This window comes from Neolewinella aurantiaca, assembly GCF_008014675.1.
GTDB lineage: Bacteria > Bacteroidota > Bacteroidia > Chitinophagales > Saprospiraceae > Neolewinella > Neolewinella aurantiaca.
Window position 1 is genome coordinate 1 of the sequence record NZ_VOXD01000017.1, and the last position, 57,671, is coordinate 57,671.

The 57,671-nt window shown below is 52.3% G+C and carries 36 protein-coding genes (1 of these 36 running past the window's edge); 17 read left to right on the forward strand and 19 right to left on the reverse strand.

Annotated elements, in window-relative coordinates:
- Together FUA23_RS11955 and FUA23_RS11960 are read right to left on the reverse strand one after the other, a co-directional pair.
- Positions 1-10,758 (reverse strand): SdrD B-like domain-containing protein (locus FUA23_RS11955; protein ID WP_262713708.1); only part of this gene is annotated, 10,758 nt, incomplete at its 3' end.
- Between the two features lie 654 nt (positions 10,759-11,412).
- Complete coding sequence (locus tag FUA23_RS11960) at positions 11,413-13,254, reverse strand: ABC transporter ATP-binding protein (RefSeq protein WP_147930982.1); 1,842 nt, start codon at positions 13,252-13,254, stop codon at positions 11,413-11,415.
- A gap of 284 nt (positions 13,255-13,538) precedes the next feature.
- Here FUA23_RS11960 and FUA23_RS11965 point away from each other — a divergent pair, with 284 nt between their 5' ends.
- On the forward strand, positions 13,539-16,694 hold the full coding sequence (locus tag FUA23_RS11965) for a zinc-dependent metalloprotease family protein (RefSeq protein ID WP_147930983.1): 3,156 nt from the start codon (positions 13,539-13,541) through the stop codon (positions 16,692-16,694).
- A 304-nt stretch (positions 16,695-16,998) separates the two neighbouring features.
- On the opposite strand, the gene FUA23_RS11970 is transcribed toward FUA23_RS11965, so the two are convergent.
- From FUA23_RS11970 to FUA23_RS11980, 3 genes are all read right to left on the reverse strand, one after another.
- Positions 16,999-17,493 (reverse strand): RNA polymerase sigma factor, encoded by a 495-nt coding sequence (locus FUA23_RS11970; RefSeq protein WP_187270995.1) that lies wholly within the window; start codon positions 17,491-17,493, stop codon positions 16,999-17,001.
- A 362-nt stretch (positions 17,494-17,855) separates the two neighbouring features.
- A complete protein-coding gene (locus tag FUA23_RS11975; RefSeq protein WP_147930985.1) occupies positions 17,856-18,791 on the reverse strand; it encodes a tetratricopeptide repeat protein in 936 nt (311 codons plus the stop codon).
- 52 nt (positions 18,792-18,843) lie between these two features.
- Positions 18,844-20,139, reverse strand: a complete 1,296-nt coding sequence (locus tag FUA23_RS11980; RefSeq protein WP_147930986.1) for an NAD(P)/FAD-dependent oxidoreductase — start codon at positions 20,137-20,139, stop codon at positions 18,844-18,846.
- 76 nt (positions 20,140-20,215) lie between these two features.
- On the opposite strand from FUA23_RS11980, the gene FUA23_RS11985 reads away from it, so the two are divergent.
- Together FUA23_RS11985 and FUA23_RS11990 are read left to right on the forward strand one after the other, a co-directional pair.
- A complete protein-coding gene (locus FUA23_RS11985; protein WP_147930987.1) occupies positions 20,216-21,295 on the forward strand; it encodes a DUF3667 domain-containing protein in 1,080 nt (359 codons plus the stop codon).
- Between the two features lie 197 nt (positions 21,296-21,492).
- A complete protein-coding gene (locus FUA23_RS11990; RefSeq protein ID WP_147930988.1) occupies positions 21,493-22,908 on the forward strand; it encodes a Gfo/Idh/MocA family protein in 1,416 nt (471 codons plus the stop codon).
- Positions 22,909-22,926: 18 nt separating this feature from the next.
- Here the strand turns inward: FUA23_RS11990 and FUA23_RS11995 are convergent, their stop codons facing one another.
- Positions 22,927-24,186 (reverse strand): arginine deiminase family protein, encoded by a 1,260-nt coding sequence (locus tag FUA23_RS11995; protein ID WP_147930989.1) that lies wholly within the window; start codon positions 24,184-24,186, stop codon positions 22,927-22,929.
- Positions 24,187-24,502: 316 nt separating this feature from the next.
- Positions 24,503-24,745: a hypothetical protein gene (locus FUA23_RS12000; protein ID WP_147930990.1), complete on the reverse strand. Its 243-nt coding sequence runs from the start codon at positions 24,743-24,745 to the stop codon at positions 24,503-24,505.
- 557 nt (positions 24,746-25,302) lie between these two features.
- On the opposite strand from FUA23_RS12000, the gene FUA23_RS12005 reads away from it, so the two are divergent.
- Together FUA23_RS12005 and FUA23_RS12010 are read left to right on the forward strand one after the other, a co-directional pair.
- Positions 25,303-27,291: a S8 family peptidase gene (locus FUA23_RS12005; RefSeq protein WP_147930991.1), complete on the forward strand. Its 1,989-nt coding sequence runs from the start codon at positions 25,303-25,305 to the stop codon at positions 27,289-27,291.
- Positions 27,292-27,474: 183 nt separating this feature from the next.
- A complete protein-coding gene (locus FUA23_RS12010; RefSeq protein ID WP_147930992.1) occupies positions 27,475-27,804 on the forward strand; it encodes a hypothetical protein in 330 nt (109 codons plus the stop codon).
- Positions 27,805-27,953: 149 nt separating this feature from the next.
- On the opposite strand, the gene FUA23_RS12015 is transcribed toward FUA23_RS12010, so the two are convergent.
- On the reverse strand, positions 27,954-28,343 hold the full coding sequence (locus tag FUA23_RS12015; RefSeq protein WP_147930993.1) for a hypothetical protein: 390 nt from the start codon (positions 28,341-28,343) through the stop codon (positions 27,954-27,956).
- 168 nt (positions 28,344-28,511) lie between these two features.
- On the opposite strand from FUA23_RS12015, the gene FUA23_RS12020 reads away from it, so the two are divergent.
- Together FUA23_RS12020 and FUA23_RS12025 are read left to right on the forward strand one after the other, a co-directional pair.
- A complete protein-coding gene (locus FUA23_RS12020) occupies positions 28,512-29,537 on the forward strand; it encodes a hypothetical protein (protein ID WP_147930994.1) in 1,026 nt (341 codons plus the stop codon).
- Between the two features lie 60 nt (positions 29,538-29,597).
- A complete protein-coding gene (locus FUA23_RS12025; RefSeq protein WP_147930995.1) occupies positions 29,598-31,973 on the forward strand; it encodes a hypothetical protein in 2,376 nt (791 codons plus the stop codon).
- A gap of 86 nt (positions 31,974-32,059) precedes the next feature.
- Here the strand turns inward: FUA23_RS12025 and FUA23_RS12030 are convergent, their stop codons facing one another.
- Entirely contained in the window at positions 32,060-33,610 is a 1,551-nt protein-coding gene (locus tag FUA23_RS12030; protein ID WP_147930996.1) for a hypothetical protein, read from the reverse strand.
- Between the two features lie 211 nt (positions 33,611-33,821).
- Here FUA23_RS12030 and FUA23_RS12035 point away from each other — a divergent pair, with 211 nt between their 5' ends.
- Complete coding sequence (locus FUA23_RS12035) at positions 33,822-34,976, forward strand: 2-isopropylmalate synthase (protein WP_147930997.1); 1,155 nt, start codon at positions 33,822-33,824, stop codon at positions 34,974-34,976.
- Positions 34,977-35,012: 36 nt separating this feature from the next.
- On the opposite strand, the gene FUA23_RS12040 is transcribed toward FUA23_RS12035, so the two are convergent.
- The 3 genes from FUA23_RS12040 to FUA23_RS12050 form a co-directional block, all read right to left on the reverse strand.
- Complete coding sequence (locus FUA23_RS12040) at positions 35,013-35,885, reverse strand: MORN repeat-containing protein (RefSeq protein WP_147930998.1); 873 nt, start codon at positions 35,883-35,885, stop codon at positions 35,013-35,015.
- Between the two features lie 23 nt (positions 35,886-35,908).
- Positions 35,909-36,799 (reverse strand): DUF2490 domain-containing protein, encoded by an 891-nt coding sequence (locus tag FUA23_RS12045; RefSeq protein ID WP_147930999.1) that lies wholly within the window; start codon positions 36,797-36,799, stop codon positions 35,909-35,911.
- Between the two features lie 133 nt (positions 36,800-36,932).
- Positions 36,933-37,787 (reverse strand): S1/P1 nuclease, encoded by an 855-nt coding sequence (locus FUA23_RS12050; protein ID WP_147931000.1) that lies wholly within the window; start codon positions 37,785-37,787, stop codon positions 36,933-36,935.
- Positions 37,788-38,100: 313 nt separating this feature from the next.
- Here FUA23_RS12050 and leuC point away from each other — a divergent pair, with 313 nt between their 5' ends.
- The 3 genes from leuC (at position 38,101) to leuB (ending at position 41,403) form a co-directional block, all read left to right on the forward strand.
- Positions 38,101-39,492 (forward strand): 3-isopropylmalate dehydratase large subunit, encoded by a 1,392-nt coding sequence (leuC, locus tag FUA23_RS12055; RefSeq protein WP_147931001.1) that lies wholly within the window; start codon positions 38,101-38,103, stop codon positions 39,490-39,492.
- A 123-nt stretch (positions 39,493-39,615) separates the two neighbouring features.
- Positions 39,616-40,218, forward strand: coding sequence for a 3-isopropylmalate dehydratase small subunit (gene leuD / locus FUA23_RS12060; protein ID WP_147931002.1), 603 nt, complete (start codon positions 39,616-39,618; stop codon positions 40,216-40,218).
- Positions 40,219-40,347: 129 nt separating this feature from the next.
- Positions 40,348-41,403 carry a 3-isopropylmalate dehydrogenase gene (leuB, locus tag FUA23_RS12065; RefSeq protein ID WP_147931003.1) on the forward strand — a complete coding sequence of 352 codons (1,056 nt, stop codon included), beginning with the start codon at positions 40,348-40,350 and terminating at the stop codon, positions 41,401-41,403.
- A 103-nt stretch (positions 41,404-41,506) separates the two neighbouring features.
- Here the strand turns inward: leuB and FUA23_RS12070 are convergent, their stop codons facing one another.
- The 5 genes from FUA23_RS12070 to FUA23_RS12090 form a co-directional block, all read right to left on the reverse strand.
- The gene (locus FUA23_RS12070) at positions 41,507-42,340 is read right to left on the reverse strand and encodes an alpha/beta hydrolase (protein WP_147931004.1); all 834 of its coding nucleotides are present in this window, start codon (positions 42,338-42,340) and stop codon (positions 41,507-41,509) included.
- A 206-nt stretch (positions 42,341-42,546) separates the two neighbouring features.
- Complete coding sequence (locus FUA23_RS12075) at positions 42,547-43,098, reverse strand: GNAT family N-acetyltransferase (RefSeq protein ID WP_147931005.1); 552 nt, start codon at positions 43,096-43,098, stop codon at positions 42,547-42,549.
- A gap of 53 nt (positions 43,099-43,151) precedes the next feature.
- Positions 43,152-43,712 (reverse strand): hypoxanthine phosphoribosyltransferase, encoded by a 561-nt coding sequence (hpt, locus tag FUA23_RS12080; RefSeq protein ID WP_147931006.1) that lies wholly within the window; start codon positions 43,710-43,712, stop codon positions 43,152-43,154.
- Positions 43,699-45,147 (reverse strand): M28 family peptidase, encoded by a 1,449-nt coding sequence (locus tag FUA23_RS12085; protein ID WP_246144179.1) that lies wholly within the window; start codon positions 45,145-45,147, stop codon positions 43,699-43,701. The genes hpt and FUA23_RS12085 overlap by 14 nt, the downstream gene beginning before the upstream one ends.
- Before the next feature lie 376 nt (positions 45,148-45,523).
- The gene (locus FUA23_RS12090; RefSeq protein ID WP_147931007.1) at positions 45,524-46,066 is read right to left on the reverse strand and encodes a hypothetical protein; all 543 of its coding nucleotides are present in this window, start codon (positions 46,064-46,066) and stop codon (positions 45,524-45,526) included.
- 546 nt (positions 46,067-46,612) lie between these two features.
- Here FUA23_RS12090 and FUA23_RS23250 point away from each other — a divergent pair.
- The gene (locus FUA23_RS23250; protein WP_319923264.1) at positions 46,613-47,722 is read left to right on the forward strand and encodes an OmpA family protein; all 1,110 of its coding nucleotides are present in this window, start codon (positions 46,613-46,615) and stop codon (positions 47,720-47,722) included.
- A 191-nt stretch (positions 47,723-47,913) separates the two neighbouring features.
- On the opposite strand, the gene FUA23_RS12100 is transcribed toward FUA23_RS23250, so the two are convergent.
- Positions 47,914-48,627, reverse strand: a complete 714-nt coding sequence (locus tag FUA23_RS12100) for a polyprenol monophosphomannose synthase (protein WP_147931008.1) — start codon at positions 48,625-48,627, stop codon at positions 47,914-47,916.
- A 185-nt stretch (positions 48,628-48,812) separates the two neighbouring features.
- Between FUA23_RS12100 and FUA23_RS12105 the strand changes: the two genes are divergently transcribed.
- Together FUA23_RS12105 and FUA23_RS12110 are read left to right on the forward strand one after the other, a co-directional pair.
- A complete protein-coding gene (locus tag FUA23_RS12105; protein ID WP_147931009.1) occupies positions 48,813-49,703 on the forward strand; it encodes a hypothetical protein in 891 nt (296 codons plus the stop codon).
- 365 nt (positions 49,704-50,068) lie between these two features.
- Positions 50,069-51,997, forward strand: a complete 1,929-nt coding sequence (locus tag FUA23_RS12110) for a DNA topoisomerase IV subunit B (protein WP_147931010.1) — start codon at positions 50,069-50,071, stop codon at positions 51,995-51,997.
- Positions 51,998-52,285: 288 nt separating this feature from the next.
- Here the strand turns inward: FUA23_RS12110 and FUA23_RS12115 are convergent, their stop codons facing one another.
- Positions 52,286-53,476, reverse strand: coding sequence for an NAD(P)-dependent malic enzyme (locus tag FUA23_RS12115; protein WP_147931011.1), 1,191 nt, complete (start codon positions 53,474-53,476; stop codon positions 52,286-52,288).
- Between the two features lie 159 nt (positions 53,477-53,635).
- Between FUA23_RS12115 and recO the strand changes: the two genes are divergently transcribed.
- The 3 genes from recO to FUA23_RS12130 all read left to right on the forward strand — a co-directional run.
- Positions 53,636-54,361 carry a DNA repair protein RecO gene (recO, locus tag FUA23_RS12120; protein ID WP_147931012.1) on the forward strand — a complete coding sequence of 242 codons (726 nt, stop codon included), beginning with the start codon at positions 53,636-53,638 and terminating at the stop codon, positions 54,359-54,361.
- A gap of 115 nt (positions 54,362-54,476) precedes the next feature.
- Positions 54,477-56,255, forward strand: a complete 1,779-nt coding sequence (lnt, locus tag FUA23_RS12125; protein WP_147931013.1) for an apolipoprotein N-acyltransferase — start codon at positions 54,477-54,479, stop codon at positions 56,253-56,255.
- A gap of 102 nt (positions 56,256-56,357) precedes the next feature.
- Positions 56,358-57,671 carry the 5' portion of a ShlB/FhaC/HecB family hemolysin secretion/activation protein gene (locus FUA23_RS12130; RefSeq protein WP_147931014.1) on the forward strand. 429 nt of this gene lie beyond the right edge of the window, so the window shows 1,314 of its 1,743 coding nt (coding positions 1-1,314); its start codon is at positions 56,358-56,360; the stop codon falls past the right edge of the window.

Consider the following 57,671-nt stretch of genomic DNA (forward strand, 5'->3'; position numbering starts at 1 on the left):
CGCAACCACGTCACCGTTCTCGTCGAGAAGGTTAACCACAACGTCCTCGATGCCTTCTTCGCCAGCGTCCTGCTGACCGTCAGCGTCCTCGTCAGTGAAGACGAAGTCACCAATAGAAGCAGTTTCGTAGAAACCGGCGTCGATGGTCGGGTTGTTTTCTCCGGACTCAAGAACAACTGGATCGCTCTGGCCGGTGGTTTCATCAGCGTCGCTGTCGGTAGCGTCATCACCCTGATTGGATGGTGTCGGCTCGTAACCGGCAGGCGTCTCAAACTCTACTACGTACTCTTCACCCGGGGTGAGGTCGACGAACTCGTAGAAACCATTTTCGTCAGTGGTCGTAGTCGCAACTACATCACCGTTCTCGTCGAGAAGGTTAACCACTACATCTTCGATGCCTTCTTCGCCAGCGTCCTGCTGACCGTCGGCATTCTCGTCAAGGAATACGAAGTCACCAAGTGATGCGGTTTCGTAGAAACCGGCGTCGATGGTTGGGTTGTTCTCTCCGGACTCAAGGACAACAATCTGGCTGAGACCAGTGGTCTCGTCGGCGTCGCTATCGCTGGCGTCATCGCCAACGTTTGCAGGGCTGGCCTGAAGGCCGGCAGGAGATACAAATTCTACCTGGTAGTCGTCACCAGGAGTAAGGTCGGTGAACTCGTAGAAACCGTTTTCGTCGGTGGTGGTAGTCGCAACTACGTCACCGTTCTCATCGAGAAGGTTAACTACAACGTCTTCGATGCCTTCTTCGCCAGCGTCCTGCTGACCGTCGGCGTCCTCATCAAGGAAGACAAAATCACCAAGTGATGCAGTTTCGTAGAGGCCAGCATCAAGGTCTATGTAATCGTCGCCTTCTTCGAGTACGACAGTTTCAGTCATTCCCTGCATTGGTCCGGTAGGAGTAGCGTCACTATCAACATTCTCTGCACCTGCGTTCGCGCCTGTGAACAGGAATCCGGTTGGAAGTTCAAACTGAACGCTGTAAGTGCCAGGTACCAGACCTGTGAACCCATAGACGCCGTTTTCGTCAGTAGTAGTTGTTGCAATTACGTCACCGTTTTCATCTTTCAGGTTTACAGTTACTCCGTCTACGCCGGCAGAAACTGGTTCGTCGTTGATGCCGTTACCATTGGTATCGACCCAAACGAAATTACCCAAGCTAGCACAAGCTGTCGGATCAACAGTGATGGTCACTTCGTCGGTATCAGTACAACCGTTTTCGTCAGTTACTTTAACGGTGTAGGTACTTGTTTCAGTAGGGTTAACTACGTAATCGAGGTCTGTAGAAACAACAGTTGCGTTATTATTTACAGTCCACTCAACCGTTGGGGAGATACCGGAGCCTGCAACCACGTTAGCAGTCAGCGTTACCTCCTGGTTTTCACAGACAACGTTGTTGTCGTCAGAGTTGCTAATCGCAACGGTAGGATTTTCATTTACAGTGACAGTAGCTGTTGCCTCAGCAGTACAGTCAGCTTCGCTGTCAGAATCCATGTAGCTGCTGGTAACGGTTACAGAGTAATCAGTAGTTGCTGTTGGGCTGACGGAGATCGTAGGAGTAGTTTCTCCTGTGCTCCACTCGTAAACGAAAGAACCATTACCGGCGCCGGCAACTGCAGTAAGCGTAGTGCTTTCTCCATTACAGATTGCTTTGTCTTCAACAGTAACAGTCGGTTCGGGTACTACTGTAATTTCTACGATGTCGCTTTCTCCACAGCCGTTGGCGTCGGTTACCATAACGACATAGTTATGAGAGCCAAGACCTGGAGTTACCTCCAGTTCATCGGTTGTGGAAAGGGTTACACCCGGATCTTCGAGATCGTACCAACGGTAAACGTACGGTGCGTTCTGGCTACCGAGGATGCGTTCAACGTGGAGCGTCTTAGACTCGCCGAGACAGATGATGTCGTCGTCGCTAGCGTCAGGAAGTGGAAGAGGGTTGACAAAGATCATACCCGTAGCAACAGTTGAACAACCGTTCGCGTCAGTGATCGTAACCGATGCGGTTTGCTCGGTTTGAACACTAAGGAAGATAGCTGCCTGGCTGGCATTGCCATTGCTCCATGCGTAAGTGAAAGGTGCTTCACCACCGGTTACGATTGCCTCGAGGGTAGCGTTGGAGCTACGGCAGATTGTAACATCATCGACAGTTACAACAGGAGCATCATTTACTTCAAGAGTGAATTGATCTTCAGCGGTACAGCCATTACGTACAACAGTAAGGATGATCGTTTTGAGGCCATCAGTTGCGTAAGACACGGCAGCAGGAGTACGGCCGGTCGCAGTAGCAGGAGTAGCGCCTGCACCGAAGTTCCAGGTGTAAATAGCACCAGCTCCGGCATCCGTTGCGGAGAAGACAGCGGTAGTATTTACATCACTTACATCTTCGCAGATCTCGGAAGGTCCGCTTATTTCAGCAAGGGGAGCATCAGGGTCTTCAAGGATTACTGTTCCGATTTCAATCGCACAGTCAGGAGCATTGCAGAAACGGGCGAAGAGGCTGTAAGTGCCAGCAGTGAGGCCGGCGAACGTGGTCTGATCACATGATTCGTAAGTAACTCCACCATCGAGGCTGATTTCAACTCCGATTCCGGATGGCTTTGTGACATTAACAGAAATGGAACCTTCAGTTCCTTCACATGAAGTTGGATCAACTTCTGCAGTGATCGAAACTTCCGGCTGAGGACGAACAGTGATGTTGACTTCAGTCTCGTCATTACATCCGTCGCGGCTGACAGTGAGGGTAGCAGTATTGGTTACTACCGAAGTCGCATCATTGTTGCTATAAGTAACTTCGTGAGGACCAGCGCCCGTTGCCGTAGCAGGAGTTGCGTTAGCTCCGAAGTTCCAGCTGTAGTTAGTTCCAGCTACTGTGTTGTCTGCGGTAAAGGTTACAGACTCATCGTCGCAAATTTCAGTTGCAGACGGAGTAATACCGGCAACAGGCTGAGGGCGTACCGTTACGGTACTTGTAGCTTCTGCTGTACAGTCAGCTTCGCTGTCGCTGTCAGAGTAGCTACTGGTAACTGTTACAGAGTAATCTGTAGTAGAAGAAGGGCTAACTTCAATTGATGGGGTTGTAGCACCGGTATTCCACAGGTAAGCGAAAGTACCGTTTCCGCCACCGGCAACGGCGGTCAGAGTAGTATTCTCTCCATCACAGATAGAAGCGTCTTCTACGGTAACAGTGGGCTTAGGAACAACCGTAATCTCTACGATGTCACTTTCTTCACAGCCGTTGGCGTCAGATACCATAACAACGAAATTATGAGTACCAAGGCCTGGAGTAACTTCCAGTTCGTCGGTGGTAGAAAGAGTCACACCCGGGCTGTCGAGATTATACCAACGGTAAACGTATGGTGTATTCTGGCTTCCTAGAACGCGTTCTACCTGAAGGGTTTTGGTTTCGCCGAGACAGATGATATCATCGTCGCTGACGTCTGGCAGAGGGAGTGGGTTAACGAAGATCGTTCCAGAAGCAACCGTTGAACAGCCATTCGCGTCGGTAATGGTTACCGTAGCAGTCTGTTCAACCTGAACGCTCAGGTAAGTTGCTGTTTCATTAGTGTTACCATTGCTCCATGCGTAAGTGTATGGTGCTTCACCACCGGTAATAGTAGCTTCGAGCGTTGCGTTGGAGTTACGGCAGACCGTAACATCCTCAATGACAACGGTGGGAGCTTCGTAAACTGTGACAGTAAAATCATCAGAAGAAGTACATCCCAGACGGGTAACAGTCAGGGTTACTGTGCGCGTACCGGAACCTGAGAAAGTAACAGCACCGGGAGTGCGCCCGGTAGCAGTTTGCGGAGTTGCGGTTGGGCCGAAGTCCCATTCATAAGTTGAGAGCAAACCAGCATTTACAGCGGAGAATACAGCTTCTGTATTGTTTCCACTGGCATCAGTACAGATCTCATCGGGGCCATTGATGCCAGCAACAGGGGAAAGAGGATCGTCCAGAGTAACGTTTCCTACTTCGATAGCACAATCAGGAGCGTCACAGAAGCGCGCAAAAACGTTGTAAGAACCTGCCGGTAATCCTGTGAAACTGGTTTGTCCACAGTCTTCGTAAGAAACTCCGCCATCGATACTGATCTCTACGTTCAGTCCAGCAGGCTTGACAACAGATACTTCGAAGGATCCGTTAGAAGCACTACAGAATGATGGACCAGATTCGGAAGTAATCGTTACTTCGGGCTGAGGACGGACGGTGATAATTGTTTCAGCGTCGTCGGTACAGCCATTCCGGCTCACGTCCAGAGTTACAGTACTCGTTGTTACACTGGTTGAGTTGTTGTTGTAAGTAACGGAGTGCGGTCCTGCACCGGTAGCAGTTGCGGGTGACGCATTGGCGCCGAAGTTCCAAGTGTAGGTGGTTCCAGCAACCGTGTTGCCTGCGGTAAAGGTTACAGACTCGTCATCACAAACTGAAGATGGGGCAGCAGTAATGTCAGCAACTGGTTGAGGCTTGACATTAATCGTTCCCATAACCGGAGTACTACAACCATTAGCATCTGTGATAGTCACAGTGTAAGTAGTTGTAGTTGATGGAGAGAACGTCGCGGAGGCGCCTGAACCGCCACCGTCAGACCATGCGTAAGTGAAGGGTACGTCGCCTACAGTAGTGTTTACAGTAAGAGTTGCAGAACCTCCGTCGCAGATTTCCTGATCAGCGATTGATCCCGCAGGAGCAGGCTTAACAGTAATGGTGACATTGTTAGAGTTGTCAGCATCACAATCAGTACCACTACAGATGAGGCGTGCATTGTACTGGTAAGTACCAGCTGCGAGATCGGTAGGTACCTCGTAAGAGTTACCTGTCGCAACGTTAGTCCATGAACCAGTAGTTCCTTCGCGGAAACGGATGATTACGTCGCTACAATCAAGGCCACCGGAAGGAGTAGCCGTGAGGGTAGCAGTTTCACCTAGACAAAGCGTATTGTCGGTAACAGCGAGAGTAACAACAGGATCTTCTACGACCGTGATGTTGATTGTGTTAGAGTTGTCGTTGTTACACCCTTCGCCGTCACAGATGTACTGAGCGCGGATTTGGTAATCGCCAGGAGCGAGGTCTGCTGCGGAGGTGTAAGTATCAGCGTCAGCAACAGTTACGTAAGAACCACCAACCGGGCGAATTTGCCAGCGAACGTCGCGACAATCGAGGCCACCAGACACTTCGCTTTCGAAAGTGATGGTCCCACCTTCGCAGATATCGGTACCGTTAGAAGTGATGGTTACTTCAGCGTCAGGAACAACAGTTACGGTAACCTGATCGGCAGAGCTACAGCCGTTAGCGTCGGTAGCCGTTACTGTGTAGGTTGTAGTAGATGTTGGTGTGACCGTCACCATTGCACCTGCGCCCGCGCCCTGATTCCATGAGTACGTGATGTTTCCGTTTCCGCCGGTAACAGAGGCAGAGAGGTCAACAGAGCCTCCGATACAGATAGAAGCATTAGAGCTGGCGGTAACTGATGGTCCGTTTTCGTCAACAAGGGTAGCGTCTTCAGCATCTACCGGGCAATCATCAGCGCCCCAGATCACGAATACATCGTAAGTGCCGTCGGAAAGGTTAGAGATAGTGTAAGAACCCTGGTTGTCGCTAGTGCTGTACGGGTACGATACTCCACCGTCGATACTGAACTTAATGCCGGTGCGGTTGGGGTTATCAACGTAAGAGATGGTAATGGTACCATTGTCTTCTCCACAAGTTGGGTTGGTAGATGTAACGTCGATGACTTCTGGATTGTCTTTGATAGTAACCGACTGGGTGTCGCTATCTTCACAACCATCCCGGCTAACAGTTAATGAAGCCGTTGCTGTTCCATTTCCGTTTTGCGAAGCAGGAAGCGTATAAGTTACCACGTGAGGCCCTGCTCCGGTTGCAGTTGCGGGGGAAGCATACTGGCCGAAGTTCCAGCTGTAAGCCGATCCACTAACAGTAGTAGTTGCCGTAAACGTTACTGCCTCTTCGGTACAGATAGAAGTAGGTGTGGCTGTGATGTTTGCTTCTGGCTGAGGCTTAACGGTGATCGTACCTTCAACAGATGCACTACATCCGTTAGCATCGGTGATGGTTACAGTATAATCCTTAGTTGCCGATGGAGAGAATGAAGCAGAAGCACTGGTTCCGCCACCGTCAGACCAAGCGTAAGTAAACGGTGCATCGCCAACCGTTGGAACAACGGTAAGTGTCGCAGACTCATCAGCACAAATTTCTTTGTCAGCAATTGTCCCGGTGGGGTCAGGCTTGACGGTAATCGTTACTGTATTAGAATTATCGTTTACACAGCTGGTTCCGTTACAGACAAGGCGGGCGTTGTACTGGTAGGTACCGACAGCCAGGTTAGCAGGGATTGTATATGTATTTCCGGTTGTGACCGTTGTCCATGCGCCGGAAGTTCCTTCACGGAACCGAATAATCACATCGTCACAATCAAGACCTCCGGAAGGGGTCGCGGTCAGGCTTGCCGTCTCACCGAGACAAAGTGTGTTGTCGGTTACAGCCAAGGTGACTTCAGGGTTTGCGACAACATTGATAGTAACAACATTGGAGTAGGCATTATCACAATCAGTACCGTTACAATTGTAACGAGCACGGAACTGGTAAGTGCCTGGAACCAGGTCAGTCTCACTTGTGTAAGTGGCGCCCAAAGCAATGTTGTTAGTATATGCTCCTGAAGTTCCACTGCGGAAATCCCAGCGAACGTCGGTACAGTCGAGCCCGCCAGAAGTTTCACTAGTGAAACTGACTGATCCACCCTCACAGATATCGGTACCATCAGGGGTAATGGTAATTTCGGGATCAGGAACAACAGTTACCGTTACCTGGTCGGTAGAACGACAGCCGTTAGCATCTGTAGCGGTTACAGTATAGGTTGTAGTAGATGTTGGTGAAACGCTTACCGTTGCACCTGCGCCCGCGCCCTGATTCCATGAGTACGTGATGTTTCCGTTTCCGCCAGTAACAGAGGCAGAAAGGTCAACAGAGCCTCCGGTACAGATAGAAGCATTAGAGCTGGCAGTAACTGATGGTCCGTTCTCATCAACTAATGTTACTGACGGTAAGGTAACCGGACAGTCCGTATCACCCCAGCGAACAGAAAGGCTGTAGCTTCCGGCATCCAGGTCATTAACCATATAGGTACCGGTTGCAACTGCAACCGACTGGTAAGTACCACCGTTGATACTGAATGCAATATTTGAACGACCGTCCTGAGGACCAAAAGTGAAAGTGATACTACCGTTATCTTCTCCACATGTTGGGTTGCCGGAGGTAACCGATACATTGGGTTCTTCGCGGATCCTGAGTGTGCCACTGGCAGTTGCAGTACATCCGGAGGCGTTGTTTGTTACAGTAACAGTGTAAGAGCCACCGTCGGACAACTGAGCATTGTTGAAGTTCAGGGTTTGAGTAGTAGCACCATTGCTCCAGAGGTAGCTGAAGTCGCTGTCAGCACCTGGTGCAGGATTAGCAGTAAGGCTTGCGCTTTCACCCTCACAGACAGTCGCGTTGTTTACAGTCACTGAGACTGATTCTTCAACGGTTATGGTAACTACATTGGATTCTCCGAGGTACAACTCACAACCGGGAATACGTGCACAACGAATGAAACAGGTTGTCTCAGTCAATACTCCGGGATCGTAAGATTGTCCGTTTGCTCCGGGGATAGCGACCCAATCACCGTAATTGTCTATAGTAGGAGGTGTACAGTTACCAGTAGACATCAACCAAACGTATTCGGCTGCGGAACCAGGCTCGTCTCCTCCGGAAGGAAGGCCTTGGTTGGTAATTACCTGAGGGTCGTAAGGAGAACAACCGGTTTGATTTGTTCCGATCACACCTCCATTGTCGTAATTCTGACGAACATTAACCGTGGTTTGGTCGGTATCAGAACAACCTTGTCCGTCGGTAATAGTAACGGTATAAGTAGTAGTAGAAAGTGGGGTAACGTTGATTGAGGATCCTGAACCACCGTTGCTCCACGCATAGGTATAATTACCATTGCCACCAAAGCCTCTGGCTGTGATGGTTACTGATTCATGCTCACAAATATCGTAGCAGTCTTCGGCATTCTTATCGATTGTGGATCCGCCAAGGTTGATATTAACGTCTCCGGTGGTGGCCGTCTGAAGGCTTGGTCCGCTGGTGGGCTGACTTATAACGTTGAAGAACGTCCAGCCAGAAGCGCCGAAGTTACTGGCCTGGTTAAGGTTTGCTCCGGTACCAACCTGGAAAGCACCTCCTCGCCGTTCTACGGCTACGGTTGCTCCCGCCAGACTGTTTTTACCTGTCAGGGTTCCTTCAAGTTCGGTGTAGTAGTACCAATCGCTGTTATTGACGTTACCAATACAGTTAGAATTTTCTACCGGGCTGCCGCTGGGAGGTGTAAAGGTCCGGCCACGGAAGAAGTAAGAGAAGTCAAACTTGAGGCTTGAATTGCTTGCATCGGTTGCAGTACCAGTAAAGATTGCGGTACCATTGGTATTTTCTACAAAGCTGGCGTTGCTCAATAGCCAAAAAGAACCAGCTGAATGGTTTTGCAGCAGTCCGTTTGGCTGGAAGTAAAGGCCGTAAGAGTTGCCAGAAGTACAAACGAGGGTGCTACTGGATGCAGATCGTGACTTCAGTGGATCTTCGCTACACTCTATCGCAGCCAGAACCGGATCGATTTCACAAGGATCTGTAATACAATCGATTTTTCCAAAATCAAATCCGCCGTTACAGTACAGGCCTTCATTAGAAGTGCTGTTACAGGAAGTATTGGTATTCGTTGCGGAAGAAGAAGTCTGGTAAGTATCATCACCGACTTTTACGTAGTCCAGGTTTGCATTGTAATCACAAACGCTGTTCTGATCATTGACGAAGTAGATCGCTACGTTTGAACCAGTTGTAAAATTGTTGTATGTATAGGTCTGGTAAGCATTGCTCAGGATGTATGTTGCCACGGTAGAACCATCAAGGCGCAACTGAAGTTGCTCTCCCCCACAATTACCCTTCGCGCGGAATTCAAGAACACAGTCTCCGTCGTTCTTGGGGCAATCGACATCTGCGTATGCGAGACCAGCTACAGTGTAAGACTGGCCATTGACTCCACCAGGTCCTTGTCCGTTACGGGTGTCGACCTGGACAGTGATGACACTAGCTCCACCGGGAACGTTTGGCACGTTGAACTCGAGCAGATCGATACAGCAATCGCTGCCAGCTGGGCCGAAGGTCCAGGTTTGGCTTCCGAGCACTACGCCGTCAACAACTGCGTTGAGGGTAACGTAACGACCATCCAGCGTGATTTCGGAGAAGGGAACCTTCATAGTGATGTCACGCGTCAGATCAGAAGTTGGGATAGGCAGGTCGAATTCAGCGATGCTGTTATATCCCGTCAAAGCGGTGAATACACCTGAACCTGCTTTTTCCACCGTGATATTGCGGAAGACAAAAGAAGCGAGCGACTGAAGCCCGGAGTTGTTCTGGGTGTTGTTTGTACATTGTCCGGCAGTTGCAGTGTGACTCACCCAGCTAACACTATTAGGGATAAGGCCGCGGTAAATATGAAAGCTGCTGTTCCCCTGGTTGGGCACGTTAGCCTTAGAGACAAGGTACTGGTTTCCGTCGCTGCCCATAACGGTAGTCGTCTGGCCGGGATTCGCACCTTTATATACTACCTCGACAACAACCTGGTAAACCTGGCTGCTGGAAGGGATATTCGTAATTGCGTGGGGACTGCCGCTACAGTCGACATCGCTGACGTAAGCGTCGACGGTCTGACCGTCTCCACAGTCTGCGTTGAAGCTGGCGGGAGGAGTTCCTCCATCGATAATATTTCCTTTATCCTGGAAACAGACTGCATCGACCCATCCGTTGTTGTTGGTACTTCCGTCGCGGTAGAACAGAACCTGAACTGAACTCGTTCCGGGTGGGGTTACATCGTCAAAGCTGTAAAGATTGTAACCACTGCTGCGGGCAACCGCTACGAAGTGGTTTCCGATTTCGCTTCCACCTGCACTAAAGTACTTCACACCAACAGAGAAAGTACCCGCCGAAGCGTGGTTCTTTGCGTAGACCGAAAAGCAAAAATTGCGGTTAGCTCCCATAGAGAACGTTTGGTAAGCCCACGCTCCGGGGTTGTCTAACTTCATCGCACGGTGGCCAGCGTAAATATATTCGTTCTGCTGGGTTTGATCAACGATGACAACGGAAGAAGAAGAGCTTCTTGTCCAGGAAGACAAGCTTGATTCAAAGCCCTCGTTCTGAAGCTTATTATTTTGGCAACCTGTGAACTTATCAGGGCCAACATCTTCCAACGGCTTGCCGGTGTACTCAACATCGGTATCATCCAGAGCAGCGGGTTGGTAGCTATCCGAGATACCGATGGAGCGGGACATCACCAACAACTCACCCGGAGTTGTCAGAGTCCGGCCATTATGCGAGATCTGCACGTTCTCATAGAGACCAGTTGTAGATATCGGCAGGCGAGCATACCCAACGGCGTCAACGTTCAGTTGTTTTTCAACACGTTGCCCGTTGAGATCTGCACTAAACAATATAGAGGCCCCACTCAGGCCACTGGTCTCAATCTTTATATAATCGTCTTTCAACCCCGGACTACTCTCAGGAACAACAAAATACTCCAGCACTGCAGGTACAGCTACCGAACCGAAAGTGGTAGGAGCTTCCTGAGCGAAAGAAGAAGAAACGGCGCCAAGCAGTACAAATAAAGTAACTAAGAGGCGGTTGGTATAAAGTGTAAATGTGTTGTTCATATCAAATGTCAATGTGTTGTTAGTAGTCGTATCCTTACCGGTTACAGAAGAGGTAGGTACAAACACGGAAAGCAGGCCATTGGCCTGCGGGGAAGTTTCCGTGGGTTCCACGGATGCGAATAACTGACGTGCAGCTTTGTGTAAAAGACCAGTGTTGTTGTTCATGTGTTGCGTATAGAGAGCTCCCGGAAAGCCGGTAGCTTAAAAAAGATTGCTGACCGGGCAGAGAGTACTCAGGCAGCAATAAAAGTTGTTCAAGTGTTAAGCGCCACCGTTGCGACGCCAGAAAGTGTTCAAAAAACTAAAAAACATCTAGGACAGAGATCTTAGATAGAACAAAGGTAAGACTTCCTCCCGGAAGTACCAACCAAGTTTTATCCGACAGGCCTCTACCTTGATGCCCGGTCTGGTCAGTTAGCTTTTCTGGAGTTCTGACGAACCTTTGTTTCCTTAGTCACTGAAAACTTACCCAGACTTCCTTGAGAACGGCACAATTGTGATGTAGCCTAACAATTTGGGTACGCAAAAGAAATTCTCACTGGTCGAAGAAACCGCATAACCGGTTGATTTTCTAAAGAAACGGCACGTCTTAAAAATTTTACGGTTACGTCTTATTTTTTTTGTGCGTGCAACTAAATTTCACCTCAGGCCTCATTATTCATAGCCTCTGGCCTGCAACCGGAACAGTTCTGCGTAGCGCCCGCCGAGAGCCATCAATTCCTCATGAGACCCCATTTCAAGGCGCTTTCCGAACTCCAGAAAAAGGATCACATCGGCCATTCGGACGGTAGAGAACCGGTGGCTGATCAGCACCGCTGATTTACCAGAAATCAGTTCGGTAAACCGCTGGAAAACTTCGTACTCGGCCCGAGCGTCCAGAGCGCTGGTTGGTTCGTCGAGGATCAGCAACTGAGCATCTCTGATGTAGGCCCGGGCAAGGGCGATCTTCTGCCATTGCCCTCCGCTAAGGTCCTGGCCGCCGGCAAATCGTTTGCCCAGTAGTTGGTTGTATCCTCCCGGTAAACCGGCGATCACCTCGGCGGCCAGCGATTTGTCAGCACTCTCCTCTATTTGGGTTTCGTTGTCCAGGTAACCGATTCGCCCTACTGCGATATTCTCGCGCACGGTGAGTTGATAGCGGAAGAAGTCCTGAAAAATGACGCCTACGTTATCGCGTAACTCTTCCAGGCGGTACTCCCGCAGATCACGGCCATCGAGAAGGATGCGGCCCGAGGTCGGCTCATAAAGGCGGGCGAGTAGCTTGACGAGTGTAGTCTTGCCCGCTCCGTTTTCGCCCACGAGGGCGAGCTTTGTTCCCACCGGCAGGGTGAACGAAAGATTTTCGATAGCGTACTTCTCTGCTCCGGGATACCTGAAACTGACGTTTTCAAACACCCAGCCTTCTTGTATGGTGCCGGGGAAGGGCAGCGCTGCGGCCCGGTCAGCGATATTCGGCTTGATCTCGAAGAAGTCAAAAAGGTCCTGCAGGTACAAAGCATTTTCTCCGATACTCGCAAAACGGGAGAGGATACTTCGCAGTCCTTGCTGCATTCTCCGGAAAGCACCCGCCAGGAACGTGAGGGTACCAATCGTAATAACGCCCTCTACCGTTTGGAGAATAATGAGCACGTAGGCACCGTAATAAGTTACGGACCCGATGATACTGAAGAAAGCCCCCCACCCTGCCCTGCGGATGCTCAGGTCGCGGTTCTTGAAGTAATACTTCATCGAAAGCTCGTCGAAGCGATCCGTGATGAAATCGGCGAGACCGAAGATCTTAACTTCTTTGGCGGTTACATCACTTGCTCCGATGTAACGCAGGTAGTCCAGTTCGCGTCGTTCGGGCGTCCAGCTACGGGTGAGGCTGTATTTCTGCTGGTTGAAGTAGTTCTCCTGTATGAAGCTGGGAATGACTGCGACGACGAGCAGTAAAATAAGCCAGGGGTTGAACGCGACCACGCTTACACCAAGCACCACCAGTGTGATGGTGCTCTGAAACTGAGCGAGCAATTGCGCCATGAGCACCCCACGCCCCGAAGTTTGCCTGCGGGCGCGTTCCATCTTATCGTAAAATTCAGCGTCTTCGAACTGGTAGAGATCGAGGGTGGCGGCGTGCCGCATGATGTCGACGCTTGTCCGGTTACTGATCAGATCCGTCAGCAGGCCATCGATCAGGGTGGTAGCCCGGCTGAGCAAGTCTGAGGCCAACGCCAGAAGCAGTTCGAGCGCGACAACCTTCCAGAGATACGACGTGTCGCCATCGCCCGATTCGATCAGACGAAGGACTTCATCGATGATGAGCTTCCCGACGTAGAGGATCGCCGTTGGCAGAGCGGCCTGCAGCAAACGCAACACGATGCTTGCCCCGGCCATACCCGGGCTGGTATCCCAGATCAGTTTAAGGTAGGGAGGTATGCTTCTGAGTGCGACAAGTTGTTCGCGCCACCCCTTCTTCTCTTCCGTGTTTCCGGGCCGCGGCCCTCTCCGTTTTGCCATACGTAGTGGTAAAGGATTTGAACTGGTGTATGGTTCTATAACCGATGGTGGTTAAACGGGTTATACAACGGGCTCGGCAGCGGGTGCAGGGAACGGTAGGAGGATGAATCCGTGCCGGAAACCTCCCCTTGCACCTGCGGCCCCGCCCAAAAAATGCTTTACTCTTTCTTTTACCCTTCGTAATTCAAACACCGTGCGGCCGTCTTCGGTTAATGATGTTTTAACGGGGATACATTAACTTGCAGACCTATTCTTACAAAGGCGACTTAAATTATCAGTCTCACATGAAAAACCTGTTTCTACTTCTCTTTTTACTCTTTTACGGAGTAGGGGTAAACGCTCAAATCGACCTCTTCTCCACCAGCTCTCTCAAAAACGATGATTTTTCCGAAAACGAACGGCGGGCAGCACCCACCCAGGCTGCGTTTTTCGAACTCAGCGACCCGGCAGAACTGGCCACAGTGCTGCAAAAAGCTCCCGCAGATGAGACCTTTTCCGCCGGCGAAGAACTGCTTCTCACGCTGCCTAATCCGGACGGTGTAAAATCCACCTTCCGTATCACCAGATACCAGTTGATTACGGACGAACTTCAGGCCGTGTTCCCTTCCTTTGTCACAGCCTACGGTTGGGACGTTGAAGCACCGCACCGTAAAGTCTTTCTCGAGTGGACCGACCTTGGTTTTGGAGCCAGCGTAACCGGCGGCCGGGAAGGACGTTGGTACATAGCACCAACCTTCTGGAAAAGAACCGACCACTACCAAAGCTACTACACCCGCAACTACCCCGCTCCTGAAGAATTACACTCCTGCGGTTTCACCCCCAACGAGGAGCTCCGTGCTGAAATCGAGGCCTTTGTGCCGTCCGGCAAAATGGTCGGAGACTGCCAGTTGCGTGAATACGATCTCGCATTGGCTTGTACCGGCGAATACTTCGCCGCGGTGGGAGGAACTCGGGCATCTGTTGTGTCCGAAATGATGACCGCCATCAACCGTGTAAATGAAGTGTTCCGTGCCGATTTGGCCATCACTCTGAAAATCATCAACCTGCCGGTAGCCGGCGGTGGCATTCAACTCATCTACAACGACCCGGCAACAGATCCTTACACCAACAACAATGGCGTAACGATGCTGGGCGAAAACCAAACAAACGTAGACAACGTAATCGGTAGTGCGAACTACGATATTGGCCACGTATTCAGCACCGGTGGTGGTGGTGTAGCCAGCCTCGGCAGCCCCTGTAACAGCTTTGTTAAAGCACGGGGAGTGACCGGACTTACCAACCCTACCGGTGATCCGTTTTACATCGATTTTGTCGCCCACGAAATCGGCCACCAGTTTGGTGGTAACCACACCTTTAACTCTACGGAATCCAACTGTGCCACCCGCTATGAAGACACAGCCTACGAGCCCGGCGGCGGAACCACCATCCAGGCCTACGCAGGAATATGTGGATCTATGGCCAACATACAGCTGAACAGTGATCCGTACTACCACGCAATCAGTATTCAGGAGATTTCGGCCTATATGGAACTAGCCGGTGGCGCTAGTTGCGCTTCTGTTCTTTCCACCACCAATACAGCTCCTTCGGTGGCTGCGGGCGCTGATTACACCATCCCGACCAACACTCCATTTGTGCTCACTGCTGTCAACGGAGCAGACGGCGACGGCGATGCCCTGACCTACTGCTGGGAGCAGTTTGACCTCGGCCCCGTAGTGGCCGGAGAGCCAACCGGCAACGAAGTTACCGGTCCGCTTTTCAGGTCTTTACCCCCGGATCCGGCACCCGAGCGGTACTTTCCCCGGCTTGCTTCTGTAGTTAGCGGAACATCGGATTGGGAGTCACTTCCTCTGGCAGCACGATCCATGAAATTCGTCGTAACCATCCGTGATTTCGGCGGAGCCGGCTACGGCTGTACAGTACAGGACGAAACCGACATTACGGTGGTAAACACCGGTAGTCAGTACGCTGTAACTACCCCTGACGGAGGTGAAATCTGGAGTCCTGGCGCGACGGAAACCGTCACCTGGAACGTAGCAGGAACTGACGACAACGGAATCAACTGTGCCAACGTAGACCTCGTGTTGTCTACCGACGGTGGTACCAGCTTTACGCAGGTACTCGCTACTGTCCCCAATAACGGTTCTGCAGCCATCACCGTACCCGCAATGCTGACGGAATCTGCCCGGATTATGATCCGGTGCAGCGACAATATTTTCTACGATATCAGCGACAGCGACTTCTCGATTCGAAGTACAGAATTCCTCCTCAGCGGAGCCTCCGATCAGGCATCGGTTTGCAGCGGTGTAAACGAAGTTGTATTTACCGTAGATGTAACGAGTTCTCAGGCATATACAGGCTCTGTTGACTTAAGCATTGCAACGGGTCTTCCTGCCGGAGCTACTGTCGCTTTTTCTACAGATCCGGTCGTTTTCAATGCGGGAAATATCAATACAACTGAGACCGTAACCGTCACCATCGGCAACCTCTCCGGAGCAGCAGCCGGAGACTATACCATCGCGGTTCAGGGAGACGACGGCAGCGATACGAAGAGCACCCCACTATCGCTCAACATAGGTGACGGCCCACTGACACTGCAGTCGCCAAATGATAATTCTATGCAAGTCGAAGGTGAAAGCGTTGACTTTGTTTTCTTAACCATTGACGGCCTGAATCGCTACATTATCAGCTATGAAATTTACCGTGGCAATGTCCTCCAGAGTGGCGGTGGAACCGGAACTGTTTATTCCGCAAACCCCGGAGACGGGGCGGTTGTAACGCTTTCTGAAATGCTTGGAAATATGGTTGGAGACGAAGTCCGCTGGTTCGTTACGGCCAGCGACGATAACAACGTAAACCCGGACGTGGTCTCCTGCACCAGAACCTATACCCTGGTGGATGTTCTCCCCGTAAACTGGCTCGATTTCACAGCACGCGCAGCGGGCAAGACGGCGATGTTGAACTGGTCCGTTGAGCAGGATGCTTTGAATACCGGTTTCGCGATTGAGCGCAACCTCCCCGGCACAAGTAACTGGGAGCAGAAAGGTTATGTTCACCGCAGTGGTCCCGACGGTATTGCGGCGTACTTATATACCGATGAAACTGTAATTTCTGGCAATACGTATCACTACCGCCTCCGGCAGGAAGATGCCGACGGAGCGATTAGTTACTCGGGCATTAGAACGGTAACTTTTGAAGGTACTGAGGAAATCATCCTGGTCCCCAATCCCGCCAGTAATTTCGTACTGCTGAATGCCGGCATTGAAGCCAATGCCGACCTGCGCTATACAATTTACAGTCCCGCAGGACGCAAGGTTTCTGAAGGAACTGTAAACAGCGGCCAGGCCCGTCTGGATATCAGTCAATTACCTTCCGCCGTTTACCAGGTCGTGGTTACCGGCGAAGCGGGATACTTGAAAGTAGCCCGATTGATCAAGAGGTAATATTATTCGCAAATAATATTTAATCTATTGAAAGCGAGAATCGCACAACGAGGTTTCGTTGTGCGATTCTTTTTTTTCGTTAGTAAAATTAAACGAGAGACGTTAACAATACGAAGGGACTTTGCGTAGCCGCAGCCTCGTTTCAGTCCTTCGCGCTGCGAAATATTAATTAAATCAGATGTCACGCTAAACACGTGACGGGCGCAAACCAGATTGTTGCTCACCCCCTTCCCAGCCTCCCCACATCGCTACGCTGGGGAGGAGCAATCGCGACAATCTGGTTTGCGCCCCACGTGACCTTCTGTTATCTTTTAATTCGGTCGCGCAGCATATTCCGGGCCGTCCAGACACGGCTTTTAGCCGTGCCGACCGGGACATTGGTGAGGGTAGCTATATCTTTATATTTCATTCCGTTGTAATGAAGTAAAAATGCACGCCTGAAGTTTTCGGGCAGCTCTTCAATCCTGCTCATAATTTCTTCGGCACCGAGGTCGCTCTCCGCAGGATTTTCGTCGGTGGTTTTATTCATCCACGCTTCCTGGTGAAGGTGCTCTTCGGTTATTTCCTGGCGGCGCTTTTGCTTCCGGTAACCGGAGATAAAAGTATTGCGAATAATAGTTTTTATCCAGGCCTGCAAATTGGTACCATTGGTAAATCGATCGTGATTTTTGAGCACCAGGTAAATAGCTTCCTGGAGCAAATCTGCGGCAGATTCCTCATCCCGGGTAAGATTAAGAGCGAATGAGCGGTATTCCGGATAGAAACGACGGCTCAGACGACTGATTTCGTGGGGGGTCATAATTCTCAAACTTCTTGTGCACCACAAAATTAGTGGCGCAAACGCAGGTGCAAAGCCAGTTTTGGATGAAGCATCGTTTTTTAAGGATGAACGGGGTGGAACATGTACCCGCCAACCCCAATAAACCGATTCAGACACCATTACCCTGTGCCAACATTCCTCTCAACTATACCGGAAACGAAGTGGCTTGGGACAGTTAGCGCGCCGTTAGCGTGGTGGCTGGTTAGGCGCTGAAAGCCGCGCCTAGCCTGAGCTAGGTAAGGTTTTCAGCAACGCCGCCAGACGCCGCGATAACAAGCGATAAAGTTCCAAACCACTTTGGTTCCGGTATATAGCACTGCACCGACCTTAACCGATCAAAATCAATCACTTAGCGCTGCAATAGCAGCATCAACTTTTGTTTGCAGGCGGGACGCGTCGAGGTTTCGGGAATCAAGCTGCACTGCCCGGTCAACGTGTTGTTTTGCGAGTTCCAACTCCCCTCTCTGGAAGTAAACATCGGCCAGGACAGCCCAGGGCTTCGGTTCTGACTTATCGTTCGTCAGAGCCTCCAATCTTTCAGCACGATTCAAGGCCTCTTCCAACTCTCCTGTCTCGGCCTTCAACGAGGCGCCAAAACCGAGTAAAAAAGGATTCTCGGCGTGACGTTCGCGGGTTAGGGCGGCTAGTGAATCCAGGGCGACTTCAGCACCATGGTTACTATTAATAAACTCTACGTACTCACTCTTCAGCCAGGGTTCCCCGGAGTACTTATGCACCAATCCTCTGAATACTTTTTCGCCATTAAGCAAGGCCTTCCGAATGAACGGCAAAGCCGTTGTATCTCCGCGCTCCCGGAGATTAGTGTAATGCACGAAATCATGATACACGCTAAGTAATTTTTCCTCGTCGGCGGGTAAAGTTCCTCGCTTCAACTCCACACTTTCGTATATGGCCGCACGCTCTTCGTCGTCAAGGGTTAGACGGCCAAGTACTGCCTGACAAATCAAGAAATCAGGATCGAACTTTAATGATTTCCGGTAAGACAATTCAGCCTCGGCGTAGCGCCCCTCGTCCATTATCTGATGCCAACCCAGGTTGTAATAAAACAAAGCAGAATCCGAACGCGAGGTGTACCGCATTCTACCATTTTCAACATCCAAATAATCCAAAAAATAATCGTCTGATTTAATTGTATCATTAACCATATCAACCTCTGAAACATCCGACTGAACCACCTCTCCCCCGCCACAACCAGCAAGAAAAACCACGGAAGCAGCAAACATTAAAACCAGACAAAACGACGAATTAAAACACATACCCAGGCATTGATTACAGTATATTTAAAAACATATACACTCCGCGATACTATTATTTAATTTTAGGCTTAATAATAAGGCGCAAACTCTGATTGTAATTAATGTAATTAACCACCCAGTTTATAAACACAAAAAGCTTATTCCGGGTACCTAGAATTGCGAACAAGTGAACCACTAACCAAAGAAACCAGGCGAAGAATCCTCCGAATTGAAACTTCGGTTTTGGTACATCCACAACAGCCCGGCCACGACCAACAGTAGCCATGCTTCCTTTATCGTTGTACTCAAAGGGCACCAACTCTTTTTTGCGAATCAGGTTACGAAAATTTCGCGCCAGATTTTCTCCGTTTTGAATAGCAACCTGGGCAACCTGAGGGTGCCCTCTTTCCCAACCGGGCTCTTCCATGTAAGCTACATCCCCGATAGCATAAATATGCTCAGTGTCCTTTACCCGATGAAAGCGATCTACAGCCAGCCGATTGCCATAAGTGACAGAAGTAGGAGGTAAGCCGGGAACAGGACAACCAGCAATCCCTGCGGCCCAAATTACCTTTTGTGATGGTATTGAACTACCGTCCTTTAGCTTGACCTCGCGGCCGTCGAAATCAGTTACACGACTGTTGAGCAGCACCGTGACTCCAAGATCTTCGAGGTACTTCAGAGCCTTCGCGCTACTGTCGGCACTGAAGCCCTTCAGCACGCAATCGCCCGACTGAACCAGGTAAATATCTACTTCGTCTTCAATATTCAACTCCGGGTAGTCTTTGGGCAGAACGTGCTTCTTCATCTCGGCCAGAGAGCCCGCCAGTTCTACTCCGGTTGGTCCTCCTCCTACAATGACAATATCCACAAGTTCCTGGCGGGGATCGTAGTCAGGCGTTGTGAGCGCATCCTCGTAATCATCAAGGATATGATTGCGCAGATAAAGAGCTTCAGAGACAGATTTCATCGGAATGGCGTGCTCCGCAATCCGTTCGTTGCCAAAATAGTTCGTATCCGCACCCGTAGCGATGATCAGATGATCATAGTTGCAAAAGCCCAATGGCGTCTGAATGGTTTTCGCCTCTGGCTCAACACTGGTTACCTCCGTAACCCGGATATAGATGTTCTTCTTGCCCTGAAACAACTTCCTGAAGGGAAAGACAATGCTACTGGGTTCCAGGCCTGCCATTGCCACCTGGTAAAACAGCGGTTGAAACTGATGGTAGTTGTTTTTGTCAATCAGAACGACCTGATAGTCATCGCGGCTGAGTTTCCTGGCCAATTGCAGGCCTCCAAAGCCTCCACCTACGATTACAATGCGCTCGTTGGGAGATTCGGGGATATTGATCTTGGTAGTTGCGTCCATTTCTATGAAAAAGGTTTAACGGGATTTAAAGTTCGGCATAAGGAATGATTTCGTTTGAACTAACTTCACCGGTACTATGGATTACCCTCCTTCCATTCCGTCGCCTTCCGTTAATTGTACCAACTGCGGCGCAGAAATGAGCCCCGAAGCCCGCTGGTGCCCGTCCTGTGGCCAGAAAGCCTATGAGGGGCCACCCGGGTTCTGGCAGTTACTGGCCGATTTTTTCGAAACCGCATTCAGCCTCGACAACCGTCTGTTCCGAACCCTCCTCACCCTGGTGGTGCCCGGCAAGCTTACCAATCGCTTCCTGGCGGGAAAGCAGAAGCCTTACTTTCATCCACTCCGCTTGTTTTTTGTCCTTGGTGTTCTTGCCGTAGCTACCTACAGCCTCTATACCGCGCAAGCAGTAGGCGACAGCCTCGAACAAAGCCTCGAACACCGTAAAGAGCAGGCATATTTCCACCGGTTTGAAGACAAATTAGAAGCAGGCATCGACAGCATCATAACCTCCTTCCCGGAGGACGCATCCGTCGTAATTGCTTCCGACAGCCTACTTAAACTCCTGACGGACAAGCAATCACCCAATCCTGATTCTTTCAGCATCGGATTTTTGGCACACGAAGGAGGACTGAATTTCAAACCAAGGCAAGTAAACCTCCTGTACGACGACTTTCAGCTGATGACTCCCGAAGGGCTGGCCGAAAAATACACCATCAAGGGCGTCTTTCACCAGTACCAGTTAAAGCAGATCGTCAGAATCACCCGGTTGGATCTATCGGGGCTGACGGCAATGATGGGGCAAATAATCTGGGGATTATTACTGCTCGTTCCTCTGGCAGGCGCTTTGCTTAAGCTTATTTACATCCGGCGAAAGCGCCATTACGTAGAGCACTTCATCTTCACGCTCCACATCCATGCCTTCATATTCTTAACCCAGTTTCTGGCAGCCATGGGCCTGCTCTTATTTGATTCAACCTTATTGCTCGTCCTGAGTGGAATAGGAAACGTTGTTTACTTTTTGTTGTCACTCAAGCGCGTTTACCGTCAGAGCTGGGGCAAGACGATAATCAAAGCAGGAATCTTGTCCTGGGGTTACCTCTTCCTGCTCACGTTCACGGTTTCGTTTACGGCAATAATTGCCGTTCTGGTGTTCTGATCCGCCAACGTTTGCCGTAAGAAAACCGCTCAAAGTACCCAGGCTCGGCAGCGAGAGCGTTCAGGATGTGAAGAAACGTGTGATGCTATGATGAATTTTGCTGGTCGTACAAGGCTCTTTCCGAGAAACATTCTTTGCACCTGCGTGCGCGCCGGAACACTTTTGCTATATTGACCCACTCCAAAAGTCACTTTGTCATGCAAAAAAAATCTTCTACCCGCCGCAAATTCCTGAAAACAGCCTCGACGGCTGCCGCAGGATTCATGATCGTTCCCCGCCACGTACTCGGTGGCCCAGGCTACACCGCCCCCAGCGACACCGTCAACGTTGCCGCTATCGGTGCCGGCGGAAAAGGCAAGGGCGGCATCCGGGATATTGCCAGCCAAAACATCGTTGCCCTCTGCGACGTAGACGACAAGATGGCTGCCGACTCCCGCGAAGCGCACCCCAAGGCCGCCTACTTTCGCGATTACCGCAAAATGCTGGAAAAACACGCGAAGGATATCGATGCCGTCATCATTTCCACGCCCGATCATACCCACGCAATTACCGGCCTGGCGTGCATGGCACTTGGTAAGCACGTTTACATCGAGAAACCACTCGCTCACTCTATCGAGGAAGTTCGCGCCCTCAGCGAAGCAGCTAAAGCCAACCCGCAGCTCATTACCCAAATGGGTAATCAGGGCGCAAGCGGTGAAGGAATACGCAAAACCCAGGAGATTTACGAAGCCGGCCTCCTCGGTGATGTCCACACCGTCCATGCTTTCACCAATCGTCCCGTCTGGCCACAGGGCGGCGGAGCTCCTTCGGGCTCCACTCCCGTTCCCGATCATTTCGACTGGAACCTCTGGCTCGGCCCTGCGGCCGACCGACCGCATCACGAAGCTTACCACCCTTTCGCCTGGCGCGGATATTGGGACTTCGGCACCGGAGCCCTCGGGGATATGGGCTGCCACATCATCGACACGCCGTTCTACATTCTGGAACTGGGCTACCCAACCTCAGCAGAAGCAAGCGTAGGCCAGGTTTTCAGCCGCAACTGGAGCCCGGATTATAACCCTGAGAGCTGCCCGCCTTCCAGCAAAATTCACGTCAGTTTCCCGGCGCGTGGAGAGAAACCTCCCGTAGAGCTGATCTGGACCGACGGAGGCATCCTGCCCCGCCGCCCCGAAGGGATGAAAGCCGACGAGAAACTTGGCGACGGCAACGGTAACGGCATCATCATGGAAGGCACCCGCGGCACCCTCGTTGCCGATGTGTACGGCGCAAATCCCCGCCTCGTCCCCACAAAAAACATGGACTATATCAACGTGCCCGAAACCCTGCCACGGGTTACTACCAGTCACGCGATGGACTGGATCAACGGCATCAAAAACAATTACCAGCCCAGCAGTCATTTCGGCAAAGCCGGCCCGCTGACGGAAACGGTACTGATGGGCAACCTGGCCGTTCGTGGGTACAGCTACCGCTTCCCGGACCCGACGGGTAAAGATGCTGAAGCCTACAAAGTACCCGGCAGAACCCGGCTGGAATGGGACGGTGCCAAGATGGAAGTTACCAACGTACCGGAGATGAATTACTTCGTCAGGAACCAGAAGAATCGCTCGTTTTAACACCGGTTTCAACCGGTGCTACCCCCGCTCAATCGGGCAAGTCATACAGTGGCTTCCTCCCCTACCCCGGCTGAGCTCTCCGCTGGGCAGTGTGATTATAGTTTTCCGGACGGTGTCCGGGTTCAGGCCATCGTTGTCGATACTATTGATAAGATCTACGGCTCCAACAATTGTGTAGCCTGCCTTCTGGAGGGCCTGAGCCGTCACTGGGTTACGATCGTACGTGATTGCTACGCCGGGGCGCAGTGCGACCAGGTTACAGCCGTCCGTCCATTGTTCCCGCTCCTGAAAGGGGCTTTTCCCTCCGCCGGACGGGATGAAGCGTGCCGTAGGGTCAATTTCGGCGAGGATACATTCCTTGAGGCAGGAGTAAGAAGCGGAGGAACCATCAGCCCGCCACACTTCTACACCAGAAGGGCGCCCGCCCTCGCATATGATCGGGGCGAAGCAGACATAATCGTGTTTATCGATCTGGGTAAATATGGTATCAAGGTGCATGAAGCTCCGCTCGGCAGGCACACTTACCCGCACGACGTTTTTAACCACACCCCGTTCGAACAGTGCGTCGGCCAGAGCCCGGAGGGAATAACTACTCGACCGTTCTGACTCTCCGATGAGAAGAAAATCTTCGTTCAACAGCATCACGTCTCCCCCCTCGATGCTCATTTTTTCGGCGAGCGGACTGGGCGGGAACATGTCTACATCGTTCAGGTTAATAACCTTTTCCTGCTGCTGCAGTTCCTGAAACATGGGGTGCGCAAACACCACCAGGCGGATGATAAAATTTTCCCGGCTCCGCGCTGCTTTTGCCGCCTTGGTGATCAGCAGGTGATCGTTGATGGTAACGGCAATATCGCGGGTAAAGATGAAATTCGGGATGGGATCAAAAAGGCGGCGATCGTCCTGCTTGAAGTCTCCGGTAATTAGCACATCGGCCAGTTCAGCCGGGGATAGTTCGAGAAGTTTATCGACGTAGCTACCGGGCAGTTCTTCCCAACTGACGATCATCTCGAGGCTTTCCCGTGTAGCTTCTTCGCTGGCGGCAATAGTCTCGGCGAGCAATTGAGCCACTTCAATTACACCCTCTTTACCGACAAAGCGCCTCAGCAACTCGGTGAATATGTCGTGCTCCCGCTGCATCTGCGGCAGGTACACGATGTCATCGAAGAGCATCTCTTCGGCACGTTGCGGAGTAATGGAGGCGGTACCGGCATCCGGCCGGTGAATAAGTACCCGGCGGAGCGGGGCTATCTCTGAGTTTACCTGAATGTTGGGCATAGTTTTCTTTGGTTTCCTGGTCAGTTCGTTTGGTGCGAAGAAGCTGGTTAGGCTCCGGCTAAATATAAACCAAACGGCGGGATATTTATTTGGCGCTTACGCAGGTGCAAGGTGCGGAATTTTGAGCGGAGTTGAAGCCCCGTAAACCATTATAAAAACCAAACAGCGCTCAGAGCCCGGCGGTCTCAGCACTGTCCGCTACATCTCCGAATACGCTTTTAACGATAGCAGACCCTTCCGGAAAGATCCGGAAGAGCCTGCTTGCAGCGCATTAAATCCGAAATGATTTGCTGTCACTTCGTTTATGGAAGCGGATTTAATTACGGTCCATGCAATCCTCGTAATCGTTTGCGGCCTCCCCGATTTCATAATTTAACTGAGCGACTGTTTCCCGGTAACATTTCCCGATCAGAAAGACAAGTTTATCGCCGTCGTCAAAACTTGCAGAAGCGGTGATGTACACATTCGCCATATCAACCTGGAAACGATGAAGGCAATCAACAGCCTGGAGGGAAAGAGTGCCAAACAAGAGCCCCCCGCACATGATTATTTTTTTCATAATAATTTTATTTTTTGATTAAAAGAAATGAGTTAGTCGTGAATGCTATCACCACTAATGGGCGCAAACCGTATTGTCGCGATTGTTCCTCCCCAGCGCAGCGATGTAGGGAGGCTGGGAGGGATCTACTGCTAAACAAATGAGATGATCGGGCGCTTGAAGCCCCGACTACGTCAGGACGCTTCAAGACCCTAATGGGCTATTTGTCTGGCAGTGTACTGGGAGGGGGTTGAGCGACAATCCGGTTTGCGCCCCCGCTAACTCATGGGGTACTAATATTTCCTATGGTTTCCGATTGTTTCATCCATTTCCACGGCAGGAAGAATGAAAGGATTCATCGGACATTCCGCAAGCACTTCTTACCCGGAGACCCTGCTCGAACAATTAAAAACACACCACAAACAGCTGATTACCAGCCAAAAAAGGACTCCACCACCTTACCTTTACCCGTCTTGATTAAGATCAAAACCGCTTATTGGGATGAAGCAGTTCTATTCCGTCACATCTATTCACACAATTACCTACCTTACATCCTGTAAGTAAAAGCACACAGCACTATGTCCAAAATCAATATTCCTTCCGAGAACGGTGACCTCATGCTAACCAAATCGACCAGGCTGGTCGGGCTGAAGAAACGTATCGAGGGTAAAGATATGGACGAAGTGGACGCCAACGTTATCCCCGATCTTGGTGGCTTCGAAGTCGTGACCCTCAATCCCGGTCAGAGTATCGACGACGCACTCGATCACGCCCGCAATCATCAGGACGTTGAAGTGGGCACCCATGTGTACTTCGCCGAAGGAGACAACCGCCCCGTAGTTGCTACCGGCATCATTTACTGCGAAATGGCCGACGGCGTCGGGAAAGAGGAGCGCCAGGTCATTTTTGACGCCTTCGCCCTGGACATCCTGGAAGACCGCGAAGACGGTACGGTGGTCTGTAAAGTGACCCCCAAAAGTCCTAACCCGCTTAAAGTGGCTGCTGCGCTGGACAAACTCAGCATGATCAGCAAAGCTTACCCAGACCTCGACGTACCCCTCGATCAATACTTTTTGGAGCCACGTGATGGCCTGCTCCCCCACGAGTGGCATCTCGAAAATCAGGGCTTTGTTTCCGACGTACCGAGCTTCCGCCTCAAAGTCGGAGCAGATGCCAAAGTCAAGGCCGCCTGGCGGCGGCTTGGCAACCTCGGTTCGTCCAGCATTATCGTTGCTGTGATCGACAATGGCTTCGACCTCAACCATCCTGATCTGAGGGGTAAGGCGGTCGCTCCCCTGAGCATCAGTTCCAACAGTTCAACCCTACCTACCGGTTCGGCTTACGGTGATCACGCAACGCCCTGTTCCAGCGTTGCCGTTGCCGCAGCCAACGGTACAGGAATTGTTGGGGCAGCACCCAACTCCCGGCTCATGCCCCTGCACGGCCTGACCTACTCTAAATACCTTACGGAAAGAATGTTCAATCATTGCGTTCGTAACCGGGCAGACATCATCAGTTGCAGCTGGGGTACCATCGACCCCCGCTACCGCCCGGGTACCGAGCACGAGCGCGCCATTCGTTTGGCGCTGACTTCGGGCCGGAACGGGAAAGGATGCGTGGTCGTGTTCGCCGCCGGTAACGAAGGCCGGGAATACATAAATTACTACGCCAGCATTCCGGGCGTCATAGCCGTAGGGGCGAGCACCAGTTCAGACACCCACGCCAGTTACTCCAACCGGGGCAACGGCATTAGTGTCGTTGCTCCATCGGATGGCGGATGGCCTATCCTGGCAGCCCGCGCTGCGTGGGACCAGGGAAATTCTGCTATGCCCGCAAACAAACGTTACTACGTCGATGGTATCGACAGGGGCCAGAACTACAAGCATTTTGGCGGAACGAGTTCGGCTACGCCGCTCGTGGCGGGCATCTGTGCGCTGGTTCTCAGCGCCAACCCCAACCTCACCAGCGTTGAAGTAAAGTCCATTCTCGAAAGAACTGCCGACAAGATCGGCAATACGTGGGATTACAACTCCAGCGGCTACTCTACCAAGTACGGCTACGGTCGGGTCAATGCAGACGCTGCCGTCGCCGAGGCGATACGGATGCGTGGTGGAACCACGACAACAACCACTACCACCACCCCCGTCACGACCACTCCGCCGGTCACGACACCTACCACCCCAACGACCACGACTGTCCCCAGAGACACAACAACGACGACGACAACTACGCCGTCAACCCCCACTGCACCTGCGCCCGCGCCTACCACACCGATGGTCACCGGCACGAACCTCTTTCAATTTTCCGTTACCGGGCAGGCCCGCAACGGCTATGGTCTTCAGGTAAGCGTCAATAACGAATTTGCCAACGTTCTCAAGCAAGTCGAAGAGCTCGAACGCAAATACAGCCTGCCGGTACTTGTCAACATCAGCACCGTAAACGGACGTACTGCCTTCAAACTCCTCATTGGTCCTTTCAGCACCCAGGCACAAGCCGATGTTGCCAAGCGCAAAATGGTGAGTCTTGGTGCAGCAGAACCGTGGCTGCGCCCCCTGAGCTCACTGTAGCGCCCCGCAGGCTGGTGGTCTGTAAAGACTTTTTTCGTGATGTACGTAACAACTCCTCTGCGGAAGGGATAAAGGGCTGAATCCACTTGCCCCGTTCACCTTTTGCCTTGCCCTCAAATCAAGGAGGGCCGAACGAAGTAAGGAGGTAAAACCACTACCCCTAAATCAATACATCACCCCATAATGAAGAATTTATTGCTCTTCGGCCTTCTGATCACCACCCTTTTTATCACGTCCTGCGGCAGCGACGACGACGGAGGTTCAGGCCCTGCATTTTGCACCGAACAAGCCTACAGCGATGCCGTGGCTATTGCTGTCAACGACTTCAGCGCCGCAGCTCAGGTTTACGCCAACGACCCGAGCTCTGAGAACTGCGAAGCATACAAAGTCGCAGCCCAGGCTTATCTCGACGAGCTCAGCCGGTTCGAGAACTGCGCGACCATCAGCAACCGCCAGGACTACCAGGACTCCATCCAGGAAGCACAGGAATCTATTGACATGATCGTGTGCTAGCGCAGCACTTCAGCAGGCGCGGCCGCAGGTGCAAGGGGAGTTCGTTTGTGAAACGGATAACCACAACACCAAAGCCGGATCGCCAAAAAGAAAAGCCCCGTCCTTGAGTAAAGGACGGGGCTTTTCTTTGTCTTCGGTACTGTTAAGCCTTAGAGCTTAACCACTTCGGCCTGAATCGGGTAGTCGGCCAGGATACGGTTGGTGAAGGCCATGTGCCCCCGTGGAACCGCCAGGTACAGCTTACCGTGCTTGTAGTTTGCAAGGCTGGCGAGGAGACGCCATTTGGTAACCAGCTCGCGTTCGTTGTCGGATTTCATCCCGAGTTCGAAGTAGGATTTACGACCGTTCACCTCACCAGTACAATCGGGGATGAAGTATTCTTCGGAATCCTTGCTACGACGAATCTTGGCGGGGGTTTCGTAGCCTTCGGCGTTCGCGTAGATGTTCTCGAAGCCTTTCTTCTTAACGATCTTATCGAGCAAAAGAGTAATCAGTTCTGCGTCTTTCTGTTGTGCTTCGGTGAGGATGCCATTTTCCATCTGGAGTGCTTGATTTTTCGATTAGTGTGGAGCGGAACATACCGCAAATAAGTAACAATCGGGGATGTAAGTTACGATTAAACCCAGCTTCCGCCAAGGATGGTTACCCCTTAAAAACGTTTTTACCATTCGTATGGTTGAAGAACGGAGAACTTACCTTAGCTGCTGATGAGATTTTTTTTGTTAACACTGGCATTTGTACTTACAACTTGTTCAGACCCCGCTCCGTCCACCATTTCTGCACCTGCGGCCGCGCCCCATGGCCCTGGCATTTACTACTGGAAAACTAGTTGGAGCCTGCCCCCTCTCGAACAAGATGCATTAGCGAAGGCTGGAACAAAGCAACTTTTTGTCCGCTTATTCGATATAGATTACGACTTCAACCGGGAAGAAGCCCGACCGAAAGGACTGCTGAAACTCCCCGACTCGCTCGGGGTTCAACATGACTTTACGCTCGTTCCGGTAGTCTACATCGTAGAGCGGGTTTTCCGGCAGAACATAGAGGTAGAAGAGCTTGCCCGACGCACCGCCCGAACCATCCGCGGCATCGCCGCGGGCCACCCAGGCCTCTCGTCGGCAAGCCGTTGGCAAATCGATTGCGACTGGACCGTTGTCTCGCGCGATCGCTACTTCGCTTTCCTTGAAGATCTGCAACAGCAAAACCCGGACCTGACCCTCAGCGTAACGGTTCGTCTGCACCAGTACCGTGAGCGGATAGAAAACGGCATTCCTCCTGTCCCCGAAGGATTGCTGATGTGCTACAACATGGAGCCGGTTTCAGACGCTGGATCTACTAACGCAATTTACCAGGAGAAGCTCCTGCGAGGGTACCTGAAAGCCCCTCCCTACCCTATCCCTCTGGACGCGGCACTGCCGGTTTTCAGTTGGGGTGCGGCCTTCCGGGACAGTCACTTCCTGGGCATTACAGACGAGCCGTTCAGCCTGCCCGGGCTCCAGCAGGAGATTGCTCCGTCCCGCTTCATAATCCTGAAGGACACCACCATCAACGGCACGTTCCTCCGGGCCGGCGACAACCTCAGGTACGATGGCCCCGGCGACCTGGCAAAACTCAGGGCTGCGGCACAACTGCTGAAACAAAAAACCGAAGTCAGGGACCTGTTGCTTTTCGACTGGCAAGAAGGCCTGACAAATAAGTACCCTCCGGGGGAAATCTGGAAAGAGTTTTACCGTTAGGACATGATGAATAGTACCTTTATAGGTAGTAATCCCACCCATAACACAAAGTCTTTTCCCGTGCGCCCATTCATTCTGATTTTCACACTATTACTGATGTTACAACCTGCTACAGGAGACGCCTGTGGCTATAACTTACTCGGCGAAGAATACCGTATTGCTTTGCTCAACCCCTTCATCATCGGTGAAGACTACGCCCCGCTTTTTTACTCTGCTGACCGGCTGAATACCACCCGGAACGCAAAAGCAGGCAAAGACCGCCAACGAAACGTTGCCGCATGGGCCAGGGAACTCGGCCCGGGTGTCAGCCCGGAAGACGTAATGTCTATCCTCTACGGCACAACGCTGGAAGACTGGATAAATGCGAAAACGGGCAACGCTCCGGCGGGATGGGTTAGCAACGGCGCCTGGCGCGCCATCAGCCAGAGACCGGACCTGCTGGAATATGCACTTTACGCCAAAGGATACGAACAGGAAAATGTAGTTACCTACTGGTGGGACGACGAGGAAGATAACTCCGGTTTGCCCGGAACGGAGGTCTACCGCGCCAACTACCACAGCCGGGCACTGGCCGGCTACAACAAGGCAGCCAAAGGTTCTTTCCTGAAGGAGCGTTATGCTTATCAGCTCCTTCTCCTTGCTTATTACGACGGCGACGAAGAAGCCATGGAAACCTACTTTATGCGCCACTTTAAAGGCAAGTCCGGGGCTTTGGCAGACTGGGCACGCTTTCACTTTGCGGGTCAGTGGAACGAGGAAGGCCGCTACACCATCGAAATGGCTAATGCGCTGCGTGCTGTGCCGGAAAAAGCCATCGCCGTTTACTTCCGCACTCCGGATGAAATAAACCCGAACGATTACGCTGTCGCCGTTCGCAATAATCCCGAGCGGTCTAATCTCTACGCACTCGCCGCCGTGAAACAAAAAGGACGAGCGCTTGCTTACCTCCGTAAAGCTTATGAGTTTGACCCGGCAAACCCTCTGGTGGAACTGCTGCTCGTGCGTGAAATCAACAAACTGGAGGACTGGTTGATGACCAACCCGCTTACCGGTGTAGGCCCGGCAGTGATCAACTTCCAAACACCAGCCTGGGACAGCGAAAGTTATGAGGACTACGGAAAAATTGTAGACCGCCTCCGAAGAGAGAATGTAGCTAAAGACCGCGCCTACCTGAAAGAACTTCGTGAGTTCCTAAGTAACTACCGTTCCGCGGACCCCAGTCTCGGTGCCATCTTCAGGGCACAGACCGCCTTGTTGGACGAAGACTACCGTACCGCGCTCAAAGAGACCTCCGCCCTGGCCGAAGGCCAGGAGGGTACGGGCCTGCAGGTTCGCATTGTCCGCTACCTCGCACTGTTGCAGGGTAGTAACGTCAACGACGCAAACGTGAAGGAAGAAGTAGCCAGGCACCTGCTGGCCCTCGACAAAGTTTTACCCAAGCAGGACCCTGACCACTATGAGTTCACGAGTGGAGCCAATTATAAACTCTTACCCGCACTCAATCGCATTGCCAGCCAGCGCTACGCTATGGCGGGCGACACCACGACAGCATATTTCCTGTACAACCGTTCGCTAAAACTGATCAGCGGAGACGTCTGGAGTAGCGACAACTACCGGCAGATAGATTTTCTGGACCGGGGCATCAGCCTGAATACGATAGACAAGGTCATCGCCGCCGTCAAACAACCGAAAGACAATTCCTCCTTCGGAAAACTGGTAAAATCTTCCAGCATTCCTGCGGTCAACGAACTCTACAATCTAGCCGGCACGTTGGCGATGCGCAAAAATAACCTGCCAGCCGCAGCAGCGTATTTTGCTAACATGACGCAGCCTTCCTACAGTCCTCGCGGCGGGGATGAATTGCCTTCGCCTCTGGTCGATATGCTTGGCGCGGGAGATGTCCGGTCGCTCACTTCAAAGGAAATGCTTGTGCGGCAGCTCATCGAGCTCGAAAGCCTGACAAAAGAAGGTGGTAACGAGGGCGCAGCAGCCTGCCTTGCCCTCGCACAAGCCTGGTACAACATGAGTGATTTCGGACCAGCCTGGTATATGCTGTCTTATGGCAAATCATCCATCCGGCCAACCGGTGTTGTTGCGTGGCCGGGAGGGTTCTCGCACGCCGCGGTCCCCCATAACCAGGCCGACTTCGACCTGTATTACCTCGCAAGTCGCTCAGAAGAGTACTTCGGCTGCGCCGAAGCAATGGCCACCAACGAGCAGTTGAAGGCAGAGATTGACCTTAGCCGTCGTATCCTCAGATACCGTGTAATTGAGGAAAATGCGCTGGCCCAAAGCTGGGGTTGGCTCGATGAAGACGGAGTTGCCGCTCTCGCGGTTGAGTACCGAAACATCATGTCTCCGTTCATTCGTAAGTACGGTGAATCAGATTACGCCACGCGGGTAGCGATGCAGTGCAGCAGCCTGATGGAACTGTAAAGCTGGCGGTTTGCCAGGTGTAAAGGAACCTGCCAGTCTCCTCGGCTTCGCCCGGGCTTCTTTATATCTGGCAAACCGGTATAAGCTTAATTTCTTTGAGCTTCGAACTTCTCCCGAATGACTTCCTGTACGGTTTTGTCTTCGATTTTGGCCTGTAACCAACTCGGAATATCCAGGAACGTAAACGGTCTGCTTTCGAAAGGCTTGGTGGTAATAGCGTCGAGTTTAGTCTTGAGCTTGATGAATTCATCTCTCAACTGGTCCTCACGGATGCGGGGAATACGGCGCAGGAAGCGGAAAATATACTGTTGGGTCTCTTGCAGATGTTCGACCTTTGACAGGAAACGGTACACTGATTTCACCTGATACTCAACCAATTGAACGTTCCCCATCTCGAAGTGACAGATCAAGCTGAGTATCCGGGCATAAGCCTGGATGTCTGAGCGGTAATTGGGGCTCCGCTGGTTAATGATCTCGTTGAGGTAATCGATTGCGGTATCGTTGTCTCCGCTACCGAAGTACAGGCAGGCGATCCGGTAGTGGAAAATCATAATCCTGTGGTCGTCCCAATTGTAAATATTTTTTTCGATCACTTCCATAATCTGAGGTACCAGACCGAGGCCTTCCTTGAAGGTGCCCTCCATGTAGTGTCTCCGGATCTGGTGATCGAACTGATAGAGATAGTACAGGCTACTGACGTTGACGTTGTTGGTCAGGTCAAACTTGTGCGGGAACAGATCAAGCATAGAGAGCTGCTCCATGAACTTGTCGTACTGCCACATATTAAATAATGTGGCGAGGTTGTTGTGAACGCCCTTAAGGTAAAGGGGCGCGTTGGCCTCTATCATCCGTTCGTTGTCGTCGAACAAACCTACCCAGCGTTGGGTGTAGCGGTAGGTCATCGGGTACTCATGGCACATCAGGTGCATCCATGCGTAACTCTGGCAATAGTAGACCTTTCCCCAAAAGTCAAGTTCCTCGTACTTCGAACGGGGCAGTTGCCCGCGAAAGAAAGACTGGACCATAAAGTAGTCTTGCTCATTGCTGACCAATCCCAGCTTCAGGTAGAGGCCGTATAAGCGCAGGGCGAGGTTGGACCACGCGTCGGTTTCGGATATCTTAACCGCAAGTTCGGCACACTCTTCACCGAGCTCTTCAGCCCGGTTTTCAATACTGCGGGTGATGTGCTGCCCTTCAATGTGTTTCTCGAACTGAGCGATTTCAAGCGCTACGGTGTGCACCTCGATGTCGCGGGCGCGTTTCTTCGTTTTATCAAGAATATCGAGGCTCTGGCGGTAGAGGCCTTTGTTGTACAGGATACGGGCGTAATCCAGGTTCTCCCGCAGCAAAATGGCTTCGTCTTTGTTACGGTTCAGCAGGCGCAGCGAGGTGAGCAACTGTTTGTAGAGGTGAGCCTTCAGATTAGAAAGCTGTGTTTTCTTGATGCCATTGATTCGCTTCAGCAAATAGGCTTCATCGTACTCACCGGTACGCTCAAGAATGTTGAACAGTTGGAGAAAAAGTATCTCGGCATCTGCTTGCTGGTTTCGCTTAACAAACAGTCGAAAATGTCGTTTCTCTGCCCGATTAAGTGAAGCAACCAGTTTTAACAGGTCGTCTGTCTTTTGCTTTGGCATTGTATTACATCTTTAGATAAACCCCTACTAAGCAGATGTTTACGAAACAACTACCTTTGCACGGTGTAGCGATTGTGGGGTATAATAGACAAGTCCGACTTTAAATTCTACGCCGCAAATTCTTAATTTTATCGTCCTGACCAAATTAAGGCGCTACTAATATTAGAGCCGTAAAGATAGAAACGCCCACCAAACCGGGGCATAACCGCATATGAAAACCAATCAAATTCAGATTTTCGACACCACTCTCCGCGATGGGGAACAGGTTCCTGGCTGTAAGCTGGACACAGCTCAAAAGCTCGTCATTGCCCGTCAGCTTGAGCTGTTGGGTGTCGATGTAATTGAGGCCGGGTTCCCGATCTCCAGCCCTGGAGACTTCCAGAGCGTCCGGGAAATCGGACGCATCGTGTCTGCTCCTGTCGTCTGCGCGCTCAGCCGCGCAGTAAAAAAGGACATCGAAGTGGCTGCCGATTCACTCAAGACCGCCAAACGGCCCCGCATCCATACGGGTATCGGGACTTCCGACAGTCACATCCAGTTCAAGCTGCGGACTACACCCGACGAGATCATCCGCCGGGCAGTAGACGCCGTCAAGTACGCTAAGAGCTTCGTCGAAGACGTCGAGTTCTACGCCGAAGATGCCGGGCGCACAAGCAACGAATTTCTCGCACGTGTCATCCAGGCTGTTGTAAACGCCGGAGCCACTGTACTTAACATTCCGGACACCACCGGGTACTGCCTGCCGAATGAGTACATGGAGAAAATCGCTTTCCTGCGCGACAACGTCAACGGAATCGACAAATGTACCCTCAGCACCCACTGCCACAATGATCTTGGCCTGGCTACCGCCAACTCCATCGCAGGAGCGATGGGTGGTGCCCGCCAGATCGAGTGTACCATCAACGGCATCGGAGAGCGGGCGGGCAATACCGCGCTCGAGGAAGTCGTGATGATCATGCGCCAGCATGAACACCTCGGTATGCACACCAACATCAACAGCAAATTGCTGCTCGAAACCAGCCACCTCGTCAGTGAAAGTATGGGGATGGTAGTTCAGCCCAATAAAGCCATAGTAGGAGACAATGCCTTTGCGCATAGCTCCGGCATCCACCAGGACGGGGTAATCAAACGCCGTGATACCTACGAGATAATCGACCCGGCAGAAGTAGGCGTTGATGAGTCACGTATCGTTCTTACCGCACGCAGTGGTCGTGCAGCACTGGCTTACCGTTTCAAGAACCTGGGACATAACGTCACTAAAGTTCAGCTTGACTCTCTCTACGAGGAATTCCTTATCGTCGCCGATGGCAAGAAGGAAGTAGAAGATGCAGACCTCGAAGATATGATTTCAACCTCTGCGGTTTAATCACGCTTCGTAAGCACAGGGGATACTCACGGAGGATCACTCCACCAGTTCATCCTTACGCCAGATCCCCTGTGCTACAATTTTACCCTTCGCGTTAGTAAATACGCCTTGGCCATGACGCAGGTCATCTTTCCAGCCGCCGGCGTACACTCCTCCTTCGGGGAAATAGTAACTCCCCTCACCAGAACGTTTATCATTTTCGTACTCTCCTTCATAACGGGCTCCATCTGACCAATGGAACGTACCCATGCCATGTTTTTGATTGTCTTTCCACTCCCCCTCGTACCGGCTGCCGGTACTGAGCAAGGCTACTCCTCTGCCATTGGCTTTGCCTTCAGAAATTTCACCAACGTAGTAGATTTCGTTGTTCTCTCTGCTACGAAAAGTAAGGTAGTTGGCCCCGGTTGTTTGGCGAAGGCGCGCCCTTAGATCCCGGACCTGTCCCTCGGCCTGGCGCAGCAGCAGGCCCAGCGAATCGTACGCAGAGGCATCTGGCTGGAGAGGGCTGACCGGAGTTGGTAAGACGGAAGGCAACAACTCTACTGCAGACGCAGCAACGGGCCGCAGCAGCCGCTGCTGAAAAGTATCCGGCTGCTGCTTCCTACGCAACAACCGCCCTGCGTGTGCCATTCGTTCCGGCAGATAGACCGCAAATAACGAGAAGCTGTCATCAGCCATCAATTTCTGGTAAGCTTCGCGGGCCGGGGCGTAGCGCCCGGCGTGAAACAGGCTGTCCGCTGTCGCCAGACTGGTGTAAGCGACCAATCTTTCGGCAAGCCTGATACTGTCCTGAGTGAGCTCCAGGCGCCTCGCCCGCTCCTGGCTGATCTCCTGATGGGTAAATACGATGTATCCCAACGCACCGAGCAGGGCCAGCAGGAGGGGAAGAGTGGCTTTTGATTTCAACATAAATGGTTCGGTATTTTTCAAGATTATTCTCGTAGATGGATTCCTGGCAATTTCCGTTTGGTGGCCCGCCAGTCCGGAGTATAATACACGTGTGTTCTAAGCGTAATGTTCTGTTTGTACAATCCTAGATCATCCGCAACCTGCCCGAACGAATACATCAGCCCCGCGGCAACGCGCACCTGCGTACTGGCGATATAGCCAAAAGAGCCGTGCAACCGCAGATCCTCGAGCGGATCGCCAACTACCGACTTACCGCTCTGCATGATCAGTTCTACTTCGGGGCCGAAGTAAAAAGCACCCACCTCGAGGTGTTTGCGGTTAATCGGTTGTTTCAGGGCAAACATGTAGCGCCACCGGTTGCGGAATTTCCACTCGGCGTTCGTTTCGTAGCCACGCGTCCAGCGGTGCTCCAGGCGCACACGGTGGTACACTTTACCACGCCACAAATGTTGCGCCCAGAGGTACTCGTGCCAGATTCGCCACTCCGGTACGGTGCGTTGTTCGTTCTGTTCGTCCTGGTCTCCGTTGAAGTTGATGCGCAGCACCCCGCCCAGACTTACACTAAAGTGATCGTCGACGAGGTAACTCAAGGCATGGCGATTGTAAATCTGCGCCCACTGGCCGGCAAAATCCAAAGAAGGAGACTCCGTCCGCCGCAAGTGGGTTTGTGCTACCCAGAAGAGACGATCAGACAGACGAACGTTGGCGTACGTGTTGAGCCACCAGCGGGTGACGGGAGGCTTGAATTCTGAAGCAGGAGCTGCGTCTTGCCCGGCCAGCGAAGAGGAGGCAAGGCAAAAAATGAAGCCCGGAATCAAAATGCGAAGCAGCAGGGATAGCGGCCCTTTTGGCGGCCAAACGCACAGTAGGGGGTGTCCTCCCGGGTTTTCGGGGACATAAAATTGACGGCGCATAAAGTGCTATGTTGGTTTAAAGGGGAAAACGGTGGAGGCCCGGTGCAACGGGCCTCCTAAAATAAAACTCCTGACAAAGATACGACTTCTGTCTATTCTTCGCTACCGCATTTAGTTCCGTGGAACCGGAAAACTAGCCAAACACTCTGTTTAGCAGCGCTGCTGCGCGGTAACCCGCTGCAGCCAGGCGTTCTTCGACGATTGGCAGAAAATCGTGCTGGTAACTCCACGAGAAATCAGGCAGGCCGGTCTCCCGGTCAGTGCGGTCATAGAGTGTGTTGTAAAGTTTTTCGCGCAGCTGAATCGACTCTCCGATCCATTCATCGAGCGGAGCATTCTCCCATTCCGCTTTGCGGGCGCGGGTGTGGATACCGGCAAAAGCAGCAAATTCAGTGTAGCTGAGCTTTTCGTGCTCGATTATGCCGGAATCCCAGATGGAGTGAAGGTTTTTCCGCTCCCCGAAGTACATAACTGATATTTTGTTGCCGCCCTGATCGCGGTTTTTACCAACGTGCATTGGCTGGTGCACATCGCCGATAAAGTGAATCAGGAAAGCCAGTGCCGTCGCATCCAGTGAGCCGGCCAGAGGCTCCACCCGATTCTCTTTCATCAGTTTTGTCATTTTCTCGCGGGCACCAGCCTCACCGTTAAGGATGCCTGTCATCAGTTCGATTCCTTCGCGAACGTCGTTGATTTCGGGGTTTGATCCGTTGTAATCGGTTACATCAGCAATGGTCCGGTCTGTATTTACCGTCATATAGTGCCATGGCTTTGCGAAATCCCATCCTTTTTCGGCTTTGATAAAATCCGGCCAGTTAGCAACCTGGGTCAGATAGTTGTCGCCAAGGGCTTTGTCCACGCGGACACGGGCAGCAGGATTGAGGTTATCGTAGCAGATTTGCGCTACGATGCGGTGGCCGTTTGCCCCCCAGGCGGCAAGGAATTGAGGCAGGCAAATGAGAGTAAAAACGATGAATCGGGAAAGCATTTTTTGTAAGATTGATTAGGCCGGCAAAGGTAGTTTCTCATTGTCGGTTCCCGTGGATTACCAATAGTCTTTCTGGGCGCGGACGCAGGTGCACAGCCGGTTTTCCCGAAGCATAAACCCCCTCATTGCCAATGAATAAAAGCCATGCAGGGCGTTTACCGAAGATCGCAGATTTGTCGTTTGCCCAACGATTACTGCTCATTTACCAAACACTGCACCCGCGTCCGCGCCGTAAAACACTTTAAATACGTTAGTGATAACGCCGTCCGGTTTTCTACCTTTGTCGGAACAAGATTTAAGCCCCAATTATATCATGCCAAAAACGTTATTCGACAAAGTCTGGGACGCTCACGTAGTCACCGAAATTCCCGGTGGCAATCAGGTGCTCTATATCGATCGCCACCTGATCCACGAAGTTACAAGCCCGCAGGCCTTTAACGGCCTGCGCCGGCGCAAGCTTCCCCTGCTGCGCAAAGACCGCATTGTTGCTACTGCAGACCACAATGTGCCCACCATTAATCAGCACAAACCGATCACCGAGCCTCTCAGCGCCAAGCAAGTGCGAATGCTCACCGAGAACTGTGCGGAATTCGGGGTTTCATTGTACGGCCTTGGTCATCCTTACCAGGGCATTGTTCACGTGATTGGCCCCGAGCTTGGCATCACCCGCCCCGGCATTACGATGGTGTGCGGAGACAGCCACACCAGTACCCACGGTGCCTTCGGCGCGATTGCCTTCGGCATCGGCACCAGCCAGGTAGAGCAAGTGATGGCTACCCAATGCCTGCTGCTGACCAAACCCCAGAAGATGCGGATCAACGTTGATGGCGACCTCGCTCCCGGCGTTACGGCCAAAGACATTATTCTTTACATCATCAGTCAGATCGGCACCGGAGGCGGAACCGGCTATTTCGTGGAATACGCTGGCTCAGCGATCCGTGCACTCAGTATGGAGGGCCGTATGACGATCTGCAACATGAGCATCGAGATGGGGGCCCGTGGTGGCCTCATCGCTCCCGACCAAACCACTTTCGATTACCTGAAAGGCCGGGAATTCAGCCCTAAAGGCAAAGATTGGGACGAAGCCGTCGCTTACTGGAGTTCCCTTCCGACCGAAGAGGGCGCTCAGTTCGACGTCGAACTCAACTACAAAGCCGAAGACATCAGCCCGATGGTGACCTACGGCACCAACCCGGGTATGGGCATGGGTGTGAAGGAAGCGATTCCCGTGAGTTCTGAGGTTCATAACAAAGCGAGCATCGATAAGGCCATGAAATACATGGGGCTGGAAGCCGGCAAACAGCTCGAAAACCACCCCATCGACTACGTATTCATCGGTTCGTGCACCAATTCGCGGATCGAGGATCTGAGGGCTGTAGTCGGCCTCGTCGGAAACAGCAAGGTTGCCGAAGGAGTAACAGCCATCGTTGTACCGGGATCACAGCAGGTATCGAAGCAGGCCATCTCCGAGGGCCTCGACCAGAAGCTCATCGCTGCCGGGTTCGAGTTCAGGGAAGCAGGCTGCTCGGCCTGCCTCGGGATGAATGAAGATAAAGTCCCCGCCGGGAAATACTGCGTATCGACCTCCAACAGAAACTTTGAAGGCCGACAAGGACCTGGCGCACGGACGATCCTTGCTTCCCCCCTCACCGCTGCGGCCGCCGCTATCACCGGGCGGGTAACGGATGTGCGTGAATTGATCTGATCGTTGTTGCAGCCGCAACGCGGCTGCTGAATACTAAACCCAATTGCTACCTACCTATAAACGTCCGGCTGCTTTCCTCCCGGAAAAACGCACCGATGTTAAATCAAACTTGCTAAATATCCAATGAAACCATTCACCAAATTAACTTCCTCTGCTGTCCCGTTGCCCATTGAGGACGTAGATACGGATCAGATCATCCCCGCCCGCTTTTTGAAAGCAGTGACCCGCGACGGCTTTGGTGAGAACCTCTTCCGCGACTGGCGCTTCGACAAGTTGAACCAGCCAAAGGAAGACTTCGTGCTCAACAACCCAACGTACTCCGGTCAGATTTTGGTTGCCGGAGCCAACTTCGGTTGTGGTTCCAGCCGGGAACACGCAGCCTGGGCGATCGGCGACTACGGCTTCCGGGTAGTGGTCTCCAGCTATTTTGCCGACATTTTCCGGGGCAATGCACTTAACAATGGTATCCTTCCCCTGGTCGTGTCGCCTTCCCTCCTCGACGAAATACTGCAGACGATTGAAGTCAACCCCGCGGCGGCTTTTACTATCGACCTGGAAGCTCAGACGTTCAAGAACGAGACTACTGGTACTGTTTCTACTTTCGACATCGACAGCTACAAGAAAACCTGCCTGATCAACGGTTACGACGATATCGATTACCTGCTGAGTCAGAGTGACCTGATCGATAAATTTGAGCGGGAACGGATCGACTTCTCTCTGAAGTAAGCTTTACGACCGGATCCGAAAAACCCATAGTTCTTCGGAAACCGGATTTCGGAAAAATTTTTCTTCAGCGTTAGAGCACCTGCCCTTCTTCCGTTTCATTGCCCCTAACCAACCAACAAAAGAAAAAACATGTCTAATTTCAACATCGCCGTACTCGACGGCGACGGTATCGGCCCCGAAGTAATCAAACAGGGTATTAAGGTGCTCAACCAGGTAGCTTATAAATTTGGCCATACTTTCAAGTTCGATTTCGCGCCCGTAGGCGCAGTTGCCATCGACCAAACCGGCAACCCGCTGCCCGACGACACCCTCGAACTTTGCAAGCGCTCCGATGCCATCTTTTTCGGTTCCATCGGTCATCCACGGTTCGATAATGACCCGACGGCAAAAGTCCGACCCGAGCAGGGTCTCCTCCGCCTGCGGAAAGAACTGGGGCTGTACGCCAACCTTCGTCCGGTAGCAGGATACAAGGAACTTACTCACCTCAGCCCCCTGCGCCCCGAGCGCATGGAAGGAGTGGATATGCTCATCGTAAGGGAACTGACGGGCGGCATTTACTTCGGTGAAAAAGGCCGTCGTGACGACGGTAACACGGCCTATGACACCTGTCTTTACACCCGCATGGAGATAGAGCGGATTGTTAAAATGGGATTCGAAGCAGCCGGCAAACGCCGGGGTAAACTGATGCTGGTAGATAAGGCCAACGTGATGGAAAGCTCCCGCCTCTGGCGCGAAGTAACCCGCGAGATGGCCGCTGACTACCCGGACATCGAGCTGGGTTTCATGTTCGTCGATAATGCTGCGATGCAACTCATCCTGAATCCTGCTCAGTTCGACGTGATCGTGACGAGTAATATGTTTGGCGACATCCTTTCCGACGCCTCCAGTGTACTGGCGGGCTCGCTTGGCCTCCTGCCCTCCAGTAGTGTTGGCTCGGAAGTGGGGATGTTTGAGCCCATTCACGGTTCCTGGCCGGAGGGTGCTGGTCAAAACCGGGCTAACCCCGTCGCAACCATTCTTTCCGCAGCGATGATGCTGGATCACCTGGGTCTGGTGAAGGAGGGAGATGCGATCCGCAAGGCGGTTAATACGGTGCTGGAGTCTGGTAAAGGCACCGAAGACCTGCGGCCGAAGGAGCAGGTTGGCACTGACGAAATGGGCGACCTGATCGTTGCTGCACTTTAGCCTTCTGCGCCCGTAAATTTTTCAGGGGCGCGAACGCAGGTGCAATAATGGTTTTAAATAAGGAACAGGGCTGAAGCGGAATCGCTTCAGCCCTGTTTTTGTTTTACTCCTCCGGCGGAGGCAGGAAGCCCAGGCTTACCAGAAAGTCATCCATTTCAACCATCGTCTGTTGGAAGAACTCCGGATTTTGAGGGTTGAAAAAGCCATGCTTCCCACCCTCGTAGATACTGAGTTCACAGCGACTGCCCACCTTTTCCATCACCGTTCGGTAGTATTCTGCGGTGGCAACGGGAATGAGATGGTCTTTTGACCCCACGAGAAAGAGCGTCGGCGGAGCTCCCTTACGGATATTATGCAGAGGAGAGAAATTCGGGAACTCCTCTCCTATCCGCTCGAAGCCGTAGCCCCCCGGGCCATTGTCGACCACCGGGTTAAACAGGAGCAACGCATCGGCGCTGCTGCTGACCGAAAGGTCATCGGCCTCATCGTTGTAAGCTGAGATGAGTGAAGTAGCTGCGGCGAGGTGTCCGCCGGCAGAACCTCCACCTACCGCCAGGCGGCTCGTATCAACGCCGAGATCCGGGCCACGGGTACGCAGCCAGCGAACGGCAGACTTTGCGTCTTTCAGGCAGTCAAAAGGTGAGGCATTGTGGCTTTTCTTTGTCCTGTAATCGGCCAGGACAGCAATCATTCCTCTGTTGATGAGGTAATCGGCCTGCGGCTTGAAATGGTTTCGGGTTCCGCCGTTCCAGCCACCACCGAAGAAGAAGATTGCGGCAGGTACGGGTGACGTTGTAGTATCCATTCCCGGCGGATAGTGAATTTCGAGGTACAAATCGCCGTCCGGCAAGGATTTGTATTTAAGGGTGTCGGGAATTTGAGCGCTCAAGCCTGCTGTGATGAGCAATGTAAGGAGGAGGGAAAATGAATATTTCATTTTGTGAGAAGATTTAGTTCACGGCTACCTAAATGGGTAGCTGATTAAAACGGGTAGAGGCTTCTAAGGTAGGAATAATCCGCCGCCAGACATCTTCTTTGTGCAACAGCATGAGATTGGCCAATGTCTTACTACGGTTGAAACCGCAACCCGAAAGAATGCGAGTTTGAAGATGTGCATCTCGTGATGCACATCTCTGTGTTCTGCTACAGATCTCTCACCATGTAAATATCACAGCCGCTGTGCCCTGTTTCGCCCATTGGCCAGCCGAGCAGTTCGAATCCGTTCTTTTTGTAGACCTCTGCGGCGGTTGTCATGGCAGAGACGGTTTCGAGGTAAATTTTTTCGTAGCCAGCCGCGCGTGCGCCTTCGAGGCAGGCGTTCATCAGCAGTTTCCCGCCGCCGTAACCGCGGGCTTCCTTCAGGATGTACATTTTCCGAAGTTCGCAGACCGTTCCGTCTCCTCCGGCCAGAGGGGCAAAGCCGGCACAGCCTACAATCACTGCTCCTCCAAAATCCTGCACTGCACCTGCATTCGTGCCAAAAAAAGTCTCGTTTCTGACTATCGGGCCTCCTACTTCTTCTTCGATGACGAAGAAAGCGGAGCCTTCCCCCGCGTAAGCTTTTGCCATATCCTCAACTTCGGGATCATTGATGGAATAGCCTTCACCGACACAGTTGAATTCCGGCATTACCGTTCGAATGACGTGGGCGACCATATGGTTGTCGGCGGGGGTAATTGGGCGGAGCGCGAGCATGGTTTATTCTTGTAGGTACATGTTTTGCATATAAACATGTTAATATGCGAGTGTTAAAAGTCTTCCGCCAGTTGCCAGATACCCGCCAGGTGCCTTCCCCGGCCATCGTAATCCAACCCGTAGCCGACTACAAACTTAGTAGGAATGACGAATCCCACAAAATCGATCTTCACGTCGACACGCTGGGCTTCGGGTTTGTGCAGCAAGGTTACCAAAGTGATCGACTTCGGGTTTAAGGCTTCCAGTTCCGGCAGAAAAGCCTGCATGGTCAGGCCGCTATCCACAATATCCTCGATGAGAACGACATCTCTGCCCGTTACTGCCTGCGCCTCAGGCGCAAGGTGCATTCTCACCTTACCCTCGGTTTCGGTTCCTTTATAACTGCTGGTTCGGACGAAAGAGATCTCCCCGTCCATCCCGGAAGCACGGATGAGATCGGCAGCAAAAATGAAGGCACCTCTCAGCATCACGATGAAGCTCGGGTCACCACCTTTCAGCCGTTCAGCAAGGTCTTTGCCCAGCTCTACCACTCGTTCGTTGATTTCGGCTTCCGTCAGGAACGGTCGGAAAGGAAGTTCGTGCAGTTGAATTCGTTGGGTCTTAGCGGAGTCCATATTTATCGATTAAGTACAGGAGCGAAGTTATGGAGGCGGCCCCCAATTCCAGCTCTCTTTTGTTGACGTTCTCAAAAACGTCTGTTTTTGTGTGGTGGAAGTCGAAGTAGCGCTGTGAATCAGGTCGGAATCCGATCAGCAGGCCTCCCTGCGATTTCAGTCCGCTTATATCAGCTCCGGAGCCTCCGCTGGTGAAACCGAGTCCGTAAGGTTCGAGCAGAGGAAGCCATTCATTGATTTTACGGTAGTCGTCGGTAAAAACGTCCTCGCGTCCGGTCGCGCTGAAGCCGCGCGGTGTGAAACCGCCGCTGTCTGACTCCAGCGCTGCGAGGTGAAATTCCTTGTTTTCGTTGCTTGCGGCCCAGTAGGCCCGGCCTCCGGCCAACCCGTTTTCTTCATTCATGAACAAGACACACCGGAAGGTCCGTTTGGGCTTGTGTCCTATCTTTTGCCACAGTGGTAGTACTTGCAGGGAGTGTACGATTCCGGCTCCGTCGTCGTGTGCGCCTTCGCCTACGTCCCAGCTGTCGAGGTGACCACCTACGAGTACAATCTCGTCGGGGAACTCGCTTCCGCGGACCTCTCCGATCACGTTGAAGCTCTGCACCGGCGGCAGGTTGCGCCCGTTAGACTGCAGGTGAACCCTAACCTCTCCCTGGCGGAGCAGGCGGCTCAGCTTTTCCGCTCCGTTGGTAGAAACGGACAATGCAGGTATGGCAAAACCATCTTCGGACGGCGCGACCGCGCCGGTATGTGGGATATCGTCGAGGCTGGTCGTCATGCTACGCACAAGCGTAGCCCTTGCACCAAATTTAGCGGCTATGACATGGCCACTCCCCCTTTGGTCCACGGCACCTCCGTACGCACGAAAAGTTTGAATCTGAGTTGGATCCATGGGTCGGTTAAAGAAAACGATCTTCCCCGCTACGCCATCGCGGCCCAGTTGCTCCACTTCCTGAAGGCTGAAAACTTCGATGATGGGAGCAGTAATGCCTTCGGGACCGGTTCCTACGGAATTACCGAGGGCTGTCACGTCCAGATTTTCCGTCCCGACAACGGCATTGTTAACGATGCGTCCGCTGGCGGGAGCGCCACGGTCCCAACGGGGAACGGTACACGGCTGGAGGTACACCGTATCGAACCCGAGCGTATCCATAAGCCGTTTCATACTGAAGACAGCGGCTTCGGCGCCAGGTGAGCCCGCCAGACGGGGACCGATATCTTTACACAAGTGGTGTAACCATTCATAACAGTCTCCTTCCGTCAATGCCTTATCGTAAATCTCCCTGATCGCAAACGCGTCTTCGTTCTGGCCATAAATTCCGGAGCAAGCTGTCACCATCAAGAGACAGAAAAGAATTTTTTTTACGACACCAGACGGTACCAATAAGCAAGCCGCAGGAAGCTTGCCGGGAAGTCGATAAAAATCACTCATGCTGAATTAGGAATTTTATAAGGTTTGAAAAGACTACGCAAAACAATGTTTTGCGACACGCCTAAAACGTTTGCAATTAAGGCCGAATTAGAAATTAACGATTCTTAATTTCATCACAAACGCAATGGTTAATTTCTCTTTAAATGAAAAAAGCCACGGAATATTCTACGACGCAAACAACGGCCTGATTTTTGTTCGGTCAAAATTTAAGCCTGTTTCTTGTAAACTTTACTAAAATTAGACCTTATCTTTGATTCAACGGTAAGGGCAACAGCCCGTTGTTCCTTACTCCTTAATTTGGTTTTATTTGGTTAGGGCTGAGGTGGTGCTGTGGTGGCACTGCCTCATTTTTTTTACGGTTGGATACCGAAGCGATTTACCACCGTACAACTATCCTTGCCTTTACGTCTTCTCCAAACCTATTGGTTTGGTTGGTACTGACTTCATACCCCCGTGCCGGTTCGTACGTAAGTAAATGATGCCCATCGGAAAGTACAGACCCGGTATGGCGTTCTATCTCAACTTTTATTGTGGCTTTTTGATCTTGTTCAACCATCAGTCTTCGTACAGTAAGGCTACTGTCGCGGGCCAGGTAGCTGGTAATTACGTGGCCAGCCGAAAGGGTTTTCTCCTTCGTATCGTACTTGTCGTGCCACGCAGGCTTGTTGATGTCGGCTTCTTTGAAAAGGCGAAGGTCATTTTCGAAGTTGATGTCAGTAATCTCTTTAGCTTCTGTCTCACCGTTCAGAGTAATAGTTTTTTCCACCTTTGGCCGCAGGGAACTCAACCGGGCAGATTCAGCGGCGATGTACCCTTCCAGGTCGAAGAAGGGCGATGGTGAATTATCGACTTCCGTTCCTTCAGAGATACATGCCGAAAGTAAGAGCGTTAGTGAGATCAGTAGGATAAATCTTTGCATACCGGGTAAAGGCCTAAGACGGGAGTTAGGTTTAAGACTCCTTAGTATATATGTCTGCCTCAAAAATAAAGCCAGGGAACACATTCAACATAAACAGAATACGTTCTCGCATCCAGCCACCTCATTTGCTGCCAGCAGACAGGAAAAGTAACCTTTATGGTCTCCTTAAATAAGCGTTTCCCGGAGGCAAAACTTCGATCTTGCCCGCTTCAGACAAAAAAAACAGGGCCTAAAAATTAAGTAACACCCTAAAACACAGGCTATAACACCCTTAACATTCATTTAAAACTGATTATTTTGAAGAAAAATGCTCCAAAGGTGTGACCAACAAAGGTGTTTACAGTCTAATTGCTTGTAGGATGAGGCATTAAACCCGATCTTTGCGGCGTCATCCTTACAAATTGCAGTTTGGGAACTACAAATCCGCTGTTTGGATTTTGTTCTCATCCGCTCTTTTCTCCTTTATACGTAGCGAACACGACATCTTGTTCACTGCTTATATTACCAAACAACTACTCTTATTTTTAAATCAACAACCATCATTTTATGAGACTTTCTATTTCTCTTATGGTAGCTATGGTGTTCTCTGCATTCACCGCGCAGGCCCAGCAGCTCCCTTCTAACCCAGACCCAAACAAGTGTTACGTACGCTGTGTAACTCCGGACGTTTACCAGACTGAAACCGTACGCATCCAGACTGCTCCTTCTTACAAGCGTCTTTCTGTAGTTCCTGCTACCTACAAGACCGTAACCGAGCGCGTAATGGTAAAAGAAGGTTACAAGCGTTACGAATTCGTTCCTGCTACTTTCCGCACCGAAACCATGTCTTACGAGTCTCAGTCTCCTGCTGAGTCTATGAGCGTTCGCGCTGCATCTTTCACCGATGCTACCGAGCGTGTTCTCGTTAAGCCAGAACTGAGCCAGTGGGAAACTACTGCTTACGAAGGCTGTGAGTCTGACAACCCTAACGACTGTCAGGTACTGTGTTACCGTACTTACGAAGCTGAGTACCGTACCGTTCCAGTTCAGCGCCTCGCTACCGACGCAACCACTTCTACTGACCGCGTTCCCGGCCAGACTTCTACTTACCGTAAAGAAGTACTCGCTACTCCAGCTGAAGTACGCACTATCGACGTAGAGCCTGTATACGAAACCATCACCAAGCGTGTTGTTGACGTTCCTGCTTCTGTTCGCACCGAAACTGTTCCTGCTCAGTACACTGAGATCACTAAAGAAGTAATGACTTCTAAAGGTGGCCTTAGCAGCTACGAAGAAATCGACTGTGAGCTTACCAGCTACAACGTTCTTCCTATCAACTACGCTAACGGTAGCGCAGCCCTCAACGCTGAAGCACGCCGTGTTGTTGACGATCGCCTACTGAGCCTCCTCCGTGAGCGTCCGAACATCCGCATCCAGATCAACTCTCACACCTCTTCTGTAGGTTCTGCTGGTACTAACCAGAGCCTTTCTGAGCGTCGCGCACAAAGTGTTGCTGACTACCTCGTAAGCAAAGGCATCAACCGTGGCCGTCTCGTAACCCGTGGTTACGGTGAGAGCCAGCTGAAGAACCGTTGTGCTGACGGCGTAAACTGCTCTGAAGCTGAGCACCGCGTTAACCGTCGTACTGAGTTCCGCGTACTGAACATCGACCAGTGATAAAGGCGCGGTTCTGAACCGTATCTTAATCCAATAAAGAAGCCTCCGTCCATTCATTTGGGCGGAGGCTTTTTTTTGGTCGGGAGTCGGGAGTCGGGAGTCGGGAGTTGGCTTATATCCAAACTACCGGCCTGATTTCGATACCTAATCCGGAGTGGTTGAAATATTTGCTCGCTTCTTATTCGCGCATTCTACCTGAAGCGCAAACTGAGTACACCTATAATCGCTTCCTTCACGATGGAGCCGTGCATTTTGCTTGCGCCCAGGATACGGTCGGTAAAGGTGATGGGAACCTCAACGATTTTGAAACCCAGCTTCCAGGCAGTATGCTTCATCTCGATCTGGAAGGCATAGCCGATGAACTCGATCTTATCGAAGTCGATGGCCTCCAGCACAGGGCGGGTATAGCACATGAAACCGGCGGTAGAGTCCTTTACCGGCATCCAGGTGATCAGGCGAACGTAAATGGAGGCACCGTACGAGAGAAAGCGACGGTCGAAAGGCCAGTTCTCGACGCCGCCGCCTTTGGTGTAGCGGGAACCTACGGATACATCTCCGCCACCGGTATGACAAGCTTCGCGCAGACGAACCAGATCTTTAGGGTTGTGGCTGAAATCGGCATCCATTTCGAAGAAGTAATGGTAATCTTCAGATTTGGCCATTCCCCAACGGAAACCGTCGAGGTAAGCAGTTCCCAGCCCCAGCTTTCCGGCACGCTGCAGCAGGTGCAGCCGGTCGGGGTATTCCTGTTGTTTCGCTTTGATGATATCAGACGTTCCATCGGGCGAACCATCGTCGACGATAAGGAGGTGAAACGGATAAGACAGCGTAAAGACGGTGTCGATCATCTTGGCGATGTTCTCCTTTTCGTTATAGGTAGGAATAATTACGAGGCTGTCGCTCACTAGGGGGAGTATTTTTCTTGAAGGTGCAAATATACCGAAACCGCTCAGGTTTGAGACGCCTCCCCCTCCGATAGTGTCTCTGGACAGCAATTCAGAGCCCGGAAATAACCTTATTTAACCGGAGTTAACCGATTGCGCATCGCTTTACCGCTATTTTTGAAAAACCAATCAAAACCCATACAACGATGCGCACCACCATCTTTACCCTGATATTTCTCCTTACCGGAATGTTGTCCGCCCAGTCCCTTTTCACCTCGGATGATTTTGAAGCACAAGTCCTGGCTTATGCTCCAGAGCGACACCAGGGCGTGAGCGACAAAAGCTTTGATTTTGGGACAATGGTTTTGCGCGAAACCGTTCGCCAGACCGACAACAACCCTCGAGCTTTCAACCGGGCCGACTATTTCAATGTACTCTCCGGACTGATTTCACTACAGGAATCCGACGCAGACATCCGGCTTGCCTGGCAGAAATTTATCGCGTCAGATGGTAGTTGCGAATACCTGACCAGCGCCAGTTTCAAAGATGGTTTTCTGTCCAAAAAAATACCCGACTACCTAATTTCCGCATGGGCCGAAGCGGAAGCAACCTGTGTGCGCAACGGTAAGGCCGGAGCAAAACCGCGCCCCGCCCCCGAGACTTACGCCGCTGAAAATAAGCTGGATGCGACCTTGCTGAAACAAATTGCTGAGATTGCTAAGGACGACCAGCGTTACCGCAAAGGCAAGTATGAGCCGGAAAAACAAACACCCCTCGACCGGAAAAACGAGCGTTTGATCGACGGATTGTACGCCCGCTACGGCACCTACCTGGGCACCTCGCTGGTCGGGGAAGCGTACAATTCCGTGATGTGGGCCGTTATCCAGCATTCCCGGCCCGAGACGATGGAACGCTATCTTCCGGTGGTGCACGCCGCCGTTCAGGCCGGGGAATTAGACGAAGCTCCGTTACGTATGCTGATCGATCGGGTCCAGATAAACAGAACCGGGCAACAAGTATTCGGCAGCCAGGCCGGGGTGCCCTTATTACCGAAGGCCGAGCAGAAGCGGATTGAGAAGTTGTACGGGATTGATTAGGGCGCGGCCGCAGGTACAGAGGAGGTTGAAGGAGATCGGCAGACAGAGGAGTTTTGATTCGACTGCACCCAAAACGGGACAGGGCGCAAACGACCGACCTGAAAAGATCGTTGCCGACCTCGCTATCTGGTTACGTATCATTTACGCGACTTGAAGTCGCTTCTGCCGACTAATCACCAAGAGGTGAATGCGGCTGGCTTACGCTTCAACGGTGAAGCCAAATGCCGATTACCTCTCTTTGCACCTGCACTCGTGCCAGATACTACTCAACCCTAAACAAATCTATCAACCTTTAAATTACCCCACAAATTGTTTAAATAATTAACTGCAGTTTCGTATGTTTGCAGGGTTAAGCAAAGTACTAAATGGCAGACGCAACTTACAACGAAGACAACATCCGGTCGTTAGACTGGAAAGAGCATATCCGCCTCCGCCCGGGCATGTATATCGGCAAGCTTGGTGATGGTACCAGCCCCGACGATGGCATTTACATTCTGCTCAAGGAGGTGATCGACAACTCCATTGACGAGTACGTAATGGGGCATGGAAACAGGATTGAAGTCAATATCGAAGACGGAGTTGCCTCCGTGCGCGACTACGGCCGGGGTATTCCTCTGGGTAAAGTTGTCGACGTAGTTTCAAAGATGAATACCGGTGGTAAGTACGACAGTAAAGCCTTCAAAAAGTCCGTGGGTCTTAATGGTGTAGGTCTTAAAGCCACGAACGCCCTGTCTGATGAGTTCTCCGTCTACGCCGTCCGTGAGGGAAAAATGAAGAAGGCCGATTTTTCTCTTGGCAACCTGGTAAAAGAACACAATCAGGTCAAAACCAAGGAAGCAAATGGCACCTTCATCAGCTACCACGCCGATCCTGCTATTTTCAAGAAATTCAAGTACCGCTCCGACTTCATCGAGAACCAGCTGTGGAACTACGCCTACCTGAACGCCGGGCTGAAGCTGATCTATAACGGTAAAACGCTGGTCTCTAAAAACGGTCTTAAGGACCTGCTGGAACGGAAGGTCAATGAAGAACTCCGCCGCTACCCGGTTATCCACCTCAAGGGTGACGATATGGAAGTGGCCATTACCCACGGTAATGCGTACGGCGAAACTTATTTCAGTTTCGTAAACGGTCAGCATACCACTCAGGGTGGTACACACCTCAACGCCTTTAAGCAGGGGCTTGTAGAAGCCTGCCAGAAACACTACAGCAAAGCTTACGACAGGAAAGACATCCTGAGCAGCGTAGTTGCCGCAGTAGCTATCAAGGTCGAAGATCCAATCTTTGAATCTCAGACCAAAACCAAGCTCGGCTCTACCGATATGGGCCCGGGCCTGCCTACCGTCTCTACCTTCATGCGCAACTTCATGGTGGAGCACTTCGACAATTTCCTGCACAAAAACCCGACTACCGCCGAAGCGCTGGAAAAGCGGATCAAGCAAAGTGAACGCGAGCGCAAGGAGATTGCGGGAATCAAAAAGCTGGCCAACGCCCGGGCAAAGAAGGCCAACTTGCACAACAAAAAACTACGCGACTGCCGCGTCCAGTACAACTCGAACAATAAAAAACATACCGACGAGCAGAAGCTGGCGACTACCATTTTCATTACCGAGGGAGACTCGGCCTCCGGCTCCATCACCGTTGCGCGCGACGTTCAGACCCAAGCAGTTTTCTCCCTGCGTGGTAAGCCGCTCAACTGCTTCGGACAAACAAAAAAGGTCGTTTACGAAAACGAAGAATTCAACCTTCTCCAGCACGCCCTCAACATTGAAGACGGAGTTGATGAACTGCGCTACAATCGCGTCGTGATCGCCACGGATGCAGATGTAGATGGTATGCACATCCGTTTGCTCCTCCTGACGTTCTTCCTCCAGTTCTTCCCCGATATGGTCGAAGGCGGCCATCTGTATATCCTGGAAACCCCGCTCTTCAGGGTCCGCGACAAGCAGAAGACCTTCTATTGTTACAGCGAACAGGAAAAGCAAGACGCCATCAAGGCGCTGCGTGGCAAACCGGAGATCACCCGTTTCAAAGGTCTCGGCGAGATCAGCCCCAAAGAGTTCTCCGATTTCATCGGTGAGAACATCCGCCTCGAACCCGTTGTGATGGGAGAAAATACTGACATCGATAAATTGTTGAGCTACTACATGGGCAAAAACACACCTGATCGACAGAACTTCATCATCGACAATCTCCGCATTGAGCTTGATGCGGATATGGACGGAGACGGGACTGCAGATGTGGATCAACTGGTTTCGGAAAAAGAAGCAAAGGCCGCTGCAGAAGCAGCGTAAACGTTGTACTTCGCAGAATAAACAGCCTGCGGAGCAGGTACGAAGCTCCACTAAAACTCCTCCCAAAAATCTAATTCAGCCGGGAGGAGGCCTTACGGTGCCTTCTTAACGGTGAAAAAGTTACCCGCAATTCCGAATAAGCAGAGCTTAGTCATATAATTCAAGAGGCCAGGAATTGTTAACAATTCCTGGCCTCTTGAATTTTCGTTACAGGACAGTAAATAAATGAGCGAAGGAAGGACTTCGCCCCGCCATCAGAAACTTTGCCAAAGGCAAAATTGCTTTAATCTACTCGTACTTACCAAACTCCTCTTCCGCAACACGACGAACCTCATCGGCCACCCGCCAGGCCACCTGCTCATCGAGCGTAGGCGGGATAACGCGGTCGAAGTCCGGTTCGCGGATGTGCTCGGCGATGGCGCGGGCAGCGGCCAGTTTCATATTGGGAGTAATGCGGGGTGCGCGGGCATCCAGCGCACCACGGAAGATGCCGGGAAAGCCAAGTACGTTGTTGATCTGGTTAGGAAGGTCACTGCGACCGGTTCCCACGATGGCGGCTCCGCCGGCTTTGGCTTCGTCGGGCATAATCTCCGGCACGGGGTTGGCCATGGCGAAGATGATGCTGTCTTTGGCCATCGTGGCTACGTCGTTGCGGTCCATCAGATTGGGCATGCTAACACCGATGAAGACATCAGCGCCAACAAGGGCATCCTTCAGGGTACCGGTTTTGTTTTCACTATTAGTGAACTCCAATGCTTCTTTCTTTGCGTAGTTGAGGTTATCGCGGCCGCTGTGGATGATTCCCTTACTGTCGCACATCACAATGTCCTTTACGGGTGTTGCCAATGGAGAATCTGGGTTATCGACCGCTTTGAGCAAACGGGCAATAGCGATACCTGCTGCTCCGGCGCCGTTGATAACAACATTGAGATCTTCCATTTTCTTGCCTACGAGTTTGCTGCCATTGAGCAGACCCGCCAGGGTAACGATGGCCGTTCCGTGCTGATCGTCGTGGAAAACGGGAATACCGATGTCCTGCAGGCGGCGCTCAATCTCGAAACTGCGGGGCGCAGAGATATCCTCGAGGTTTACACCTCCGAAGACCGGAGCGATCAGCTTTACCGTTTCTACGATCTTGTCTGTGTCCTGGGTGTCGAGGCAAATGGGAAAAGCATCGATGTTAGCGAAACGCTTAAAGAGCATTGCCTTTCCCTCCATTACGGGAATGCTGGCCAGTGCGCCAATGTCTCCGAGGCCAAGGACGGCGGAGCCGTCCGTTACGATGGCAACGGTGTTAGACTTGATGGTGTACTTGTACACATCATCGGGGTTTTCCGCGATGGCCCGGCAGGGCTCTGCAACACCAGGGCTGTAGACGAGCGAGAGGTCGTCTTTGCTGCGCACGTCCATTTTAGGTGAAACGCGGATTTTGCCTTTCAGCGATCGGTGTAGGTTCAGGGATTCCTGGAAGTAGTCCATGTAGTTGGTGTTACTTGATTAAGGGCGAAAAGTACGGGTTATTTGATGAGCAACGTAATGTGTGCAAAGTTCCACCCTCGCAAAATTCACGAGAACTCTAACGCCCTGAAGGTCGTTAAATAAATAAATCGGCCATAAGGTTCGATTATACCCGGTTCCATGCTGTTAAAAACCCGTGCCATAATTCTCCGCGCGATCAAATACGGAGATTCCAGCCTTATTCTCGAGACCTATACCGAGGCAAAGGGTGTACGCAAATACATCGTTGGCGGAGTGCGTAAGGCCCGCAGCCGAACTCCGGCGAGCCTGGTCCAACCAATGAATCTGGTAGACATCATCGCATACGAGCGGGAGGGCAAAGACATGACGCGCCTCAAAGAAGTGCGCCCCGCTCATGTCTACACCCGTATTCCTTTCGATGTTTACCGGGGTACAGTGGGGCTTTTCATGCTGGAGGTTACCCGCAACTCGATCCGGGAAACTGAAGAGAACCCTGCACTTTTCAGTTTCCTGTACGAAGCCTTCCGGCTTCTCGACACTACCGAAGGACCGATTACCCACTTCCACCTTCACTTCCTGTTGGAGCTTACGGCCCATCTCGGGATGCTACCCTCGGGCCAGTGGACCGAAGGTACACCGCTTTTCGACCTGAAGGAGGGTTCTTTCACCGGAGATCACCCCGGCCACCCCGAATACCTGGACGAAGAACAGGCCGCGTTGATGTACACCCTGCTGCACGCCCGCCACGATGAGCTCGATGGCATCCAATCGTCCCGGCAGCAACGCAACCAACTTCTCGTAGAGCTCACGCGCTACTACCGTTACCACATTGAAGGAATGCGGGAAATTAATTCTTTGAAGGTTTTACGAGAGGTGATGGGGTAAACAATTCGTACACCGGGGCCATCGCGTAACCTTCACCTGCATTTTGATCCGCGGCATCTGGCGGATTTCGCCGATCGACACAGCTTCTCTTACTCAATCATTCTATCTTCGCGGCATGCGCTTCCCCCAACCACGCAACATCGCTTACACTTTACTTGTCTTTGCCGCTATCGTTGGCGGATGGATGTACTCGCGCGCCACAGCGGAAGAGTTGTGGGGCTACCGCCCTCTACTGCTTTACCTTCTGCTTTTCGGTGGATATTTTTTGTTCCGGTATGTACCCAACAAAAAGAGCCCCAAACCCGGTTACCTCCTCCCCGTTTATGCAGGAGCGCTGCTGGGACTGGGTTTCGCGGGAGACTTCGGTATTTTCCCGGCTCTTTTCGTAGGGTTCGTCCCGATGTTCATCCTCTTTCGGAAGCTACAGGAGCGTAATGCGGGCTACGCAGAAGCTTTCCGACTTGGGTTTACGGCCTTTCTCCTGTTCAACATCCTTACTACGTACTGGGTCACCAATACCGGCTTTGGGCCCGGGCTTTTCGCCATGCTGGCCAATAGCGTCCTGATGTCTTTGCCGTGGCTGGCGTTTTACTGGACGGGGAGGAAGTCTCCCAAAGTGGCGTTCCTAGCGTTCGGGGCCTGCTGGATCGCTTTCGAGCACCTCCACTACAATTGGGGATTGAACTGGCCGTGGTTAACCCTTGGCAACGGAATGGCTAGCTGGCCCGCCCTTATCCAGTGGTACGAAGTTACGGGCGTACTCGGCGGATCGGCCTGGATACTGGGATGTAACTACCTTGCCTTTAAAGCCCTCTCTGCACCTGCTGCCGAGCCCCAAAAGCTGCCTTCGCCAGGTAAACTCCTCTCCTTTCTCGCCTTGGTTTTATTGCCCATATCCGGCTCTTTGGTCAGGTACTACACCTACGTTGCGCCCGAGGACAAGACCATAACGGTAGCCGCTATTCAGCCCAACTTCGAGCCTCATTTCGAGAAATTCGCTGCCGGAGGAGAACCAGCCGTGATCGATACGTTCGTCCGCCTCAGCAAGGATGCGCTGGCTGCAGGGCCGCTCGATTACATCGTTTACCCGGAAACCAGCTTCAGCAATTTCGAAGAAGACCGGCCGCTCCTCAACGGCCCCATGCGCATTCTGCAAAGTGAGCTCGGTAACGGGAGCCTGGGTCACCTGGTTACCGGCTACTCCGGTTACCACGCTTTCCAGGCGGGGGAACCTCTCAGCCCGGCCGCCCGTACCCTCGACCGCGGCAACGGCACGCTGTTCCGCTACGAGCACCTGAATGCGGCACTGCAACTGGACCTGGACACCAAAGAAGTTCAACATTACCGCAAGGGCGTCTTCGTCCCCGGTGCCGAATCCTTTCCTTTCCGCAAAGTGCTCTTTTTCATGGAGCCCCTTGTCGCCAGCCTCGGCGGCTCAGTAGCGGGCCTCGGCACACAGGAGACGCGAACACCATTTTCCTCCCCAAAAGCCAAAATCGCTCCAGTGATCTGTTACGAATCCGTTTTTGGCGAGTACTTCACCGACTATATCCGCGAAGGAGCGCAAGCCGTCTTCGTGATGACCAACGATGGCTGGTGGGACAATACGGCCGGCCACAAGCAACACCTTTACTACAGCAGCTTACGAGCCATTGAAACCCGGCGGGCCGTCGTACGCTCGGCTAACGTAGGGGCGTGCGCCTTTATCGATCAGCGCGGACAAATAATCAGCACGACGCAGTACAACGAAGCCGGCTTCCTGCGGGGAGAGATGCAGCTCAACGACGCAATCACCCCCTACGTCCGTTACGGCGACATCGTATCCCGGATAGCTCTCTTGCTGGCGGGGATGGTATTACTGAGCAACCTGGCCAGGTCATTACGCCGAAACTGAAGTGGTGCATAAAATCGTTCCCCGGCAATACGAATCATCGGAAAACCAGGACTGGTTTGCTTCAGCCACAACATTCCACCACCTCATCGACGTTTTCTGCAGGTGAAGTTAGTTGGCATCTTCTTTTTGTGGGCGCTGGCGCTGGTGCCAGGAACGGTTGAAGGGCAAGGCTCCGTCAACCTGAACATCATCGCAACCGACTTCGAGCCGAAAGACAGCACCAAAATATTCTCCGACTCCGCCGCAATGGTGGTCTACCTGAAGGAGTGGATTGAACTGGCACGGGCAAAAGCCCACTGGGAGGCTTCCGTAGACAGCCTCTACCGCACCGGAAAGGCCTCCTTCACCGCTGTTCTCCACCAGGGTGCGGCCTATGCATGGGCCGGCCTCACCCCTCCGGATGACGAAGCTGCGCTTCGTTGGCTGCGCCGGTCCGGTTTCCGCGAACGACGCTTTGCAGCCGGTCGCCCGCTGCGCCCCGAAGCCTGGAGTGGCATCCGGGACAGCACCCTGGTGCGTGCCGCCAACGACGGCTACCCCTTTGCCGCAATCGGCCTCGAAGACGTAGACCTCACCGAACCTGGTCAGCTATCGGCCCGCATCAGCCTGAACACCGGCCCGCTGGTCCGGATCGGCGAAGTCAGCGCCCCGGAATCCGTAAGGGTTCGCCCTGCCTTTCTGCAACGTTACCTCGGGCTACAGGAAGGAGAAGTGTACCGGGGCCAAAGGGTTCGTCGTATGGCTGCCAGCCTGAACCAGTTGCCTTACGTCACGATGAAGGGTAGCCCACTGATCAGTTTTCAGGATAGCCTGGCCTTCTTCGATCTGCCGCTGGAGCGTAAAGCCGCCAGTCGTTTCGATTTTGTGATCGGCGTTTTGCCCAACTCCGCCCAAACGGGCAAGCTCCTCATTACCGGCGAACTCAACGGTGAATTGCAAAACGGCTTTGGCCAGGGCGAACGAATTGCCGTTCGTTTCGAGCAGCTCCGCCCTCAGACCCAGGAGCTCGAGCTGGGCCTGGAATATCCATTTCTGTTCGGTCTCCCCTTCGGTTTCGAAGGAGAATTGGACCTCTACCGCCGCGACAGTTCTTTCGTTAACCTCAACTGGAAACTCGCCGCGACTTACCTCAGAGAAGGCAACGACCGGCTCTCTGCCTTCTGGGAAAACCGCCGGACCATCGTTCCAGGTCAGGACCTCAGCGAGGAGCCCGACATCGAAGAGCTCCCTGATACCCTTGGTGTTGTCCGCTCATTTTTCGGGCTGCAGGCCCGCCGGTTGCGGACCGACCGGCGGTTCAGTCCCCGCCGGGGTTACACCATCGACGTCAGCGCCTCAGCCGGTTTCCGGCGTTTGCCGGCGTTTGCCAACCTTGCCCCTGACGAGAGAACCTCCGCGCAGGCCCAGTTGCAAGGA

What these genes read in the sequence shown, in the direction of transcription:
- FUA23_RS11960 (WP_147930982.1), bottom strand. Translation starts at nt 13,254, where the DNA reads ATGGCAAAACGGAGAGGGCCGCGGCCCGGAAACACGGAAGAGAAGAAG.
- FUA23_RS11965 (WP_147930983.1), top strand. Translation starts at nt 13,539, where the DNA reads ATGAAAAACCTGTTTCTACTTCTCTTTTTACTCTTTTACGGAGTAGGG.
- FUA23_RS11970 (WP_187270995.1), bottom strand. Translation starts at nt 17,493, where the DNA reads ATGACCCCCCACGAAATCAGTCGTCTGAGCCGTCGTTTCTATCCGGAA.
- FUA23_RS11975 (WP_147930985.1), bottom strand. Translation starts at nt 18,791, where the DNA reads ATGTGTTTTAATTCGTCGTTTTGTCTGGTTTTAATGTTTGCTGCTTCC.
- FUA23_RS11980 (WP_147930986.1), bottom strand. Translation starts at nt 20,139, where the DNA reads ATGGACGCAACTACCAAGATCAATATCCCCGAATCTCCCAACGAGCGC.
- FUA23_RS11985 (WP_147930987.1), top strand. Translation starts at nt 20,216, where the DNA reads ATGGATTACCCTCCTTCCATTCCGTCGCCTTCCGTTAATTGTACCAAC.
- FUA23_RS11990 (WP_147930988.1), top strand. Translation starts at nt 21,493, where the DNA reads ATGCAAAAAAAATCTTCTACCCGCCGCAAATTCCTGAAAACAGCCTCG.
- FUA23_RS11995 (WP_147930989.1), bottom strand. Translation starts at nt 24,186, where the DNA reads ATGCCCAACATTCAGGTAAACTCAGAGATAGCCCCGCTCCGCCGGGTA.
- FUA23_RS12000 (WP_147930990.1), bottom strand. Translation starts at nt 24,745, where the DNA reads ATGAAAAAAATAATCATGTGCGGGGGGCTCTTGTTTGGCACTCTTTCC.
- FUA23_RS12005 (WP_147930991.1), top strand. Translation starts at nt 25,303, where the DNA reads ATGTCCAAAATCAATATTCCTTCCGAGAACGGTGACCTCATGCTAACC.
- FUA23_RS12010 (WP_147930992.1), top strand. Translation starts at nt 27,475, where the DNA reads ATGAAGAATTTATTGCTCTTCGGCCTTCTGATCACCACCCTTTTTATC.
- FUA23_RS12015 (WP_147930993.1), bottom strand. Translation starts at nt 28,343, where the DNA reads ATGGAAAATGGCATCCTCACCGAAGCACAACAGAAAGACGCAGAACTG.
- FUA23_RS12020 (WP_147930994.1), top strand. Translation starts at nt 28,512, where the DNA reads ATGAGATTTTTTTTGTTAACACTGGCATTTGTACTTACAACTTGTTCA.
- FUA23_RS12030 (WP_147930996.1), bottom strand. Translation starts at nt 33,610, where the DNA reads ATGCCAAAGCAAAAGACAGACGACCTGTTAAAACTGGTTGCTTCACTT.
- FUA23_RS12035 (WP_147930997.1), top strand. Translation starts at nt 33,822, where the DNA reads ATGAAAACCAATCAAATTCAGATTTTCGACACCACTCTCCGCGATGGG.
- FUA23_RS12040 (WP_147930998.1), bottom strand. Translation starts at nt 35,885, where the DNA reads ATGTTGAAATCAAAAGCCACTCTTCCCCTCCTGCTGGCCCTGCTCGGT.
- FUA23_RS12045 (WP_147930999.1), bottom strand. Translation starts at nt 36,799, where the DNA reads ATGCGCCGTCAATTTTATGTCCCCGAAAACCCGGGAGGACACCCCCTA.
- FUA23_RS12050 (WP_147931000.1), bottom strand. Translation starts at nt 37,787, where the DNA reads ATGCTTTCCCGATTCATCGTTTTTACTCTCATTTGCCTGCCTCAATTC.
- leuC (WP_147931001.1), top strand. Translation starts at nt 38,101, where the DNA reads ATGCCAAAAACGTTATTCGACAAAGTCTGGGACGCTCACGTAGTCACC.
- leuD (WP_147931002.1), top strand. Translation starts at nt 39,616, where the DNA reads ATGAAACCATTCACCAAATTAACTTCCTCTGCTGTCCCGTTGCCCATT.
- leuB (WP_147931003.1), top strand. Translation starts at nt 40,348, where the DNA reads ATGTCTAATTTCAACATCGCCGTACTCGACGGCGACGGTATCGGCCCC.
- FUA23_RS12070 (WP_147931004.1), bottom strand. Translation starts at nt 42,340, where the DNA reads ATGAAATATTCATTTTCCCTCCTCCTTACATTGCTCATCACAGCAGGC.
- FUA23_RS12075 (WP_147931005.1), bottom strand. Translation starts at nt 43,098, where the DNA reads ATGCTCGCGCTCCGCCCAATTACCCCCGCCGACAACCATATGGTCGCC.
- hpt (WP_147931006.1), bottom strand. Translation starts at nt 43,712, where the DNA reads ATGGACTCCGCTAAGACCCAACGAATTCAACTGCACGAACTTCCTTTC.
- FUA23_RS12085 (WP_246144179.1), bottom strand. Translation starts at nt 45,147, where the DNA reads ATGAGTGATTTTTATCGACTTCCCGGCAAGCTTCCTGCGGCTTGCTTA.
- FUA23_RS12090 (WP_147931007.1), bottom strand. Translation starts at nt 46,066, where the DNA reads ATGCAAAGATTTATCCTACTGATCTCACTAACGCTCTTACTTTCGGCA.
- FUA23_RS23250 (WP_319923264.1), top strand. Translation starts at nt 46,613, where the DNA reads ATGAGACTTTCTATTTCTCTTATGGTAGCTATGGTGTTCTCTGCATTC.
- FUA23_RS12105 (WP_147931009.1), top strand. Translation starts at nt 48,813, where the DNA reads ATGCGCACCACCATCTTTACCCTGATATTTCTCCTTACCGGAATGTTG.
- FUA23_RS12110 (WP_147931010.1), top strand. Translation starts at nt 50,069, where the DNA reads ATGGCAGACGCAACTTACAACGAAGACAACATCCGGTCGTTAGACTGG.
- FUA23_RS12115 (WP_147931011.1), bottom strand. Translation starts at nt 53,476, where the DNA reads ATGGACTACTTCCAGGAATCCCTGAACCTACACCGATCGCTGAAAGGC.
- recO (WP_147931012.1), top strand. Translation starts at nt 53,636, where the DNA reads ATGCTGTTAAAAACCCGTGCCATAATTCTCCGCGCGATCAAATACGGA.
- lnt (WP_147931013.1), top strand. Translation starts at nt 54,477, where the DNA reads ATGCGCTTCCCCCAACCACGCAACATCGCTTACACTTTACTTGTCTTT.